This window comes from Nocardia aurea (assembly GCF_003123685.1).
Taxonomy (GTDB): Bacteria; Actinomycetota; Actinomycetes; order Mycobacteriales; family Mycobacteriaceae; genus Nocardia; species Nocardia aurea.
In genome coordinates, this window is the sequence record NZ_QCYJ01000020.1 from 168,467 (window position 1) to 221,194 (window position 52,728).

The 52,728-nt window shown below is 62.6% G+C and carries 76 protein-coding genes and 1 pseudogene (2 of these 77 only partly in view); 35 read left to right on the forward strand and 42 right to left on the reverse strand.

The window, feature by feature from the left end:
* The 15 genes from DAT37_RS05895 to DAT37_RS05965 all read right to left on the reverse strand — a co-directional run.
* Window positions 1-340: the 5' portion of a phage tail tube protein gene (locus DAT37_RS05895; RefSeq protein WP_109523668.1), read on the reverse strand. 326 nt of this gene lie to the left of the window's left edge; the window shows 340 of its 666 coding nt (coding positions 1-340); its start codon is at window positions 338-340; its stop codon lies off the left edge, out of view.
* A gap of 35 nt (window positions 341-375) precedes the next feature.
* Entirely contained in the window at window positions 376-696 is a 321-nt protein-coding gene (locus DAT37_RS44815; protein ID WP_232839575.1) for an endonuclease domain-containing protein, read from the reverse strand.
* A 38-nt stretch (window positions 697-734) separates the two neighbouring features.
* Window positions 735-1,136, reverse strand: coding sequence for a phage tail termination protein (locus DAT37_RS44820; RefSeq protein ID WP_198654117.1), 402 nt, complete (start codon window positions 1,134-1,136; stop codon window positions 735-737).
* On the reverse strand, window positions 1,133-1,588 hold the full coding sequence (locus DAT37_RS05905) for a hypothetical protein (protein ID WP_109523670.1): 456 nt from the start codon (window positions 1,586-1,588) through the stop codon (window positions 1,133-1,135). Before DAT37_RS05905 ends, DAT37_RS44820 begins: the two co-directional genes overlap by 4 nt.
* Window position 1,589: 1 nt before the next feature.
* A complete protein-coding gene (locus DAT37_RS05910) occupies window positions 1,590-1,934 on the reverse strand; it encodes a hypothetical protein (RefSeq protein ID WP_157978317.1) in 345 nt (114 codons plus the stop codon).
* The gene (locus tag DAT37_RS05915; RefSeq protein WP_109523672.1) at window positions 1,931-2,329 is read right to left on the reverse strand and encodes a hypothetical protein; all 399 of its coding nucleotides are present in this window, start codon (window positions 2,327-2,329) and stop codon (window positions 1,931-1,933) included. The genes DAT37_RS05910 and DAT37_RS05915 overlap by 4 nt, the downstream gene beginning before the upstream one ends.
* The gene (locus DAT37_RS05920) at window positions 2,330-2,605 is read right to left on the reverse strand and encodes a hypothetical protein (RefSeq protein WP_109523673.1); all 276 of its coding nucleotides are present in this window, start codon (window positions 2,603-2,605) and stop codon (window positions 2,330-2,332) included. It abuts the gene before it with no gap.
* 13 nt (window positions 2,606-2,618) lie between these two features.
* Window positions 2,619-3,659, reverse strand: a complete 1,041-nt coding sequence (locus DAT37_RS05925; RefSeq protein WP_109523674.1) for a major capsid protein — start codon at window positions 3,657-3,659, stop codon at window positions 2,619-2,621.
* Window positions 3,660-3,714: 55 nt separating this feature from the next.
* Entirely contained in the window at window positions 3,715-4,119 is a 405-nt protein-coding gene (locus DAT37_RS05930; RefSeq protein WP_109523675.1) for a head decoration protein, read from the reverse strand.
* A 12-nt stretch (window positions 4,120-4,131) separates the two neighbouring features.
* Complete coding sequence (locus DAT37_RS05935) at window positions 4,132-4,860, reverse strand: hypothetical protein (protein WP_157978318.1); 729 nt, start codon at window positions 4,858-4,860, stop codon at window positions 4,132-4,134.
* Window positions 4,861-4,916: 56 nt separating this feature from the next.
* On the reverse strand, window positions 4,917-5,945 hold the full coding sequence (locus DAT37_RS05940) for a hypothetical protein (RefSeq protein ID WP_157978319.1): 1,029 nt from the start codon (window positions 5,943-5,945) through the stop codon (window positions 4,917-4,919).
* A gap of 28 nt (window positions 5,946-5,973) precedes the next feature.
* Window positions 5,974-7,485 carry a phage portal protein gene (locus tag DAT37_RS05945; protein WP_109523678.1) on the reverse strand — a complete coding sequence of 504 codons (1,512 nt, stop codon included), beginning with the start codon at window positions 7,483-7,485 and terminating at the stop codon, window positions 5,974-5,976.
* Between the two features lie 27 nt (window positions 7,486-7,512).
* On the reverse strand, window positions 7,513-10,212 hold the full coding sequence (locus DAT37_RS05950; RefSeq protein WP_109523679.1) for a hypothetical protein: 2,700 nt from the start codon (window positions 10,210-10,212) through the stop codon (window positions 7,513-7,515).
* Window positions 10,212-10,682, reverse strand: a complete 471-nt coding sequence (locus DAT37_RS05955; RefSeq protein ID WP_109523680.1) for a phage terminase small subunit — start codon at window positions 10,680-10,682, stop codon at window positions 10,212-10,214. The genes DAT37_RS05950 and DAT37_RS05955 overlap by 1 nt, the downstream gene beginning before the upstream one ends.
* Before the next feature lie 407 nt (window positions 10,683-11,089).
* A complete protein-coding gene (locus tag DAT37_RS05965) occupies window positions 11,090-11,398 on the reverse strand; it encodes an HNH endonuclease (protein WP_109523681.1) in 309 nt (102 codons plus the stop codon).
* A 673-nt stretch (window positions 11,399-12,071) separates the two neighbouring features.
* On the opposite strand from DAT37_RS05965, the gene DAT37_RS05970 reads away from it, so the two are divergent.
* On the forward strand, window positions 12,072-12,587 hold the full coding sequence (locus DAT37_RS05970) for an XRE family transcriptional regulator (RefSeq protein ID WP_109523682.1): 516 nt from the start codon (window positions 12,072-12,074) through the stop codon (window positions 12,585-12,587).
* A 321-nt stretch (window positions 12,588-12,908) separates the two neighbouring features.
* Here the strand turns inward: DAT37_RS05970 and DAT37_RS05980 are convergent, their stop codons facing one another.
* From DAT37_RS05980 to DAT37_RS05985, 3 genes are all read right to left on the reverse strand, one after another.
* On the reverse strand, window positions 12,909-13,094 hold the full coding sequence (locus tag DAT37_RS05980) for a hypothetical protein (protein ID WP_109523684.1): 186 nt from the start codon (window positions 13,092-13,094) through the stop codon (window positions 12,909-12,911).
* Between the two features lie 125 nt (window positions 13,095-13,219).
* Window positions 13,220-13,408 (reverse strand): hypothetical protein, encoded by a 189-nt coding sequence (locus tag DAT37_RS43890; protein WP_157978320.1) that lies wholly within the window; start codon window positions 13,406-13,408, stop codon window positions 13,220-13,222.
* A gap of 223 nt (window positions 13,409-13,631) precedes the next feature.
* Complete coding sequence (locus tag DAT37_RS05985) at window positions 13,632-13,874, reverse strand: hypothetical protein (protein WP_109523685.1); 243 nt, start codon at window positions 13,872-13,874, stop codon at window positions 13,632-13,634.
* Window positions 13,875-14,350: 476 nt separating this feature from the next.
* On the opposite strand from DAT37_RS05985, the gene DAT37_RS05990 reads away from it, so the two are divergent.
* The 7 genes and pseudogenes from DAT37_RS05990 to DAT37_RS45280 form a co-directional block, all read left to right on the forward strand.
* Window positions 14,351-15,223 carry a helix-turn-helix domain-containing protein gene (locus DAT37_RS05990; protein ID WP_109523962.1) on the forward strand — a complete coding sequence of 291 codons (873 nt, stop codon included), beginning with the start codon at window positions 14,351-14,353 and terminating at the stop codon, window positions 15,221-15,223.
* Window positions 15,207-15,413, forward strand: a complete 207-nt coding sequence (locus DAT37_RS05995) for a DUF397 domain-containing protein (protein WP_109523686.1) — start codon at window positions 15,207-15,209, stop codon at window positions 15,411-15,413. Before DAT37_RS05990 ends, DAT37_RS05995 begins: the two co-directional genes overlap by 17 nt.
* 117 nt (window positions 15,414-15,530) lie before the next feature.
* Window positions 15,531-16,025, forward strand: a complete 495-nt coding sequence (gene dut, locus DAT37_RS06000; RefSeq protein ID WP_109523687.1) for a dUTP diphosphatase — start codon at window positions 15,531-15,533, stop codon at window positions 16,023-16,025.
* On the forward strand, window positions 16,022-16,267 hold the full coding sequence (locus tag DAT37_RS06005; RefSeq protein WP_109523688.1) for a hypothetical protein: 246 nt from the start codon (window positions 16,022-16,024) through the stop codon (window positions 16,265-16,267). Before dut ends, DAT37_RS06005 begins: the two co-directional genes overlap by 4 nt.
* Window positions 16,264-17,268: a class 1b ribonucleoside-diphosphate reductase subunit beta gene (gene nrdF / locus DAT37_RS06010; RefSeq protein WP_109523689.1), complete on the forward strand. Its 1,005-nt coding sequence runs from the start codon at window positions 16,264-16,266 to the stop codon at window positions 17,266-17,268. Before DAT37_RS06005 ends, nrdF begins: the two co-directional genes overlap by 4 nt.
* Window positions 17,269-17,553: 285 nt before the next feature.
* Window positions 17,554-18,231, forward strand: coding sequence for a hypothetical protein (locus DAT37_RS43895; RefSeq protein WP_157978321.1), 678 nt, complete (start codon window positions 17,554-17,556; stop codon window positions 18,229-18,231).
* Between the two features lie 372 nt (window positions 18,232-18,603).
* Window positions 18,604-18,684: pseudogene (locus DAT37_RS45280) on the forward strand (hypothetical protein); the annotation flags it as partial.
* Between the two features lie 48 nt (window positions 18,685-18,732).
* Here the strand turns inward: DAT37_RS45280 and DAT37_RS06025 are convergent.
* Entirely contained in the window at window positions 18,733-19,728 is a 996-nt protein-coding gene (locus DAT37_RS06025; RefSeq protein WP_157978323.1) for a hypothetical protein, read from the reverse strand.
* Window positions 19,729-20,232: 504 nt separating this feature from the next.
* On the opposite strand from DAT37_RS06025, the gene DAT37_RS06035 reads away from it, so the two are divergent.
* The 4 genes from DAT37_RS06035 to cyaB all read left to right on the forward strand — a co-directional run bounded on the left by DAT37_RS06035 (window position 20,233) and on the right by cyaB (window position 24,265).
* On the forward strand, window positions 20,233-20,982 hold the full coding sequence (locus tag DAT37_RS06035) for a hypothetical protein (protein ID WP_109523694.1): 750 nt from the start codon (window positions 20,233-20,235) through the stop codon (window positions 20,980-20,982).
* Between the two features lie 738 nt (window positions 20,983-21,720).
* A complete protein-coding gene (locus DAT37_RS06040) occupies window positions 21,721-21,984 on the forward strand; it encodes a hypothetical protein (protein WP_109523695.1) in 264 nt (87 codons plus the stop codon).
* A gap of 136 nt (window positions 21,985-22,120) precedes the next feature.
* Window positions 22,121-23,506 carry a hypothetical protein gene (locus tag DAT37_RS06045; RefSeq protein ID WP_109523696.1) on the forward strand — a complete coding sequence of 462 codons (1,386 nt, stop codon included), beginning with the start codon at window positions 22,121-22,123 and terminating at the stop codon, window positions 23,504-23,506.
* Window positions 23,507-23,665: 159 nt separating this feature from the next.
* Window positions 23,666-24,265: a class IV adenylate cyclase gene (cyaB, locus tag DAT37_RS06050; protein WP_109523697.1), complete on the forward strand. Its 600-nt coding sequence runs from the start codon at window positions 23,666-23,668 to the stop codon at window positions 24,263-24,265.
* Between the two features lie 376 nt (window positions 24,266-24,641).
* Here the strand turns inward: cyaB and DAT37_RS43900 are convergent, their stop codons facing one another.
* Window positions 24,642-25,058: a helix-turn-helix domain-containing protein gene (locus tag DAT37_RS43900; protein ID WP_157978324.1), complete on the reverse strand. Its 417-nt coding sequence runs from the start codon at window positions 25,056-25,058 to the stop codon at window positions 24,642-24,644.
* Window positions 25,059-25,383: 325 nt separating this feature from the next.
* Between DAT37_RS43900 and DAT37_RS06055 the strand changes: the two genes are divergently transcribed.
* From DAT37_RS06055 to DAT37_RS06140, 19 genes are all read left to right on the forward strand, one after another.
* Window positions 25,384-26,505, forward strand: a complete 1,122-nt coding sequence (locus DAT37_RS06055; RefSeq protein ID WP_109523698.1) for an NAD/NADP octopine/nopaline dehydrogenase family protein — start codon at window positions 25,384-25,386, stop codon at window positions 26,503-26,505.
* Between the two features lie 122 nt (window positions 26,506-26,627).
* Window positions 26,628-27,965, forward strand: coding sequence for a flavin monoamine oxidase family protein (locus DAT37_RS06060; protein WP_109523699.1), 1,338 nt, complete (start codon window positions 26,628-26,630; stop codon window positions 27,963-27,965).
* 531 nt (window positions 27,966-28,496) lie between these two features.
* Complete coding sequence (locus DAT37_RS06065) at window positions 28,497-28,787, forward strand: hypothetical protein (protein ID WP_109523700.1); 291 nt, start codon at window positions 28,497-28,499, stop codon at window positions 28,785-28,787.
* A gap of 133 nt (window positions 28,788-28,920) precedes the next feature.
* Window positions 28,921-29,073 (forward strand): hypothetical protein, encoded by a 153-nt coding sequence (locus DAT37_RS43905; protein ID WP_157978325.1) that lies wholly within the window; start codon window positions 28,921-28,923, stop codon window positions 29,071-29,073.
* 12 nt (window positions 29,074-29,085) lie between these two features.
* Complete coding sequence (locus DAT37_RS06070; RefSeq protein ID WP_109523701.1) at window positions 29,086-29,751, forward strand: hypothetical protein; 666 nt, start codon at window positions 29,086-29,088, stop codon at window positions 29,749-29,751.
* Between the two features lie 57 nt (window positions 29,752-29,808).
* On the forward strand, window positions 29,809-30,441 hold the full coding sequence (locus DAT37_RS06075) for a DUF7178 family protein (RefSeq protein ID WP_456320114.1): 633 nt from the start codon (window positions 29,809-29,811) through the stop codon (window positions 30,439-30,441).
* Complete coding sequence (locus tag DAT37_RS06080) at window positions 30,434-31,168, forward strand: hypothetical protein (RefSeq protein ID WP_157978327.1); 735 nt, start codon at window positions 30,434-30,436, stop codon at window positions 31,166-31,168. The genes DAT37_RS06075 and DAT37_RS06080 overlap by 8 nt, the downstream gene beginning before the upstream one ends.
* Window positions 31,165-31,395 (forward strand): hypothetical protein, encoded by a 231-nt coding sequence (locus DAT37_RS06085; protein ID WP_109523704.1) that lies wholly within the window; start codon window positions 31,165-31,167, stop codon window positions 31,393-31,395. Before DAT37_RS06080 ends, DAT37_RS06085 begins: the two co-directional genes overlap by 4 nt.
* Before the next feature lie 106 nt (window positions 31,396-31,501).
* Entirely contained in the window at window positions 31,502-32,590 is a 1,089-nt protein-coding gene (locus tag DAT37_RS06090; protein ID WP_109523705.1) for a DUF932 domain-containing protein, read from the forward strand.
* Between the two features lie 103 nt (window positions 32,591-32,693).
* Complete coding sequence (locus DAT37_RS06095; protein WP_109523706.1) at window positions 32,694-33,137, forward strand: hypothetical protein; 444 nt, start codon at window positions 32,694-32,696, stop codon at window positions 33,135-33,137.
* A gap of 32 nt (window positions 33,138-33,169) precedes the next feature.
* Window positions 33,170-33,667 carry a hypothetical protein gene (locus DAT37_RS06100; protein WP_157978328.1) on the forward strand — a complete coding sequence of 166 codons (498 nt, stop codon included), beginning with the start codon at window positions 33,170-33,172 and terminating at the stop codon, window positions 33,665-33,667.
* A 199-nt stretch (window positions 33,668-33,866) separates the two neighbouring features.
* Window positions 33,867-34,433: a hypothetical protein gene (locus DAT37_RS06105; RefSeq protein WP_109523708.1), complete on the forward strand. Its 567-nt coding sequence runs from the start codon at window positions 33,867-33,869 to the stop codon at window positions 34,431-34,433.
* Window positions 34,434-34,716: 283 nt separating this feature from the next.
* Window positions 34,717-35,034, forward strand: a complete 318-nt coding sequence (locus DAT37_RS06110; RefSeq protein ID WP_109523709.1) for a hypothetical protein — start codon at window positions 34,717-34,719, stop codon at window positions 35,032-35,034.
* A 418-nt stretch (window positions 35,035-35,452) separates the two neighbouring features.
* Window positions 35,453-36,343, forward strand: a complete 891-nt coding sequence (locus DAT37_RS06115) for a hypothetical protein (RefSeq protein ID WP_109523710.1) — start codon at window positions 35,453-35,455, stop codon at window positions 36,341-36,343.
* The gene (locus DAT37_RS06120) at window positions 36,340-36,573 is read left to right on the forward strand and encodes a hypothetical protein (RefSeq protein WP_109523711.1); all 234 of its coding nucleotides are present in this window, start codon (window positions 36,340-36,342) and stop codon (window positions 36,571-36,573) included. The genes DAT37_RS06115 and DAT37_RS06120 overlap by 4 nt, the downstream gene beginning before the upstream one ends.
* Window positions 36,574-36,575: 2 nt before the next feature.
* Window positions 36,576-36,779 (forward strand): hypothetical protein, encoded by a 204-nt coding sequence (locus DAT37_RS06125; RefSeq protein WP_109523712.1) that lies wholly within the window; start codon window positions 36,576-36,578, stop codon window positions 36,777-36,779.
* A 455-nt stretch (window positions 36,780-37,234) separates the two neighbouring features.
* Entirely contained in the window at window positions 37,235-37,450 is a 216-nt protein-coding gene (locus tag DAT37_RS06130) for a hypothetical protein (RefSeq protein ID WP_109523713.1), read from the forward strand.
* A 171-nt stretch (window positions 37,451-37,621) separates the two neighbouring features.
* Window positions 37,622-37,972 (forward strand): hypothetical protein, encoded by a 351-nt coding sequence (locus DAT37_RS06135; RefSeq protein WP_109523714.1) that lies wholly within the window; start codon window positions 37,622-37,624, stop codon window positions 37,970-37,972.
* A complete protein-coding gene (locus tag DAT37_RS06140) occupies window positions 37,965-38,159 on the forward strand; it encodes a hypothetical protein (RefSeq protein ID WP_157978329.1) in 195 nt (64 codons plus the stop codon). Before DAT37_RS06135 ends, DAT37_RS06140 begins: the two co-directional genes overlap by 8 nt.
* 227 nt (window positions 38,160-38,386) lie before the next feature.
* On the opposite strand, the gene DAT37_RS06145 is transcribed toward DAT37_RS06140, so the two are convergent.
* The 12 genes from DAT37_RS06145 to DAT37_RS06195 all read right to left on the reverse strand — a co-directional run bounded on the left by DAT37_RS06145 (window position 38,387) and on the right by DAT37_RS06195 (window position 44,113).
* Window positions 38,387-39,118, reverse strand: a complete 732-nt coding sequence (locus DAT37_RS06145; RefSeq protein ID WP_109523716.1) for an exonuclease domain-containing protein — start codon at window positions 39,116-39,118, stop codon at window positions 38,387-38,389.
* Window positions 39,115-39,510, reverse strand: a complete 396-nt coding sequence (locus tag DAT37_RS06150) for a dATP/dGTP diphosphohydrolase domain-containing protein (RefSeq protein WP_109523717.1) — start codon at window positions 39,508-39,510, stop codon at window positions 39,115-39,117. The genes DAT37_RS06145 and DAT37_RS06150 overlap by 4 nt, the downstream gene beginning before the upstream one ends.
* A gap of 539 nt (window positions 39,511-40,049) precedes the next feature.
* A complete protein-coding gene (locus DAT37_RS06155; RefSeq protein WP_109523718.1) occupies window positions 40,050-40,259 on the reverse strand; it encodes a hypothetical protein in 210 nt (69 codons plus the stop codon).
* Window positions 40,256-40,471, reverse strand: coding sequence for a hypothetical protein (locus DAT37_RS06160; RefSeq protein ID WP_109523719.1), 216 nt, complete (start codon window positions 40,469-40,471; stop codon window positions 40,256-40,258). Before DAT37_RS06160 ends, DAT37_RS06155 begins: the two co-directional genes overlap by 4 nt.
* On the reverse strand, window positions 40,468-41,046 hold the full coding sequence (locus tag DAT37_RS06165; protein ID WP_109523720.1) for a LacI family DNA-binding transcriptional regulator: 579 nt from the start codon (window positions 41,044-41,046) through the stop codon (window positions 40,468-40,470). Before DAT37_RS06165 ends, DAT37_RS06160 begins: the two co-directional genes overlap by 4 nt.
* Window positions 41,043-41,270, reverse strand: coding sequence for a hypothetical protein (locus DAT37_RS06170; protein WP_109523721.1), 228 nt, complete (start codon window positions 41,268-41,270; stop codon window positions 41,043-41,045). The genes DAT37_RS06165 and DAT37_RS06170 overlap by 4 nt, the downstream gene beginning before the upstream one ends.
* Complete coding sequence (locus DAT37_RS06175; protein ID WP_109523722.1) at window positions 41,263-41,553, reverse strand: hypothetical protein; 291 nt, start codon at window positions 41,551-41,553, stop codon at window positions 41,263-41,265. The genes DAT37_RS06170 and DAT37_RS06175 overlap by 8 nt, the downstream gene beginning before the upstream one ends.
* Window positions 41,550-41,966 carry a RusA family crossover junction endodeoxyribonuclease gene (locus tag DAT37_RS06180; RefSeq protein WP_157978330.1) on the reverse strand — a complete coding sequence of 139 codons (417 nt, stop codon included), beginning with the start codon at window positions 41,964-41,966 and terminating at the stop codon, window positions 41,550-41,552. Before DAT37_RS06180 ends, DAT37_RS06175 begins: the two co-directional genes overlap by 4 nt.
* Complete coding sequence (locus tag DAT37_RS06185; protein WP_157978331.1) at window positions 41,963-42,256, reverse strand: WhiB family transcriptional regulator; 294 nt, start codon at window positions 42,254-42,256, stop codon at window positions 41,963-41,965. The genes DAT37_RS06180 and DAT37_RS06185 overlap by 4 nt, the downstream gene beginning before the upstream one ends.
* Entirely contained in the window at window positions 42,243-42,401 is a 159-nt protein-coding gene (locus DAT37_RS43910; protein WP_157978332.1) for a hypothetical protein, read from the reverse strand. Before DAT37_RS43910 ends, DAT37_RS06185 begins: the two co-directional genes overlap by 14 nt.
* Window positions 42,402-42,559: 158 nt before the next feature.
* A complete protein-coding gene (locus DAT37_RS06190) occupies window positions 42,560-43,021 on the reverse strand; it encodes a single-stranded DNA-binding protein (protein WP_109523725.1) in 462 nt (153 codons plus the stop codon).
* A 360-nt stretch (window positions 43,022-43,381) separates the two neighbouring features.
* On the reverse strand, window positions 43,382-44,113 hold the full coding sequence (locus DAT37_RS06195) for an alpha/beta fold hydrolase (RefSeq protein ID WP_109523726.1): 732 nt from the start codon (window positions 44,111-44,113) through the stop codon (window positions 43,382-43,384).
* Window positions 44,114-44,359: 246 nt separating this feature from the next.
* Here DAT37_RS06195 and DAT37_RS06200 point away from each other — a divergent pair, with 246 nt between their 5' ends.
* Window positions 44,360-44,563 (forward strand): hypothetical protein, encoded by a 204-nt coding sequence (locus DAT37_RS06200; protein ID WP_109523727.1) that lies wholly within the window; start codon window positions 44,360-44,362, stop codon window positions 44,561-44,563.
* Between the two features lie 174 nt (window positions 44,564-44,737).
* On the opposite strand, the gene DAT37_RS06205 is transcribed toward DAT37_RS06200, so the two are convergent.
* The 9 genes from DAT37_RS06205 to DAT37_RS06240 all read right to left on the reverse strand — a co-directional run bounded on the left by DAT37_RS06205 (window position 44,738) and on the right by DAT37_RS06240 (window position 50,366).
* Complete coding sequence (locus tag DAT37_RS06205; RefSeq protein WP_109523728.1) at window positions 44,738-44,965, reverse strand: hypothetical protein; 228 nt, start codon at window positions 44,963-44,965, stop codon at window positions 44,738-44,740.
* A 1-nt stretch (window position 44,966) separates the two neighbouring features.
* Window positions 44,967-46,469 (reverse strand): DnaB-like helicase C-terminal domain-containing protein, encoded by a 1,503-nt coding sequence (locus DAT37_RS06210; protein WP_157978333.1) that lies wholly within the window; start codon window positions 46,467-46,469, stop codon window positions 44,967-44,969.
* A complete protein-coding gene (locus DAT37_RS43915; protein WP_157978334.1) occupies window positions 46,466-46,945 on the reverse strand; it encodes a hypothetical protein in 480 nt (159 codons plus the stop codon). Before DAT37_RS43915 ends, DAT37_RS06210 begins: the two co-directional genes overlap by 4 nt.
* A complete protein-coding gene (locus DAT37_RS06215; protein WP_109523730.1) occupies window positions 46,942-47,544 on the reverse strand; it encodes a hypothetical protein in 603 nt (200 codons plus the stop codon). Before DAT37_RS06215 ends, DAT37_RS43915 begins: the two co-directional genes overlap by 4 nt.
* Window positions 47,541-48,149, reverse strand: coding sequence for a hypothetical protein (locus tag DAT37_RS06220; RefSeq protein WP_109523731.1), 609 nt, complete (start codon window positions 48,147-48,149; stop codon window positions 47,541-47,543). Before DAT37_RS06220 ends, DAT37_RS06215 begins: the two co-directional genes overlap by 4 nt.
* Before the next feature lie 111 nt (window positions 48,150-48,260).
* Complete coding sequence (locus tag DAT37_RS06225; RefSeq protein WP_109523732.1) at window positions 48,261-48,437, reverse strand: helix-turn-helix domain-containing protein; 177 nt, start codon at window positions 48,435-48,437, stop codon at window positions 48,261-48,263.
* Entirely contained in the window at window positions 48,437-49,135 is a 699-nt protein-coding gene (locus DAT37_RS06230) for a recombinase RecT (RefSeq protein WP_109523733.1), read from the reverse strand. The genes DAT37_RS06225 and DAT37_RS06230 overlap by 1 nt, the downstream gene beginning before the upstream one ends.
* Window positions 49,132-49,419: a hypothetical protein gene (locus DAT37_RS06235; protein ID WP_109523734.1), complete on the reverse strand. Its 288-nt coding sequence runs from the start codon at window positions 49,417-49,419 to the stop codon at window positions 49,132-49,134. The genes DAT37_RS06230 and DAT37_RS06235 overlap by 4 nt, the downstream gene beginning before the upstream one ends.
* A 2-nt stretch (window positions 49,420-49,421) precedes the next feature.
* Window positions 49,422-50,366 carry a YqaJ viral recombinase family nuclease gene (locus DAT37_RS06240; protein ID WP_157978335.1) on the reverse strand — a complete coding sequence of 315 codons (945 nt, stop codon included), beginning with the start codon at window positions 50,364-50,366 and terminating at the stop codon, window positions 49,422-49,424.
* A 283-nt stretch (window positions 50,367-50,649) separates the two neighbouring features.
* Here DAT37_RS06240 and DAT37_RS06245 point away from each other — a divergent pair, with 283 nt between their 5' ends.
* Entirely contained in the window at window positions 50,650-51,048 is a 399-nt protein-coding gene (locus tag DAT37_RS06245) for a hypothetical protein (protein WP_157978336.1), read from the forward strand.
* A 75-nt stretch (window positions 51,049-51,123) separates the two neighbouring features.
* On the opposite strand, the gene DAT37_RS06250 is transcribed toward DAT37_RS06245, so the two are convergent.
* Window positions 51,124-51,369, reverse strand: a complete 246-nt coding sequence (locus tag DAT37_RS06250) for a hypothetical protein (RefSeq protein WP_157978337.1) — start codon at window positions 51,367-51,369, stop codon at window positions 51,124-51,126.
* 758 nt (window positions 51,370-52,127) lie between these two features.
* Between DAT37_RS06250 and DAT37_RS06255 the strand changes: the two genes are divergently transcribed.
* Complete coding sequence (locus tag DAT37_RS06255; RefSeq protein WP_157978338.1) at window positions 52,128-52,406, forward strand: helix-turn-helix domain-containing protein; 279 nt, start codon at window positions 52,128-52,130, stop codon at window positions 52,404-52,406.
* Window positions 52,407-52,467: 61 nt separating this feature from the next.
* A protein-coding gene (locus DAT37_RS06260) for a hypothetical protein (protein ID WP_109523739.1) crosses the window boundary here: on the forward strand, window positions 52,468-52,728 show its start. It continues 381 nt past the right edge of the window; the window shows 261 of its 642 coding nt (coding positions 1-261); the start codon lies at window positions 52,468-52,470; its stop codon lies beyond the right edge, outside the window.

The window sequence follows — 52,728 nt, forward strand, 5'->3', positions numbered from 1 at the left end:
CCCGGCCGTGGTACAGTTCCAGGTTCGCCTTGTGGGTTTCCTGGCCCGTCCATGCGATCGAGGTGTTGCGGCTGATGATGTCGGTACGTGCCGACTCCAGCAGGCCCCATGATTCGACCTCGGAGGTTTCGGTCTCCGGTGTGAAGGTCGGCGCGCCTTCCTTGCTCACGTGGCCGAGGGAGGCGTAACCCGCGGTGGCCAGGTCGACGAGCGTGCCGGCCGCGGTGGTGGTGAACGCGGTCGGGATGGCGGTTGCCATGTCCGCGAGCAGGACCGCGCCAGCCAGAGGCTTGCGGATGAGGCTCTGCTTGAGATCGCGCAGGACGGAGAAGTCAGCCATGGTCGGCTCCCTTGTTCAGTTGTGGTGGTGAAGTGTCAGGCCGCGTGCGCCTGGAGGTAGGCGGCGGCGGCGAGCAGGATGGCAGGGTCTTCGCGCATCAGTCCGAGGCCGGTGTTGCAGCCTCGACACAGCAGGGATCGGACCTGCTGCGCTCCGATGTGGCAGTGGTCGACTGCGAGCACGTCACCCTGCACGGGTGGGTGGTCGCAGATCGCGCATCTGCCATCCTGGTCGGACAGCATCTGCTGGTACTGCTCGGCAGTGATGCCGTAGCGCAGACGCAGTTTGCGCAGCGCCACACAGTCGCGGCATTGAGATTCACGGCCCGAGGCTTTGCTGCGGTTGGCGTGGAACATCTCCAACCCCAGCGATCGTGTGCACGGGCCGGTGCACCTTACTGCATTCGGAAGCTCAGCCAAAACGTCATCTCGATGAAACGGTTGTCCGAACTCAGGTTCGGATCGGCTACGGTTCCGGTTTCCTCGTCGGTGCAGTCGATCAGGATCTCGCCTACGACGGTTCGTCCCGCGTCCATCACGCGTTTGCGGACGTTGCGGGCGGTTGCCCACGCGGCGGGTCTGGTGTCGGCGACCGTGACGATCGCGACCAGGGCTCGGTCGGTGACACCGTCTCTGGTGACACCTCCCCCGATCCGGTTGACCGCGATGATCGGGAACAGCGCTGGCCATTCCTCGGGATCCGGGAGTGCGGTGCAGGTCCACCCGAGATCGTCGAGCAGCGCCATGGCGACCAGTTCGGCGTCGGGGAAGTCAGGTTCGACTATCGGCGCACTCACAGGTTGTACCGCCGTTCGATATCGGCCACGATGCTGCGCATCCGTCGGTTGTCGCCGCCCAACACGTGGTCGCCGTGGTAGCGCGGCGGGAACCCACCAGGTGGAACCCGATGTTCGGACCTCGGCCGCGGATTACGCTTGGCCAGGTTGACGTTGCCGAATTCGACTGCACCGGCGTACTTGACGCCGACTCGCAGCACACCGGCCACGCGTCCATGGGTCGACCGATAGCTGTCGAGCACGCCGATTCCGGTGGAGGTCTTGGCTTTCATGCGCCCGGTGCGCGCCTTGGCCCGCTGTAAGTACAGGATCTTCGCGGTCCGGGTGACACCGAGCAGCAGGTGTGACCATTGGGGACCGTGCAGCACCGCGTCGACGGCCGGGTTGATGTCCTTGCCGCGGTTGGACTTGCCGATGCTGTAGTAGTCGAATTCGTATTCCCTGCCTGTCATCTCAGCCCTCGATTCGACGAAGGTTGACGATGACGCCGGGCTGGTTGCCGCTACGTGGATGCTTCGGTCGCTGGGGGCGGCCCACGACGCGGTATTGCAGACCATCGGGCAGTTCCAGCAGATCCGAGGCCAGCACGTCGGCGCCGACCGGGCAGACGACAGTCTTGTCGTACTCGGCCAGCGGTCGATCCGCGCTCGGCACACCGGACGGATTCGGCTCGCTCTGAGAGCCGTCGATGATCGCGACGCCCTCGATGTCGTGGTGCTCGACGTAGCTGGTGTCGCCGTGCTTGTCGCGGGCGGGTCGCCGCCACACCGTCACCGGCTGGCCATGGGGAAGGATCACACGCCCCACCACCTGGGAGCCGCGACACCGACGACACCGACACGACGTTTCGGACCGCGCAACGCCGCGCGCACCTTGCCCAGTTCCTTCTCGGTGAACTCCAGTACCCCGGAGGCCGCCTCGTCGGACAGTCGTGTGGTGATGCCCGCGATCTGCTCGTAGGCGACACCGGTGGGGTTGCGCACGACGCGTAATACCGCCGCGCACACCGCCGCTCGTGCGTTGATGACCACGTTGGTCCTCAGCGCGTCAGGCCCGGGCTCGAGTTCGGGCACCAAGGTCATCAATTCCGCTTCGGCTTCGATGATCTTGGTGTCGGCGAAGGTGAGCTGACGTTCGGTCAGCTCACCTTCGTATGCGCCGATGAGCTGAGCTCGGGAGACGAAGACACCCACTTAGGCACCCGCCGCCTTGCGAGTGCGCCGGACCGGCTTGATGGCCTCGGCGTGGTCGAGCGCTTCATCGCGCGATCCGACCGTCACTGCGGTGTTCTCGGGTTCGGTGACCACCGCCGGCGCGGGCTCGGGAGCCTTGCGCTTGGGGGCGATGGCGTAGGCGGCCGGATTGGTGATCTTTTCGGTCGCCCAGTCCGGCAGGTCCTTGTCCGGCCCGAACCACACGTCGTGACCGTCCGGATCCCGGACGAGGACGAAGGTATTCAGTTGTGCCACAGCTACATTCCCTCTAGTAGACTGTCGCGACCATCAGCGACTTGGGATCCTCGAGCACCGGCAGCACGAGACTGTCGACGACCGTGGTGTCCTTGAACGGGGGACCTGTCTTGATGACGATGCCGGTCAGGCCGGGCGCGTCCTCGAAAGTCAGGTCCGACTGCGCGGCACCCACCAGCTCCAGCGCGGTGGCTGTGATACCCCACTTCACCCCGCCCAGGCGACCGGCGGGCGGGACGAAGATGACCTTGTTCTCGGGCAGGATCCGGGTGTCGACACCGCCGACGTTGACCATGGTGTCGTAGACAGACACGATCGGCGGCAGGTTGAAGTCCTCCAGAACCTGGCCCATGATCGACTTGGAGACGATCGAGGGCCCGCCGGCGATCGAGCTGGTGGCATAGTCCTTGAATTCCTTGTTGCGCTGCATCAGACCCGCGGTCTTGCGCGAGACGATCATGCCCGCCGGTGCGAAACCGTTGTCGGCGATGTACTTCTCGACCCAGCCGGTGATGTCGGTGACGATCGGAGCCGTCGCGACGGTGGTCCAGGTCGTGCCCGCGGTCACGAAGTGATCGACCGGCACCTCGAAATCGGCCGTCAAAGTCAGGCCGTTCTCGTTGGCGAGCTGAATCTTGCCGGTGCTCAGCAGCTCACCGCGCGCCAGCTCGATACGATTTCGGATGCTGCGGACGGCGATCTCGATGTCGTTGTAGATGGCGTTGGTGATCGCGGCGAGCGAGCCGCCGCGCTGACGGGCGCGTTCGAGCTGGAGCCGCTCGAGTTCGCCCTTGGTGCCCTGGATGGACATCGGCAGCAGGTCGATCTCCCGCGTTTCGACGTAGTCCCGCTCGAGCTGCGGGATGGAACCGTCGAACGCTCGGAACTGCGCGGTTCGGTTGACCCGCGTCACGTTCTGGAGCCGAACGGTCTGCTCCAGGACGTTCTGATCCGGGAGGAACTGATTGAGGGTGTGATCCGCCGGGGTCGGGATCTCGCGCGCGAACGCGGTCGCCGCGTCCGGATGGACAGGACCGTCGAAGATAAGAGCCATTTCGGCCTCCGCTATGAAGTTGTGTATTCAGTTGTAGTGCAGATGAACTCAGCGCTCAGTAGAACTTGAACCAGGCCGCGAGGTCGGTCTTGGCCTTGGTGCCGATACCCGAGGCGGCAGGCAGGCGGGACTCCTTGATCAGACCGGGACCGACCCACAGCGCGGCAGCTTCCTTACCGGTCCAGTCCGAGGGCGCGAACGCGTCCCACAGGAACCCCGCGGCGACCTCGCGACCATCGGAGGCGGTCGAATCGTGGATGCCGTAGAGGCCGGTCGCGGTCACTTTGCCCAGGATCAGCAGCGACGGGAGATAGCCCTTCGGCGCTTGGGTCGCGGCGACGAACTTGGTCATGTCCAGGGTGACGCTGATCCGGCCGGGCTGCCCCGAGATGTCGCCGAGCGCGGCGGCGCGCGAATCACCGTAGAAGGTGCCGGTCTTGCGAACTGCGATATTGCTCATGAGCTTTCGTCCTTACTTGCCTGCGGTGGCGGCGAAGCGGCGGGCCGCCTCGGCGATTCCTGCGTCCTTGGCCGGAACCTTGTTGACACCGGCGCCGGTCTTGCCCTGGCCCATATCCGGGTAGGTGGCGGCCGGGGTGACGGCGGTCGTGGTCTCGGCGTCCTCGGGGGCACCGAACAGCCTGCTCAGGTGCTCGACGACCTTCGCGCCGTCGACCTCGCCTGCCTCGTTGAGGAACTTCTCGACCGCGACCGTGCCGACGAAACCTTCTAGGCGCTCACCCTTGATGATGGTGCCCGCGTAGCCGCGCAGCTGCGCCTCGTGCAGCATCGGCAGCAGCGCCGCACGCTCGGCGGCGCGGGCGGCCTCGACCGCGGTGTTCACCTGGTCGGCCTGGGCGCGCTGCTCATCGGTGAGCGCGGCGGCCTCGAGCTGGGCGATCTGGTCACGCAGCGCCTGAGCCTCTTCCGGCGACAGCGCACCGGTGTTGGCTCGCGACGCCCGAGCTTCGTGCTTGCGGGACTGATGCTTCCAGTACGCGGCCTGCTCGGCGATGTCCATCTCCGCCAGCGGAGTCGCATCCGGGTAGCCGTGCTCGTTGAGCTGACGCGCGCTGGTCTCGGCGGGCTCGACGACGGTCTCGGCCACGGGGTCGACGGCCGCGGCACCGGTGGCCGGGTCGAGCGCGGGGGCGCTAGGGGTCACGTCCGCGGTGGTGGCGGAGGGCAGTTGCACAGTCATATTCAGTTGTGTCCCTTGTCGGGTGGTGGATTTGTTGCCCATGTCGGGCGAAGAATTCAGAGGCCGAGAAGCCGCTCGTAGCGGGCGATCTGTCTGCGTTGCCAGAGGACGCGCGCATCGCCCTCGCCGCGGCCCAGGCTCAACGATTTCGTGAGCATCTGGCGTATCAGGGTGAGCTGCTGTTCGTTGAAACGAACAGATTCGGCGTCCAGATCGACCAGTGACGGCGTATCGCTGTCGCGATACCGCGGAACCTGCTGGCCACGCTTTGCGGGCACGAGAACCGAGCGCAGTTCCCCATGCTCGTCGACACGATATTTCGTACGGTGCAGCTGTTGGGCTGCGGTACCGCCTGCATCGTCATATAGCCGTTTCAGGTCGTCGTTGTTCAGTTGTAGGCCCGGATCACCGTCCGCGCCTTCCTTGATCGGAAGAACATCGCACTTGCATCCGGTGTGTATAGGTCTCAGCTCGGACGTCTTATATCGACGCTGGCTGGCCGCGACACACAACCCACAGGTGCCGGTCTTGGATCGCTCGGGGCGAATCACGCGCCGCCACCCGATCACATCGAGATCGACGATCCCGGCACGTTTGGAGATCTCGTGCTCGGTCTCACGCTCCGCGAGTGCGACATTGGTGGCCAGCTCCATTTTCACACGCGCTGCGGCTACGTCCAGAGCATGATCGGAATCGGCTCCCTCCTCCATCAACTTCCGATACAGGCGCGCGGGCCGGTTGAACACCTCGTCGGCGGGAAGTCGTTGCTCCACACCCGATGACGTGCGCACCGCGACCGGTTTGGCGAACCGATACGGGCGCGAGGTCGAATACATGCGGACCTGCTCGGGGATCTTGGGCACGAACGCACCCAGCTCGGTACCCATCTCCGAGAGGTAACGCCGATGAGTAGCCAGCGCCAACGACGCCGAACGCGCCTGCGCCGAGACCGACACCGCGGCAGCGGCCTCGGCGAACTCGGCCACGGCCAGCCCGTCGTACGGGTCGGTCATACGCCACAACGCCTCGACGCGGGTTTGCGCGTCCAGCAGCAGCAGATACCGACGCGAGGCCCGCCCGAGCATCAGCCGTAACAGCATGTCCAACGCCATGTCAGGCCGCGGCCTTCTCCGCCGGGGACGCGGCCGGGTCGGTGGCGGAATCGGCGGGGTCGGCGGCCGTCGCGCTGCCCAGCGACAGTGCCGACATCGCGGCATCCGACGCCATCGCCTCCTCCAGCAGCTCCGACTCGTTCAGCGCCGCCAACTCCGGGCTCATTTCCATCAGATCCACGACCTGACGTTTGCGCGAGAGCACCCCGCGGGTCTTCTGCACCGCATCGGTCTTCGAGGACAGCGACACCCGCTCGGGCTTGCCCCACTGCAACCGGATGCCGGTCACGTTCGTCTTGCCCATGAGCGTGAAAATCATCTGCCACAACAGGATCCACTGCGGATTCTGACGGGCTTGGCGGTCACTGATCTTGTCGATCAGGCCCTCGCGCATCGCCGAGGCGCCCTCGGCGGACTGTGAGACGCCATCGGGGATGAGCATGTGCATCGGGATCCTGGTGCACACCCCGAACTCCTTGACATCGTCACGGGTCGCCATCAGCAGCGGCGTCAGATCCGTCGTGCCCGATTCCCACAGCTCCACCCCTTCGGGCAGCATCCACAGCACGCCGGGATCGTTCTGGAAGATGTCGGTCAGCTCGGCGTCGGCGATCGACTTGATCAGCGAATCGGTGTCCTCGGAGAAGTCCGCGCCACCGTCCAGGTCGCCTTTGACCGCGCGCTGCTTGAAGCTCTGGAACGCGGTGATCACCATCCGGTGCAGGATTCCGTCGGTGATGCGGTCCAGTAGGTCCAGGTGCGGTTCGAACTCGCCCAGGCCCATCTTGTTCTGGAAGCGCACCACCGGTACGCCACCCAGCAGTTCCAGGCCCGGCACCGATGTCGCGGGCTCGGCGCTCCACTGCTTGGCGACGAATTCGTTGGAGTATTGGCCTTTTTCGCGGGTGAACACGATGCGTTGGCCGGGGATCAGCAGGATGGCCTTCTGCTGGTCGGCGATCTTGTCGACGAAGATCTTGAGGAACGCGCGCAGCATCCGCGGGTTGTAGGGGTCGGGTTCGCCGACGCAGAAGCGGGGATCCTCGGCCAGCAGCATCGGCGGCGTGCCGGTGGGTGCACCGGCCAGCGGCGGCACGATCGTCACATAGGACTCGCCCATCGTGTACAGCCAGGTCTGCATGTCGCGTTGCAGCGCAGCGAAACCCGACGCGTCACACACCGCCTTGGCGGCGTCGTCACCGTTGAGGTCGGCGTCGGCTGCGGTGTAGATGCCCTGGAGCACCGACCGGTCGCACATCGAGTCGATGGCCATGATCGCGTAGTTGCTGCGCGCTTTGCGCAGCACCGCGGAGAAGGTCTCGCGGTACTTCTCGGCGACCGTCGGCAGCGGCGGGTCGCCCAGGTAGTAGCTCCACAGCAGATCCAGGCGTTCACGCCGGGTCGTCGGAGTGTTGCCGGTGGTCACCCGCGGTTCACGCTCGAGATCTTCGTCGAGCTTGTTCATCAGGTATTCCAGCCACTGATCAGGTGTCAATTCAACGGGATCTGCCATATTCAGTTGTCCTGTCTCGGATATAGGTCACATGCGCACCGCGACACGGCGGCGGCGTTGGGTGCCGAAGCCCTTCGCGATCGCATCCAAACGCGCCTGCCACGCCAGCACCGCGGCGACCGCGGCGTCGATCTTGTTCGGCGAGTCGGGGTTCTCCTTGCGGATCTGCACGCCCTTGGTCGTTTCCGCGCGCCGAGCGTTCAGTACGTGCGCGCGCAGAGTCAGGTCGCCGTCGTGATGCAGTTTTCCGTCCAGCATCGCTTCGACGAATTCGCGCAGGGCTTCCACTGTTCGGAATGCGCGCTGACCGGTCATCCACCATTCGATCGGATGTGCCGTGGATGCTTTCACCTTCAGTTGCTTGGCGTATTTCGCTTCCCACGCTGCGACGTTGGCTTCCCATTTCGCGGGGTCGGCGTAGAACCCGATCACCTTGTAGGTCTTGAACGCCCACAGGATTTTCGCTTCGACATCGTGCTCGGGTACTTCCCAGCCCTCGTCGTACTTGCCCGGCGGTTGAGCCCAGACCTCGATCGGAGAGATGAGGCCGTCGGCGATCCGGCAGGCGATGAGCGCGGTCGCGTCGGTCACGCCGCGGCGGCGCCGGCGCGAACCATCGAAACCGAGCACGATGACCTCGCCCGGTTTGAGGATCGAGTCGCCCGCGTAGTTGTCGGGGCCGACGGCGTCCCATTCGTATTGCGCGATCCAGGCGTTCTCTGCGCTGGTCGGGGCGTTGAACCAGTACCGGAACGAGGAGACGGTGTCGTTGCGGGGGTCGGCGATCGCCTCGATGTAGCCCTCGATGTCGTTCCACAGCGCGCAGTCGCCATAGGAATCCAGCAGCGCGGCACGCACTTTGTCCTCGTCCTCGAGGTCTTCGGGGGTGATGTTGGCGTAGCGGTGGTCGAACAGCTGGCGCGGTGCGCGACGCAGCTTGCCAGCCAGATAGTCCTGGATCAGCTTGTAGGTCTGCTCGGCGATCGAGTCCTCTCCCGGCGCGTACATCGTGGTCGTCTCGACCGCCAACGTCCCCGCCGAGCGCCGACGCTTACGCAGATTCCGTGTGAGGGTCTTGTAGGTCTGGCGGAGCTCGGGGCGGTTGTACAAATGGGTGTTGTGGGTGACCTTGCCGGAGATTCCCGCTCGGAAAAGATGATCGTCGCAATCGACGCCGACGCACTTGACCGGCACCGGCTCGACGGGCTCGATGGACTTGATAGCCATCCATCGCGTCATTTTGTCGGCACGCACCCGCACGGCTTTGCGCGTCAGGCGGAACGGGTCGATGTAACGCGGGGTGAATGTCACCCGCCAGTAGCCGCCATATCGCGACCGAGGGTCCGCTGAGTAGGTTCGCCCTGGCGTCTCGCCCATGCTCCATAGCAGCTGCATCATCGCCTCGACCAATGCGACGCTGCTGTTGGAGAAGGTGCAGTGCCCATTCGGCGTGATCGACCCATCGGAGTCCATCAGGCCCTGAATCAGGGCCAGGCGTTGCTTTGGGGAGGCGTGCAGATACTGGCTCGGGACATGTTTGTCGCCCAGTAGGTTCGCATCGGCCAGGCGGACCTTGAATCCACGCACCGGCGAGAACCGGTTTCGATGTGACCCGGGTATCGAGACATAGATCAGATCGGCCGTGCCGGATTTCGGTGTCAGTCGCCTGACGGTGTAGCCGCACGCCTCGATATTGCGGGAGGTTTCACCGGCGTCGTCATAGCTCGACGAGATGGTGGCGTTCGATTTGTCGCCGTCGCCCAGCCAGAGCCCAAGGATGTAAGGGTCGATATCGAGGTCGACCTCAGGGGCTTCCCATGGAGCACCATTGGGGATAGCGAATTCTCGGCCGTCGAGCAACATCTCCTCGGTCGTCCAGGTTCGAGCCTTGGCCCGGGGCGAACGAGCGTGCCATAGATGCCCGGCCGATGCGACAAGGCTGGTGCCGTCGATGAAGGTGACTTTGTAGCAGTCCCGGTCGGTCATCACCTGTGACGTCTTGACCACCCGCACGGGTTCGCCAGTCGCGCCGATCAGCCAGTCGCCGATCTCGACATCGCCCATCGTCACGAAACCGGTCGGGGTTGGCAGCGGTGTATCCAGCGCCAGCGCCTCGTCGAACAATGTGCACGTATCTTTGCCGCCGTCTTTCGATGCGGCAGAACTGGTCGACGGAACGATTTCGCCGCCGCCGGGCACCAGGATGCGTGTCAGACCTGCCTCGTCGCGCCTGTTCAGCGCGCCACGAAGCGGGCCTTCGGTGCAGTTCAAATAGATGGTGTCGTAGACCAGACCTGCTTGGTCTTCCTCGGTGGCGACGCAGCGTATATATGGATTGCGGATCCGTTTACCCATGGGCTCACCGGGAGAATAGACGTACTCGAAACCCAGTCCCCATTCGTCGCGGTACACCTCGCCGCCTTGTGCCCAGCCGTCGAAACGGCACGGACCGAATGCCTCGAACAATCCGATGCAGGCCGCGACCTCGGATTTCGCGCAGCCTTTCGGGCGCGACAGAAACACGTGGTCGTAGATGCGGGTGCCGTCGTCCATCAGGGCGTAGGTATCGACATAGAACGCGCAGTACTCGTCGATGATGGGCGCGACAGGATCGCCGCCGACATCGCCGGGGCCGTGGATCAGGAAATATTCCATCCACGCGATGGCCAGCCAGCCCAGAGAGCGGTGGCGATCGTGTTCGGGATGGGTGATGACATCGTGAGGCATTACGCGCCCCGCAGCAGCCGTGCCTTGCGCTCCTCGGCGAACGAGGCGACCGTGCCACCCTCGGTGGGTGCTACCGGTTCCTCGTCGATCTCATCTTTGATACGTATGCGGGCGCGCTGGAGATCATCCTCGGTCAGACGCAGCGCAGCGCCCATAGTGCCGGTGACAGCCTTGTAGTTCTCGCTGCCGGGGCGCGTCAGATAGCGCTCGATCAACGGCAGCGTCAGCCACAATTGAATCCAGGTGCCCTGACCGTAGAGTCGGGCCTGCGGAAGCGAGGCCAGCTCGGTGTAGATCGCACGACCGACCGGCCCCACAGTGACCCACTCGGGGATCTCGGGGACTTCGCCGTCGTTGGGCGTGGAGGGAATCTCGGTCCAGCCATCAGCACCCGCCAGGAGCGGGTCGCCATTGCGGCGTGCGCGATCCTTGGGGTTCTTCGGAGGCGGACCGGAGCGGCGTCCGGCCATGTTCAGTCATCTCCCATGTCGGGGTAAGGCGATCCGCCCCGCTCCCCCGGTCGCCATGTCGGCGACCAGCTCGGCGCTGCGAAAAACTTCAGTGCGTTGGTCTCACCCGTCTTGACACACGAGCTGGCAGACGCACCCCTGCCGAGGGTCGAAAGGGCTGAGAGGACAGGACTCGAACCTGCAAGCGGGTGTGAAATCCGCTGCTCTACCAGTTGAGCTACATCCCATTGCGACGGTGCGGACTCTTTCCGAGTCCGCACCGAACAATTTCTACGGTAACCGGGTCGCAGCGGCGCGCAAGATCAATCAGAGCCAGCCCACGACGATCGGGAGAACCTTCAGCAGAAGGCCCAGGATGGACACGATCGCAGAACCCACAGTGATCACAGCGTCGATGGTCATATTCATCACCTCACATATCCGGGATGCGGACGAAGCGAATCCGGGTGACGCGCAGCCTTTTTCATTTCTGCGCGCGCGATCCGGGCCTCTTCCGCGGTCTTGATGGCGTGACAGGGGGCGCACACCGATTGCAGGTTCGCCAGATCGTCACCACCCTGGCGGGCGAAGTTCAGAATGTGGTCTACCTCGGTGGCATGGCCTGTGCAGTCGTCGAAGCCGAGCTGACACGTCTGCTTGTCGCGCTCGAGCGCGAGTGCTCGATTGTGCCGATACTCTGCTGTGACGGTTCTGGTTCCGCCTGTGCCCCACGTCATTACGTCAATTGTCCCAGGCCGCAGCGCACTTACCAGATCATCTCGACTACCACCCCGGGGCCTCTCGAACCGATCGATCGATTCGCCCTATCAGTGAGGTTTTCCCGCCCCGCAAAGCCTCAGTTCATTTGGTATATCGGATATTTCATACGCTAGACGGCCTGCATGTATCTCCATCTGCTTACCGACCGCCACCGCCCGGGAGAGACGGGTTGGAGCGTGGGAAGGGCAGAGTAACCCTTGACCGAATCAAGGGAAACTCTCCCGTTCGCCCGGTCGGTCAAGGCCGTCGGCGGTCGGTTGATGCAACGCGGCCGGGTATTAGTCGGCCGCCAGAGCTGGGGTATTTCACGAGATCGGTATGGACGCAACGCCATCCCCGTCCGAGCCTGCCTTTACCGGGTCGATCGTCGTGAATCGGAGCCCCGTACCCAAGTTGTCCAGGCACGGGGCAAGATGCCCCTCTGACGGGCGACGACTGCGCTTGCGAGGCGCATCACCCGCTACCGCGGGCGCACTGGGTTCTCGGGTTGATGCCGCGACGGCGGCGTGAATTCATGTCTCATACATTCATAACACATGAATCATATGTGTGTGAGACGCTGGATCGTCAGCGCAGGTAGATGGCCCTATACGCGACGACGAACCTTGTAGTTTTGCTACCCTGGACAACATGAAAGACCCCGCTGTTGTCGCGCTGCGCGATCAACTCGCCGCGGAGATCGCCGAGGCAATCAACAATCTCGGGGAAGCCCGCATAGACACCGGGATCCGACTCGGGCGCGATGCAAGTGCCGCAACCACCCTGGCGAGCGGCGGGTTGAGCAGCAGATTCAGCCTTGACGCCCTAATCAACTACTGCGCCCCGGTCGGCCTCGAAGTCAAAATCGTGTTGACCGGACTGAACGAGGGAAAGCCGGAGGAGCGGGCCGATCGGGGGCGCACGATTCCATCCGAGCCGGACCACTCAGCCTCCGGCCTGCTCCGCAAACAACTGATCAAGGCCGTCGCCCACCAGATCAATACGGCAGGGCTTGGTCGCAACGAACTCGCAGCACGCACCGGCATCCCCGCCACCACGCTGTCCGCGTTGCGCGCCGAAAACATTCAACGCTTCCGTGTCGACAAGCTGATCGAATTCGCTATCAAGCTCGGCCTCAACATCAAGCTCGATGTCGAACACGCCTGATTGACAACGAAGCCCCCGCAGCAGAAAAGAGTGCGGGAACTTCTGTCGTTGTTGCAGAGACAGCTATGACGGGTGCGCCAGATGGACACATTTCCCGTCGGCGCACCGGTGAACGCCTGCGGCGTGCACATGCGCGGAGAACTCGGTGCCGCGGAGGTTGATCGCGTATCGTAGCGCGTCGATCAACACGTCGCGTGGCATCGTATCGAGTGGAATGCGTTGCAGATTTGTGGGTAGCCGCGCCATATCGACTAGGAGCTGCGCCGTTACCCGATGTTTATGCCTGTCTCCAGCTTTCATGTCCAACAACCCGTTTCGTGTTCAGATCTGCGATCGACGTACGCGCGACTTCCCCGTTTTCACCGGTGCCAGAATCGCTGTGACGTGACCGCCGGTCAGGAAGTGCGCCTTGGGCACGCACGCTCGGTCGTCGTCCAGCTCGGTGCCCACCCACGGGCACGCCACCCCCGCGGTGGTGCTGTGCCCGCCAATCAGATTGCCCGCCACGGGCGCAAGCTCAGTGCACGTCTCCCGATCGGGGCAGCGAATATGCGTCAGCGCATCAAGGGGGTGCCCGCTCGCAGTCCGGAATGTGACGCACGCGGACACGCACACTTTTCGGGAGCGCTGGTTCATTTTCGACCATCCCAACGACGACCATCCCAACGGCGGCCGTCGCGATGCGAATCCTCCCACCACGGATTCTTCTGCATCTCCGCAAGGTGGTCAGGGGTCGACTCGCCATGATCTCGCGGCCACACCATGACGATGAAGACCAACAGGGGTAGGCCGATTACCAATGCGTAGCCGAGTTCGATCACTGTGAGCCCCACTTCTTGGAAGACGGTTTCAGTACTGGCCGATGGAGGCTGCGCGGACGCTGCGCTGTGCCCATACGACGACAGGAGGCGCACATAGGAAGGATCCGTTCAGGCGGGTACGGGCTGCCCGCCGTGGTTCCGTGTGCGAAGGCGCTGGGTGCGCCCAGGTCCGGCGTGGCCCGATCGCGGTCGCTCTGGTTGCAGATTCGGTTGTCGGGGGCGGTCATCTGGCACCCTGCCTCTGAAACGACCACCGGGTGCCGCGACGTCGGTCGCGTTCTTTTTCCCAGTGCGAATAGACAACCTGCCAGAGGTCTCTACCTAGAACGTCGAAGCACATGCCGAGCTGGGGGGCGTCAGGGAATTTGGTGACTTCGCCGGTCTTCGCCCGCAACTGGGTTACGCGCACGACGCCGTTCTCCTCGTACCAGTGCACGATCTCCCCGCTGGCGAGGCGCGATTCCATCTATGCCACCCCTTGCGAAGTGGAGTTCACCCGAGGTGGCTGAGTTTCCTCGAACCACCTCGGGGAGTCTGGGGGCGCGTCGGCAAGTCCTGCCGCAATGCGGTCGAACTCCGCCCAAACGCGCAGAGCGGAAGCAACATTGGCTACCCTGCACCTCGGCAGGGCAGGCCACGGAGCGCGTAGGCCGAAAGGTTTCCGCTGCGGTAGGTCACGCTGCTCTGCCATCTGGCCGCCTCTCGTGGAAAGTAGGTGCGCCCAGGTACATCCCCTCCGATTCCGAACTGCGTTGTCGCGAAATGCACGGGCTGCGGCGCACATCCAGCACATCACCAAAACCCGTGTCGCATAACCCTTACCGAAATACCCAGTAGAAACTATCCTGAAAGCCCTGGGTAAAACCCAGTACAGCATGTCTCGAAACCCAGTTCGCTACATCAGAAAACCCAGTACGGGTGCAGATTCACGGTGGAGGTTGGATGTCTGATCCAGGTTCGACATTGGCTGGTAGGCAGTTGGGCGGCTACCTGCGCGCCGCGCGGCAACAGCTGGGCGCGACGATCGACCAAACGGCGCAAGCGTCCGAGATCAGCCCGTCCGTGCTGCAACGTTTGGAGAAGGGTGCGTCGACTCGACTGAAGGTCCGCGACATCCAAGCGCTGTGCAGCATTCTCGAGATGTCCACTGAGACGACCTCGGCGATGGTGGGCCTTCTCTTGAAGGCTGACGAAAAGAGCTGGTGGCACGCATATGGCGATGTCATCCCCGCGACGTTCGACGTCTATGTGGGGCTCGAATCCGGCGCTTCGGAACTGACGATGTACCAGCCTTCGCAGGTACCGGGACTGCTGCAAACGGCTGACTACGCCCGGTCGCTGATCCTGAACAGAATGGAGACCAGCACCGAAGGGGAGCGCCGCCGCGTGCTGGACCTAAGGCTAGAGCGACAGAACCTCGTTACTCGCAAATTCGACCCGTTAGCACTGAATGTGCTCGTCAACGAGGCGGCGCTACGCTGCCTCGTCGGGGGCCGTGCGATCATGGCTGAGCAGCTGAGGCACCTCGCCGAAATCGGCAAGCGCTCCAACGTCTCAATAAGAGTTCTGCCATACGACGTCGGGATGCCGTTAGGCCATCCCATCGGCCAATACGCCCTCCTTCAGTTCGCGACCACCGGTGCTCCACCGGTGGTGTACCTGGAGGGATTCAGCGGCTGCGCCTACCTGGAGAAACCGGAAGATATTTTGTTGTACCGGGACGCTACGCTACAACTGAGTCGGCGGGCGCTCGATGAGGATGCTAGCCGGTTGCTGATCCGGAGTGTGGCAAAGGAGCATGACAGTGGCGAGTAGCCCCAAGAAGTGGTTCAAATCGAGCTACAGCGGCAATCAGGCCGATTGTGTGGAAGTGGCACACCTGGACGGGGGCGGCATGGCAGTGCGCGACTCCAAGAATCCCGGCGGCCCCGAACTGGAGTTCACAGGCTCGGAATGGCGCGCATTCCTGGCGGGGGTCAGCGACGGCGAATTCGATCGTCCGTAACCGCCCTGCCAGGTAGTCGAATCGGCCCTCGGCATCACACTGAGGGCCGTTTTCGTACCCTCCATGCCTTAACACGTCACGACTTACTGCGACCGGCCGCACTTACCCTCAGATGTCATGAGCTGCGCGAGCAACCACGGGCATTGCGACCCGCCCATAACCATCCACCACGTCGGGCCGCCGCTCGTACGCGCGCACCCCGACGACGCCGGTGTTGACCTGCCCGCGGCCGAGCATGCGACCATCTGGCCCCGCGAATGGAAACTGATCGGCACCGGAATCGCGCTCGGCCTTCGCCAGGGCTTCGTCGGCCTCATTCACCCGCGGTCGGGCCTCGCCGCCAAATCCGGTGTCACCGTGCTCAATGCGCCCGGCACCATCGACGCCGGATACCGCGGCGAGATCAGGGTGTGCCTGATCAACCACGGCAACCAGCGGTTCGTCATCAATCCCGGCGACCGCATCGCGCAGCTGCTCATCCAGCGCGTCCTGCCGGTCACGTTCGAACAACTCGTATTCGACGGCAAGCCACTCGAGATGAAGACCAGCCGCGGCAATGCGGGCTTCGGCTCCACCGGTGGTCACGCCAGCCTGGAGAGTGCCGGCGAATGAAGATCAACGACATGATCGCCAACCTCAAACGCGCCCGCGGCGTGGTCGGCGACATCGACGTCAAGTTCGCCGACCCGCACTGCACTTGCTGCAACCGCAAGATCGTGGATATCCAGATCGTGCAGATCGACGAACCAGACCCCATCTTCATTCGACTGTCCTATGGGGCCGTCACCAAGTACGAGAAGGACAAGTTGCACTCGATCGAATCCGTCCTGCCGACAGAAGGTGAGCGCGCGTGACCGCGATCAGCCGCGCCATCAACTGGAACAAGGTCGTCGACGAGAAGGATGCCGAAGTCTGGGACCGGCTCACCGGCAACTTCTGGCTGCCGGAGAAGGTACCGATCTCCAACGACATTCAGTCCTGGGAAACGCTCAGCCCGGCCGAGCAAGAGCTGACGATGCGCGTCTTCACGGGCCTCACGCTGCTCGACACTATCCAAGGAACCGTCGGCGCCGTAAGCCTCATCCCCGACGCGATCACCCCACACGAGGAGGCCGTGCTCACCAACATCGCGTTCATGGAATCGGTGCACGCGAAGTCCTACAGCTCGATCTTCTCAACCTTGTGCTCCAGCAAGGAGATTGACGACGCATTCCGATGGTCTGAGGAGAACCCGCACCTTCAGCGCAAGGCCGAGATCGTCCTGTCGTACTACCGCGGCAAGATCAACTACGGCCGCGGTGACGAGTGGCTGATAGACAGCCCACAGATCGAAGCCCTGAAGCGCAAGGCGACCTCGACGCTGCTCGAGTCGTTCCTCTTCTACTCTGGTTTCTACCTACCGATGCATTGGTCCTCACGCGGCAAACTCACCAACACCTCCGACGTCGTCCGGCTGATCATCCGCGACGAAGCGGTGCACGGCTACTACATCGGCTACAAATATCAGAAGGCCATCGAGCGCCTGGACGCCGACGGGCGAGAAGCCATGTCGGACTGGGTGATCGAGCTGCTCCTCGAACTCTATGAGAACGAGCAAGCATACGCCGAGGAGCTGTACCGCGGCGTCGGCCTGATCGACGACGTCAACGCGTTCCTGCGCTACAACGCGAACAAGGCGCTCAACAACCTCGGCTACGAAGCGATGTTCCCGAAAGACGATTGCCAGGTGAACCCGGCCATCCTCTCCGCTCTCTCCCCCAACGCCGACGAGAACCACGACTTCTTCTCTGGGTCGGGTTCGAGCTACGTTATCGGCAAGGCGGTGGAAACCGAGGATGGCGACTGGGAGTTCTGAACGGATCCCGTGACTCGACTGTCATCTGCCCGTCCTTTCCTCGAAGGGCCCCAGCTGATGTGCTCAAGTGGGTTATGCGTGTCGCAAGAGTCGTAAAGAATTGGGTGCATGTCGAACCCGACGCCTTCGCCATCCTCGTCGACGCCGCCGCACTCGTCGTCGCCGACGCCGACAGCTTCCACGCCAGCTGCTCCGCAATCCTCCGCACCACCGACACGTCCTGCATCACCGACTCCCTGGTGGAGACACCCTACGGTTCTCGGCGTCGCAGGATTGATTGGTGCTGTGGCTGCGGTACTCGCCCTCTTTCGCGACACGATCGACTTCAAAATCGGGTCGAAACCAGATACGCCGAGTACGGCCTTGATCGCTACAACGAATCCTGCGCCCGCCCCTAATGCCAACGACTACGGCTGGGGGCCGATACGGGACCTCTACAGAATCAACGAGCCATCCCCCACGGCGGTTTTTAATAGCATTGAGGATAATCAATCCATCGGGAGCGAAGTAAATTTCGTGAGATGTCGCATTGCTGACGATCCGAAAATGATGTACGGCGATGAGGTTGCAATTCGAGACGACATCAATATTTCCGTGTATGTATTCATCGACAACTCAAGTGTTCGTGCTGATCAGGCTATAAATGGCGCGCGCATGGACCTGCGGGTCAGTAACGACCTCGCCGTCAATCCAGCTCTGAATGTCCACCTTTCGGGAGTGAACGTTATCGAGGTATACAATGGCTGCAAGATACTTTCAATGAATCCTGCTGTTCTTTCATATATTCCAGGAAGTGCATTTCTGCACACTACTGCTAATACATCGGCGATCAAACTAGAGGACGCGGTCGTGCGTGGCGATAAACTCTTGCCTGGAGTTCGGGGTAATGTCGACGGCGTAATTGGAGGCAACAGCAGCACCTATGGCTACGTTGAATTTCGAGTGAAGGTATTTGTGCCGTAGCGCAAGGCTTGCTCGGATAGGTTACGCTGGGCATCATCACTGTGACGATTCGCCTGGTTCCCAGTAGATCCTCTCATTCGGCCCAAGAAGCAATGACGTGGCGACCATCACGGCCACGATCGCGTTCTCCGAGGTGAAGTGGTCCGGGTGCGCCTGGTGCACGGTGACGTGGCGCGAGTACTCCGCTGGCCGCGGAGGCTGGTGGCGGTCCTCGAGGCTCCAATCCGGTCAGGGCGCGAACTACCGGCGCGACAGCGAGAACGTAGCGCATCGCCATACGATCCTGTCTGCCAGCAGCGCTCACAAGCTCGGCGACGATCGCGGCCCGAGGGACGTACACAATCGGGATGCCTGCATCCTCCGCGATCTCGCGCGCCAGCTCCAAATGCCGACGAGAACCATGACTTCTTTTCCGGGTCCGGCTCGAGCTATGTCATCGGCAAGGCGGTCTAGACCGAAGACGGCGACTGGGAGTTCTGACCGCGATGTGGAGCAATAACGTCACGGTGACGTATTGGAGTCGGGCCAGGAGTACCGCTCGTCCAGCGATCGAATCAGGCTTGTTGCGACCATCACGGCCACGATCGCGTTTTCGAGCGTGAAGTGATCGGTATGAGCTTGGTGTGCGCAGACGTGTCGCGACAGCGGCACGGGACGCGGCTTGCCCGACTTCGGGCTCCAGTCGGTCATAAGGTTGACTACCGGCGCAACGCCGAGGACGTAGCGCAGGCGATCTTCCTTGAGGGCTTCGTCAAGATCGTTGACCTGGCATTCGTTCTTTGCCTTGTTGTGCTTCGCGTTGATGTGCGCCTCGATGACCGTCGTGCACACGTCGACAGAGAGCGATTGCGCTGGCCTGTGGTGCCCGTTCTTCAGTGCGCGGATGGCGTCCAACAAGAGTTCGCGCTGGTCGGCGACCGCCAGATCCAACTGGCGGTGCAGCGACTCCTCGCAGTCCTCCATGATCTCGGCGCAGCGCGCAACGAGAATCGCGTCACGCGCGGAGCGATCTGCTGCATGAGTGAGTTCCGAGACCACTTCCGCTCTCGGTATATACGACAGCGGGATGCCCTCGTTTTCGACGATCTGCTTCGCGGCGCTCAACGTGAAATGCGCTTCGCCAGGGCCGGGTGGCCAGTTCGACGGGTACCGCTCCAGCAACCAGCGGCGCAGCGTCTCAAACGCCGGTGCCGCGGCCTCGAACGCCGTCTGGATAGCCGTGGCGTTTTCCTGAAGGAATCGCCTAGTCTCGAGGATCGGCGGGATGGCGCGCATGAAGACTTGCTCGACTCTCCGTTGCTCCTGCACGATGCCCTCGATCGAGCGAAGAAATTCGCGAGCGCCCCGGGACTCCGCCCATTGCCGCCCAACCGCCTCCGACGTCCTGCGAGCCAAATCGAGCGCCGCTGCATTCTGGGCGATCTGACGCCGGATGTTCTCGGCGGTTCGGCGAATCTCGCGCTCCAGCGCGGGCGTCAGACTGGGTGGGTACGTCACCGGACGAGGATACCGGCGGCCGTCGACACACCGCGTCTCATTTTCCTTGCACCAATAACACCCCTGGGAACCCGTACGCACTGGAAACACCCGAGGGGGCCGCTGCCCCCTCGGAGCTGGGGGGGGGGCTCCCCCTCCCCCTACGGCTCGAGCTGGGCCGCGCCCTACGGCTCGAGCTGGGCCGCGCCCTACGGCTCGAGCTGGGCCGCGCCCTACGGCTCGAGCTGGGCCGCGCCCTACGGCTCGAGCTGGGCCGCGCCCTACGGGCAGCGGCCCACTTAGAAGGAGAATCGGAACGCACGCGCGAGAGGGTTACATATCCGCAGCTCAAAGCTATTTTTAGGGTTACCTGACTACAAACGGAGGATACACCTCCGATTAGGCCGAAAACCCTGTTTGGCCTGCGGATTTGACAAGTAGCAAAGTATCTGGAAAGCTTTGTCTCGTTCCGCTCCACACCTTCCCTAGCGGCCCTACCGCTACCGATCACGGAGGATTCACACCATGTCCGCTACTGCTACCGAAACCACCGGAACCGAACTCGATTCGCTCGAAACGGAGTCGACCGAAATCGAGATGGCGGAGGGGCACTCCACTTCGCAGTTCGGCGAGTTCTCCGCCATACTTTCCGATTTGGTCGAGGACGGTTACGAAATGTTCCGTGGTGTGGCCTTTATCGAGGTCAAGCGGAATGGTGAGTTGGTCGGTCAGTTGATGGAAATTCCGAGCGGCGTCTACTCGTCGCCGGTGGTCGGTGTGACCATGCATTTCGGGTCGGTGCGAGATGGAATTTTGCACATCGTCAAGAATGCGAAGTGTGTTGCCAAGTTCAAGCCACGTAAGGCTAAGGCTCCGGCGAAGCTGACGAAAGAACGCGCGTTGAGTGCGGTTACCGCCAACGCGCGTCGGTACTACCGTTTTCAGAAAGAACTGGATGCGGCGCGGCGTCGCTTGCACGTTGCCGAAACCACGTACGGCAAGCGTGATGAGGTTCGGAGCGTCGACGCGGAACGGGCGGCGGAAAGTGATGCCTACCAGCGTCGCGACAAGTCCGATATCTCGACACATCATGCGTTCTACGCTAAGGATTTGGTCTCGGCAGCACAGAACGCGGTCGACCGTGCGGCGGACATGCTGACTGTCCGCAGGGACGCGATGGAGTCGGCCGTCAATACGGCGCGCGAACTGGGCGCGGTGCAATCGGAGTGGGAACACGCGATGTCGGTTGCCAAGCCTAAGCCGCGCGCCAAGTAGCTCTAGCAGGTGCGGAGAGTGCGTCTCGTGGGGGGCGGTACGCATTCTCTGGACTCTCTAGGGTGTCCTCCGAATCGGCAACGATATCGGATTCGCAAAACGGAACGGCGGAGATGCTTAGCATCCATTGGTTCCCACGCTTTACGCCCCCAGCGGGTGAGTAGGGCACGCTCTACCTAGACGCTACGGCGTCGGCCGACGTAGGAATGCCTATTTCGGATTCGGTCCGCAAGGGCTGTGACCTTCAAGGGTCTACCGGATCACATGTTGATCCGATCGGAGTATCCGATACTCCCGCGTCACGGTCGCGACGACGTGCACGCAAATCGAATCGGAAACCAATCTCATGGTGAGCCGCACCTTAGTCGGCACGGTCATTCTGGCCTTGTTCTTGGAACCTCTCTAGTCGGTAGCGCGACGGTGGCGGTCCGTTCAAATTCATAGTGTGGGCGCAATTTGTCAGTGCGCATTGGTTCATGTGGCGGTTGTAGACGTTTTCGTGACGATTTGCGTGCTGGCTTATCCGCGTGTCCCGATTACTCGGCTACCCGATTTGTTTGGTGTGCCGATTCGTTGATGCGCGGAATGACGCATTGTGTACGGCCGTCGCTGGTAGCGGCACGGTGCGTTGCTGGTATTCGAGTAGTCCATTTCGGATGAATGCGAAGGTGGCCGCTGGTGTGAGCAGCGGGCCACCGATCGGATTTATTCGGAGTTCTGTGTCGAAAGGATTTGAAAATGAAAAACGATCATGGGTGCAAAGTTTCGGGCAAGGTGGTCAAACTCGGGAAGTTCACCGACGGCATCGCCCTGTGGCAGGCCACGCCGCAGGACGTGTCCAATGCGTACCTCAATTACTTGAGTGGCGAAAATACCAGCGACTCGCGGAGCACGTCGGTGGCAGTGGGCAGCTTCAATAGCATCGCGGCACTGCCCTATTTCTTCAGAATTCAGCAAAAGCATGTTCTTACTGCTGATTGCCGCAATCTGAATCAATCTTGATCAGGTTGCGCGATCGGGCGTGTCGAATTCGAGCCGCTATCTTCGGGTGACGGCTGGCTGGTCGATGCGACCGAAGTAATTGAGGAACTTGAGAAGGTTCCTCATCGTAAATGCGTATGGGCAATAGCCCGACGCAATGACCCAAGAGGGTGGAATGAATAACTTTGCGCGGGAACACAAGTCTGCGTCGAGCTATATCGACGTCGCCGCGAATGATCATGGCGATGAGAAGGGGTACTTGGTCAGGCACGCGCTGGCACGGCTGAGTTCCCCCAACGCACACGTCGTCGAAATCGGTCCCGGCGGTGGTGCCGCTGTCAGGCATCTCGCCTCTCACTTGAGGACGCAGCCCCGTTCGGTTCACATGACGCTGATCGAGGCTCCGGGCGTGGTGTCGAAATCGTTGACCGACGCGATGGATTACTTCGACACCGTGGGAACCTCGGCGTTGGTCCACGGTTGGGCTCAGGATCTGTCGACGTTGATCCCGATGTCTGCGGATATCATCAGCGCGAGCGCGTTGATGCATGAGGTCTACTCGTACGGCAGTGGTTACGCGGACTTGTATGCCCTGATCCGAGCACTGCCGACCGCGCTGGCCGAGTACGGTTTCTTCGCCTACCGCGATGTGTACTCCGTGCACACGGCGTCGTTGCACGATCGCACGATCCATACCTATACCGGACAGCCGTGGTTGCAGTTCTTGCAGATGTTCACGCCGCACTACCTCGACAACGGCAGGCATCCGTACCATCGCAGCAACGATGAGCCGGTCGCGCGTCAGAATTCGCAGATCGTGGCGCTGTCGTCCCTCGATGACCGCGTCGCGGCGGTGATCGAGGCACCGATCGGATTGTTCCGGGAGGTGCAGCGTCACTACGTAACGATGCGAGATCATGTCTGGCGATCGGGCGTTCTCGGGTTCACCCCCGTACTGGATGGCCAACTCTCCAACGATTGGGTCGACTTTCGGGCCGGGCACAAGAGGGTGCACTTTTCCTTCTCGGACTCGGCGAGGATGTCGTCGGCTCAGCGTGCCAATCTGCGGGCGCTGAGTGAGAGCTACGGCGATCACTTCGTGATCGACGGTGACATCTTCGACGCCATCACCGACCTTGCTCTCGCCGACTTTCTGACTGCTGCCGCAGGTGCGGTCGATGAGACCTGTGTGCAGGTTTGGGGGTCGTGGCTCGAACGGGAAGGGCGCGAAACCTACGTATACCTGACGCGTGACGAGTTGCTGACGGAGTTCGCTGTCAATTCGATTGAGGCGGGCACCGACGGGGAGACCGTGTTGATGCCGGTTCACGCCGATGATGTGTCGACGCGAACCCGCGCCTACTACAACCGTTATCTCAGCAACAGCTTGGCCAATCCGCTGATCGACGCCAAGCAGCTGGTGCTGTTCCAGAACATCCCGATCACCGATTCTGTTCTCTTGCAGAGTGCGCTCAGTGTGCTGGGAGAGCACTGCACGAAGCCGAGTCTGGCTCGCGTTATGTCGGCGGTCTGGCGAAGCTGAAATAGCCCTGAAGTAGTCCGTGGGTCGGCCGAAAGGCTGACCCACGGGTTACCCGTTGAGCCTAAATCGCACTTTCCGCGCTGTGAAGCCGCTACTTGTAGCGCCGTTCCAGATGGGCGCGGACCCTTCGTACTAGGATCTGAAAGGAATACGTCTAATATGCTGTTCGAGGTCGAGCGTAAGCGCGAGCTGACTGACACTGCGGCTCTGCTTGCCAAGCTCTCCGAGATGGGCTACCGAAAGACTGGCCACCTCAATGAGGTTGACACTTATTTCAGCCGCCCGGACGTCGACTACATGGAGACGGTTGAGTGCCTGCGCGTCCGTAGCCGCGATGACTTCGCTGAGGTCACCTATAAGCCGCCGACCAATGCTCAGAATCGTTCCAGTGCAGGCATTATCGTCAAACCGGAAACGAATGTCGCGCTTGCCGGTGTCGACCAGGCGGAGGCAGCTAATCAATTGATGGCTGCTATCGGCATGCGCGAGCTGGCACGTGTCGAGAAATTCCGGGCAACGTTCGTGAACCCTGACCTCGCGCGTACGACGATCACAATCGACGTCATCGCGGGCGTCGGTACGTACGTGGAGACTGAGATTCTGGCACACGACGCAGACAGCGCTGGAGCACAGATCGGTCACATAGAAGCGGAACTGGGCATAAGCGAGTTGCCGATCGTCACTTCGCCTTACCGCGATCTCGTGATGAGCAACAGCGAGAACGTGGCAGCAGCACGCACGTCGCCGCTCGAAGAATGAGATGGGAGTTCAGGATCTGTGCCAGCAGGAATGTGGCTCGATCTGCGCTGTTGAGTAGTTCTTGCTGTTAAGTCCGCAGTCAGGCGGTTCACCGGTGCTACCTGGCGTGGTCGACTCGGCGGCAGAGGACAGCCAGCACAATCCGATCATCGGGTGTGTGCTGGCTCCTCGCCCCTGCGATCCAATCCGCTCCCCTGCATCACGGCAGGGGCGGGTCCGTACAAGTGGCTCCGCCCCGGCTGTGATGTTCGGGCATGTCTCTTGCGAGAGAGGACATCTCGTATGAGTGATGTACTCCTTCGGCTGAAGTACCGTCACTCGCTGCGCCCTCGGCATCGGTGACCGTGCGTCGACCCTGACGACCGATTGCGGATGCTCAGCGGTCAGGTGCAGCGGGAGGCAATCCGCCTTCTGGACGCTTCGGGTCAGGCGTGTCGAGTTGAAAATTGAACCGTATGCGGGCCGCGGGAACGCGATCCTGCACCCGACGGCAGACAATGCGATGCCATTGCGCCGGATAGGGCTGGAATTCCGGCAAGTCGGCCCACAGTTCTTCGTCCGACTTGTACGCGACCAGCGTACTGGGCTGCGTAGCTGAAAGCCGTTCCACCGCAACGTCAGTCGCGGCGACGACTTCCAGGATCTTGCCCTCGGCGGGTTCGGATATCCATGACGTGCCTGTCTCCCACCTGCGGATACGTCGAACGTCGTATCCGATCAACCTCGAAAGTGTCTCGACAGATAGACCGAGGCTCTCGCGTGTGCACTGCAATTCAGCGGGCGTCATCACCATTCGTAAGACTTTCCCATGCTCCTGTTGCGACGGCCAAGCGGGGGGAAGCAAATCAGCTGGGCCGCATCGGTAGCACTGCGGGACGGCCGGGTTACGGCCTGTCGGCATTTCATCCGTGCTCGGCGACAGTCCAGCGCTTCTCCGAACCTCGGCGGCGAGTAGGCCACAGCAGGTTGCACGATCGGGCATGTCGAATTCGAGCCGCTATCTCCGGGTAGCGGCTGGCTGGTCGATATGACCGTAATAATTGAGGGATCCAAACCGGTTCCTCATTGGAAATGCGTCATGGGCAATAGCCCGACGCAACGACCCAAAAGGGTGCAAGATGAAAAATCGTACGAAGGTCGCTATCTTCGGCGGGGGACATGTCGGTCGCACGCTGTCCTACGATCTGGCGGGTAGGGCAGATGTCGATCTCTTCACTTCGTCTCCGGAGTCCAATCGTTCCAGGACGATGCGGAATATTTTTACCAAGTCCGAGAGGCATGTTTCGTTGGATTCGGGCCACCGTGAGCACGGACTGGATTCGAGCGTGTTCGGCAGAGTCGTCGACGGTGCGGAGTTCATTTTTGTGACGGTCCCGGATATTCCGGGCCTGCGCATGGATATCGTGGACCGCATTCTGAGTCGGAATCTGCGCTCGGATGTGGTGTTGGTCTTCATTCGCGGCGGACAGGGCGGTATGCCGTGGCTCTACCATCGGTTGAGCGTCGATGCCCGGCCTCCGGTGACCGCTGTCTATGTCGAGGATTCTTTCTACGGCACCCGAGTCGGCCCGCAGTTCATCGACTACAAGCGCAAGGACAGCATCAATATCGCGGTGTCTGGTCCCGGCGGAAACGACGTCGTGGCCAGGCTCCAGCGGCTTTTCGGCGTGGAGCACAAGGGGCAGCCGTGGCCTGCTCTGGCGTCCAAGAGTGCGCTCGGATTGCTGTTCGACCCGCTCGGATACATCGTGCACACGGCAACTCTGCTCGATCCGGTCAACATTGCCCGGTCGGAACGCGGTGAGTGCTACTTGCACTACTCCGAGGGGATCCATGCCCAGCTCGCGCCGAGGTTGGCTGCGATGGATGCCGAGCGAGTCGATTTGGCGGGGCAGTACAGGTGCCGTGCCGAATCTTTCGTCGAGATCCTGGACCGCCAGTACGGGCATCGCGTGGATGGCACGTTCTTCGAGGTGATGCGGGCGACGGGCACCTTCTACCGCAGCTACGCTCCGTCGTCGCTGGCGGAGTTGCGGGCAAGTCGTGCTCTGTGGGAGGACATCCCCGCTTTGGCGACGGTGCTGCGCATGGCGGCCCACGTCGGCCAGCGCATGCCGGTGACGGAAGAATTCGCGGCCATGTTGCCCGGTCTGCTCGAGACGGTCGGATTGGACTACCGACAGTTCGAGGCGTACCCGGTGGATGACAGCCATATCGACGTTCTGATGTCGGGCGCTTAATCCCCTGCTCTATGGCGGGTCGGACCATCGGTTCGGCCCGCCATAGGGCGGCGTAAGTATTCATTGCACATATTCACTTCCAAAGGGCAAAAGCCCTGAGTTACGACCCAATAGGGAGAATCGTGAACATAGGCGATATCGTTCGTTCCGACACCATGGATCTACGTGGCACCACGGTGGCAGTTGTGGGCGCTGGTTTGTCGGGGTTGTTTGCGGCACACGAATTGAGCAGGCTCGGCGCGACTGTCCGCGTATTCGAGTCCTCGCATCGAATTGGTGGCCGTCTTTTCACCGATCATTTTTCTGCCGATCCGGCGCGCTATGTCGACTTCGGTGCCGCACGGATCGTTCCACAGACCCTGCCGGGTGAGCTGTACCGACGGTTGGGTATTCCTGTCGAGAATTTCATCATGCGGAACCCGGATGCGATGTGGATTCGGCAGACCGGCAGCGTGCGCACGCCTGTGCGGTTGCGTACCGCACATCGGGACAACGAGGTGTGGCGGCAGCGTGCAGCACTTCCCGCTGACAGCGGCGAGAAGTTCCGTTCGCCGCACGGGATGCACTGGGATGCTCCGGCACTGGCAGATTTCCGTCACGCGGGGATTCCCGTGGCCGAGACGACCGAGTCGGATATCTCCTCGGTGACCGAATATCTGGCGAGCAATCTGCGCGAACTCGACCGGATCGACAATACCTATGTCAAGACCCATGTTCTGGTCCGCCCGGTCGGTGGGTCGCAGGTATTGACCGACCGCCTGGCGCAACAGTTGCCCGATGGGAGTGTTTCGACAGGGCATTCGATTGTCGGAGCGGAGTTGGCGCGATACGGTGTGGTTCTGCGCATCCTCACCGCTGACGGCTCACCGATGAGGGCTGCATTCGACCACGCGATTTTCACTCCGATGCCGCATCAGCTCGAGCGAATGAATCTGCCGTTGCCCTCGGATGTGGTCGAGGTGTTGCGCAGCGCTGAACCCCGACCGGCGGTCAAGGTTGCGGCGCTCTACCCTCGGCGCTGGTGGGAGTCCGACTATGGGGTGTACGGCGGCACGAGTTACCCCAATACACTGTTCACGCGGGTGTGGTATCCCTCCGATGATCTCATATCCGACAGTTCCGGGGTTCTGGTGGGATATGCGGAGGGCGATAGCGCGTCGACGCTTTCGGCGATGACTCCCGATGAGCGTCGCACCTGCTTCGATCGGACCATTTCGGAGTTGCATCCTCGACACGGTGCGACTGCGGTCGAGTATCGGCAGATCGTGTGGTCCGATGTTGCGGGCGTCGGGGCCGGGTGGGTGCGCTGGCCTGGTTCCGACGCGGAATTGTTCCAGACGTTGGACATGACCGATAGCCGCCTGATCCTGGCGGGAGACTGGGCCGATCCGCAAGGTGCGTGGCAGTCCAGCGCGATCACCTCCGCGAGCCGTGCGGTCGGCCGCGTTCTGAATCGGTGAGCAGGTGCCGCCCTACATCGTTGACGGCGTGGGGCGGCGACTGCAGTTCGCGGACCGTCATCAGTGCCTGCCGCTGTGGCGGGGGTGAGTGAGTCGGTCCTGGATCGGGTGATCGACGCCGTCGGCACGGCGGTCAGCGAGGTTGCCGGGTCGTAATAGGTTCGGGCGGGGCGATCCTGGATCGCCTCGCCCGACAGTCGCTGCATGACCATTTCGACAAGAGTCCCCAGGTTTTCGGCCTGGGGCTCTTGTCCAGGTTCTAGCCGTTCCGTTTCGGGAGACTGTTGTATGACGGGCTCTCGCTGTCTTCACCCCGACATCGTTTCGTGCCGGAATTTTTCATGCCCTGATCCCTGAGTTCGGTTGCCGGTGTGTGATTCCCGGCAGCTGTCCTGACCTGATCAGTTCCGTAGTTTCCGATTGATCTGAGCCCCTAGGTATTCGACCTAGGGGCTCTTTCGTTTCGACGCTTCAGTGCATTAGCGCTGGGGCTGTTTTCATGCCCGAATCCGGGCGAAGGAGATGGTTGTTATGCGTGTGACCGCGGATCCGGCGAGCTTGCTGCGGGTGCGTTTCGAGGTGGAGTGCCGCGACGAGTCCGGTGTGCCGATCTCGGGCATGGCGGCGCGGATGTTGGCCTCGATCTGGGCGGAGCCGGGCACGGAGCTGGCGAGGTTGGCGGCGGGTGAGGAGTTCGATCCGACGCGTGTCGTGGTGCCGTCGCCGAGTTCGCTCGACGACGCGGCCGAGCTGGTGGCGTTGTTGCGGTGGACGCTGATGCAGGTGGTCCGGGCTCGCCGCGGCGCGAAGGTGGCTGCCTGATTTCTCCGATAGTTTCCACTATTCGAATTCGCCAGTTCCTTTATCCCGCTCTTTTCATGGGTTAACACCCTGGAACGCGCGGTCGACAACTGGCGTTAGGTTCGTTCGCTATATGGATTACGAGCGGAGCTGCATGGATAACGCCCAGTCACCCGCCGATCTCCTCAAGGCATACCTGCACTATGTCGGGTCGAGCGGCTTCATCTTCATGTGGTGGCGCAGGGAATTCCCCGACATCGTTGTCGACTTCGAACTCACCATCGAATATGCCCACGTCTTTATCTGAAATGAGAAAACCATGATCTACGCGACCTTGAAAGATATGCCGATTCGCCAGCATCGTCCCGAACCGGCCGGTGAGCGTCGCGAGTTCGACGATCTCGACTCGGTCGCCGACTGGTTCGATCGCTACCTGCACGGCTACACCGTCGAGTCCGTCGGTGCCAGCCAGTGCGCCCAGGTGCAGATCTACTCCGACCAGCTCGCCGAGACGCCCATCCTTACCCTGTCGACGCTGCCGAATCCAGACGGCACCAAGCGCATCTTCGACCGGGCCGCAGGTGACCCGGTCCAACGTGGCTACCGCGCGTCGGGAATCCAGCTCGGCGAGGCGATGGCGGGATACGTCGGCGCGCAGCTGCTGCATTCGAACCTGCTCGAGGACTTCGGCGTTGCCGACGTGCCCGCGACCTACCGCGGGTCGGTCCTCCTCGGCATCCAGTACATGGCCGGGCGGCACCCGTTGGCAACCCGGATGTGGTTGGCCAAGCACAGCTCTCGCGAGTTCGGCGTCGTGCTGTACCGCGAGCAGACCAACGCAGGTGCGTTCTGGCGTAGCACTGGTGGCGTGATCGACAACGTCGATGCGACCCTCGAGTGCTACTCGCACTATTTCCATCCCGAGCCGCTGCGCGTCGTCGACGGGCGGCTGTGCGTCGGCGGCTTCCACGAGACCAGTAACTGACATCGGCGGGCGGAGAGTTTCCGTCTGCCTGTTCTTTGCCCGAAAAGGGGTATTGAGATTACTCATCGCGCTGATGCGTTCGTTAGAACAGCTACGACCCGACGTAGGGCAGTGAATGCCATTCTGCGCGTGTGGGATAGGGCCGCACCGGAGCAGATCACCGAAGGCCGGGCCTGGTATGCGAAGGCGTATGTCATCGCCGACCATGTGGCCGAGATCGCGGACATCAGCCTGGATCGCGCGGCGTGTGTGATCGCCGCGCTGAGCCCGCGGACGAAGTGGGAACGCAATGTGGACGCCGCGTTCGCCATTGCTAGGGGTGAGCCGGTGTCGGGCACGCTACCGATGAATATCGAGCGTGCTCACAAGGTCATGGCGGCCGAGGATCCATGGTCGGTGTTCACTGCGACGTCTCCGAAGATCCGATCCTTCGCGAAGAACATCACCGGCGACACCTACGAGGTGACTGTGGACATGTGGGCGGCGCTGATCGCCAATGTGACCGATACCGAGCTGGCTCGGGTCGGTGTATACGAGGCGGTGGCGGAGGCGTACCGGAGGGCGGCAGCGGCCCGGCGGGTCGCCGCGCCGACCATGCAGGCCGGTACATGGGTCGCGATTCGACCGGTCCCGAAAGTGCGCGTGAAAACAGTTCTGCATCAGGAATATTGGGAGAGCATTCATGTCTGAGAACGAGAATGTGGGCGCTCAGCAGATCGTTCGCACCATCGGCATCTTCGTGCACGCCACGGCAAGGGCGCGTGGCGCTAACCTGGCGGCGGCCCGGCGCGCTCTGCGCGAAAAGTTGCACTCGGTATATATCGGGGACAGTGGGCAGCGCGTCACCGACAGCATCGACCTGACCAGTCTCGCGTTCTGTGGCGGGTTCGCGGCTTTCGGGGCCGACGGATCCGCAAACGACGACGCGGAACCGGCGGCTCATTACCGCGGCAGCGGTTTGGCGACGCTGGAGCAGTGGACGAGCCTCGGTCATATGATCCCGCTGATGTTCCGTCCGGTGCAGATCTCGCCGTCGGGTGAGGACATGCGACAGATGACGCCGGACACGCTGCATGAAGTGATGGATCTCGACCAGGTGATCCGGGTCGGTCTTGCCGGTCATATCTGTGTCGAGAGTGAGGTGTACGCGCCGGAGGTCTTCGTGGACCCCGAGGGTGTCGTGCATGTCGAGCCCAATGCGGCCGGTGAGTGGAAACCGGTGACCGGTTGTCGCTGGGTGGAGGGTCACGCCGCTCCGATGTTGCTCGAAGCGGCGGGCTCGGTCGGGCGGGGTCTCGCTGAAATCATTCTGGGTCGCCCCGGCTTGTACGCCCTGGTGTGGAGTGGCCGCGAGGACAGATCCGAGATCGTCATGCACTGCCACGATTCCGAGCAGATCTGGGAGAACCGCGGATGAGTGCGGACAGTCCCGCGGTCAAGGTGTCTCTGACCGCCTTCATGGCCGCTATCCAGGCGGTCGCCGATGCGGTGACCACCGACGATCATGAGGCATACCTGCGCGCCTCGGCCGACGCCCGGTCTGTCGGGGTGAGTGATGAGCAGATCCACGACGCCTACCTGTATCGCCGCGATCTGCGCCGTGATCGTTGGCCGTCGTTCGATCGTCACGGCAACCTCTACTAGCGCGTCGAGGCGATCCGCTTCGATCGCCTGATTCATTTCTCTTTCAACAACTTTCGGAACCACCAGGGACTTCCTGGGGGTCTATTCACTATGCAAGGAGCACGATATGTCTCGCGAAACCAGCGAACACCTCAACCAGTGGACCCTGATCGGCAACACCGATCAGCGTGGCACCGCGTGGCACTACCGCCTGTCGAGCCAGGGCAAAGAGAACAACCACTACCCGGCAGCCGTGCCGGTCGCCGACGTGGAGCGACGGCTGTTCTACTGGAAGGCACAGGTCGCGCCGTTGCGATACGACATCCCGGCGTCGGGACTCGAGGATGCGACTCACCTCGGCGCCGACGGTGCGTACATGAAGACGGTCACCGACGAGACCCGCAACGTCACCTATCACGGTGAAACCGGTGTTGCGTTCGGCGTCTTCAAGACCTCGACCGTGCACCAGTACCGAGAATGGCTGCTCAACGGCCTGGCCCAGCTGGTGACGCCGGACGGCCTGGCGGTCACGACCGACAGTCTTGGTATCTCCTCGGCGGGCCTGCTGCGGGGTGGGGCCCAGGCCTGGGTCCAGATCGAACGGCCCGACACCGTCCGTACTCGCGAGGGTGTCGACTTCCGCACCAGTCTGCTGGCGTGCTCGAGTCACGACGGCAGCCTCGCCACCAGCTTCAGCGCCGTGCACACGATGGTCGTGTGCGACAACACGATGGCCTGGGCGTTGGACGAGGCTCGCGAGTCCGGTCTGCGTTGGAAGATCAAGCGCTCGACCAAGTCGATGGCCCGGCTCAACGATGCACGGGATGCACTGGGGCTGATCGTCGAGTCGGAAGACACCTTCGCGAAGGATGTGGCCCGACTGTGCGAGACCAAGGTTTCCCCGCGCCAGTTCGATTCGTTTCTGACCTTCTGGAACCCGATCCCCGAGGGCCAGGGTGCGCCCAGGACTCGCGCCGAGAAGCGTCGCGACGCGCTGCTGACGCTGTGGAATAACGACAATCGGGTCACGCAGTGGAAGGGCACGGCGTTCGGGGTGTTGCAGGCGGTCAACACCTACAACCACCACATCGCCGCGGTGCGCGGTACCGACATGACCCGCGCCGAGCGGAACATGAGCCGCGCCATGACCGGCGAGGCCGGTGAGCGTGACACCAAAACGCTGAACCTGCTCACCCGCATTCTCGAAACGGCGTAGTCACACCCCAGATAAGGCCCGTCGACGAACTCGGCGGGCCTTCTTTGTGCGCGCAGCCAATCCGGCTGTGCGTCTTCCATATCCTGGACACAGGGAGAACACTATGAAAATCACCCACGCACTCGCCGGCGCATTGGCGGCGCTCGTGGTCGGCGGCACCGGCACGGCGAACGGTCAGCCCCGGATCGAACCGGTAGCCGATCATGTCACGTGCTTTATCCAGGCGGGCGGCCCGTTCAAGGCGAACTCGGCCTCGACCACCCACATTCAGTACGGGTTCACGGTGAGATGCAGCCCCCGCTCGCCGGAGAAGCGTCACATCGAGGTGATTCTGTGGCGCCACGACCTGCAACGAGACAAGTTCTATCAGCAGGATGCGCGGGCCTATATCGACCCCACGCGCGCTGAGGTTTCGGTGACCTATGCGTCGGAATGCTCGAATGCGAACATCACCTACGGGTTCCACACCCAGGCGGTCATCTGGGCCGCGCACGGCAACGAGATGGACACCTCCGACGACAGTGACGAGGTGTTGCTGACGTGCTAGAACAGAGTGATCTAGCGAGAGGAATTGTCATCGTGAGCACTGTCGTGGAGCATCCTGCCGTGGAGATCGCGCGGCAGCGAGTCGCCGACTTCGACCCTGATCTGTCGCCGGTAGCGATCGCTGTCCGCCCTGGTGTGGCCGCGGTGGTGCTCGACAGCGCCGACAAACGGTTCACCGTGTTCGTGGAGGATCACGACGGCGAGTGGGTCGCGCCGACGATGCTCACGGGGACACCGCGTCGGATTCGGGAACGCGCCTCGGTAACCGGCACGCAGCCGCTGTACTGCGTGTCCAATAAGTGGTTCGGGAGGCCGTCGAGCGATGGCGAGCCGGAAGTCGGGTGGTTCTCGGTGACCGGCCTGGCCGAGCTGGACGCCGCCGAGGTCGTGATCACCTCGGTGTTGGAGACCTCGACGACCCTGATCGGCGAGTCCGGTTTGGCGTTCGGCATCGTCCGGGCCAATCGAGACGAGAAGCCGGTCGTCGAGATCCGAACCCGCGACGGACGGCTGGTACCTGTCCGGCCGTAAGTAGCGATACCCCAAGGCGTACATCCACGTTCGGATGTACGCCCTTCGTGTCGATCTCGCGTGTTCCGAGGCCCCGGAGGTCTGCCTCCGGGGCCTTTCTCATGCTTTAACACCCTTCGACCTTTTGCCGGTTCATTGGGCGAGGATCGTTCCATGTCCCCATATGAGTAATAGACCTAAATCGAATTGAGGAAATCCGATGGCGAAAATGAGCAATGAAAACTGGGATTTGTTCACCGGTTTCCTCTGCGACGACGAACGCACCTGGCCCATCGCCGCCGACATGGACTGTGAAACCGCGCAGCTGTTCGTCAACATCGCCTTCGACGCCGACCTGGAGAACGCCGCGGCGGAATGGGTCGACTCTCATCGCCAACAGTGCTCCGACTCATGCATCGTGGCCGTGGTCAAACCCTACGGTGGCGAATCGGCCGACAGTGCCGCCGTCTTGGCTATCAACGACACGTCCTCCGACGGCATATTCCAGATCATGGATACCCGCCCCATTGACGGCAACCTGCTGTTTGTCACAGTGCGGGAGCGGATCGGCGACGGGTGCCTGGACATGACCGACGAAGACATGGTCGCCGCCATGCGAACCCTCGCCCACCGCGCGTACGACGGCCTGGTCCATGACTCGCCGGAGCACAACCGCTTCGTCAGCTACGGCTGCGTGAATGTCACGTTCGCCGTGACCGGCCAGGCCACGGCGCCTGAAACCGCCGGGCCAGAGGGGGTGCAATCCCGTGTGAGAAATCGACATTGACGTGTACCGCCTCGATCCCCGCGTCCAGGTCGAGGTCGGTCGTTGATCCATCTATGGCCTGCGGTCCGCTGTCGTCGGCGAGCCTGCTGCTCGGGGTTGCAATCACTGTCGATGCAGGCATCCTGATTCGCCTGCTGTTTCCTTGATCTCTTTTCTCTCAACGCATCTGAATTGGTGCGTCTATTTCAGCTGCCGAGATCCGGCACGCATTGATCGGAGTGGATATGTATTTGCAAGCCGCGGAGGCGATCGCCGCGTTGGCGATCACTGTCGGCGTGGCGGTATGAGCCGCGAGATCCACATGGTGCCGCTGAGCAGGCAACGCAACGCACGGCGGGTTGTCTCGTTGCGGGTGCAGTTCGATATCGACGTGAACCAGGTAATCGACTGTGTCGCAGTTCAAATGGGCAGCTATGGCGACGAGCTGCCGACCTCGCGAACGCAGATGTTGAAGCTGGCTCGCCGGTACCTCTACGACAACGGCTACGTCGATGGCATCAGCGGCGAGGACTTCGACGACTGGGATCAAACGCGGGCCGCGGTAGCGGCCCGGGTCGGCGAGCTGTTCCCCGAACTTGCCGGTCAGATCAAGCACAAATAGATGACCCGTTGTCCGAGCCACGGTGAATTCGGGCGGCCCCAGCAAGGCGTGCACCGCCATCCGGCGGTGGGTGGTTCGACTTCACCCGAGAGCTCGGCATGCCACCATCCCGGCGGTCTGCACAGCAAACACCCCGAGGCATCTCCCAGGTCCGAGTTCAAGATCAAATCACCCCTTCGGCGAGGCAGGTCGGGCTGCGTAGATACGCCGGACGGACCGGCGCGGTCGGCAGGGACATGTCCATCGCGGCCAGTGACCTCGTCAACGACGAGCACTATCTCGCCGACTTCATCGGCGCGGAGTTCGCCTCGATGATCGACACCCACTGCAGCGTCGAGATCACCGGCAGCTGAACCACATTCGGCCAGCAACGACCGGCCACCTTCATCCGTTTCGCCAAGCAGACAAGGAATTGCGAATGCCCGAATCCGATAAGCCCACCGAGATCGAACAGATCATGGGCCTGCTGGAGCCCACCCACGTCACGCCAACGTTCGAGGATCCGCCGGTCGCGGATTACGTCCACACCGACGACTGGTTCCAGTACGCGTTGCGGCACGCCGAACGCACCGACACGGTGACATTGACGCTCGCGCAGATGCAGAAGATCAACACCGATCTGCATGTCGGAGAGTTCAACACCACCCAGCTCGAGGCCGCAAACGGCATCCTCGATCGCATCATCAAGGCCGTCAGCGGGGTTCCGGCCGTTCGATCCATGCTGGAATCCGGTGACCTGCCCGCGGTGATCGACAGCGCCCTCGTCGTGCTGTCGGGGCAGATGGTGTTGTCGGTCGCGGGATTGAACGCGTTACTGCCCAGCCCGCTGACTACGGCCGAGGGCGACCAACTACGGAATTGGATTCCGTCCTCAAGTATCCGTGACGCTTTCTGCGAGAACGCCCGCGAGATCATCGAGCAGCGCCGCGACGAACTCGCCGAGGCGATCCCGCCCTTCGCCCTGCCGAGCCAGCTGGCTGGCGCGTTCCAGGACTGGAATTCGCTCAACGAGGTTCCCTCCAAGGTGATCGGGGCCGTCCTTGCGACGCTGTCGCAGTTCTGCGGGATGCGTATCGTCCGCGTCAGTGTCGAGGATCGGATGTACCTGCATTTCGAAGACCCGACCGGCATCCGCTTCTACTACGTGGAAGGCGATCTGCTGTTCTGGCTGCTCGGTCGCCGCAAGTCCGCGGGCTTGCCTGCGAATTGGGTGGGCGATCCGATTCACGAGATCCTGCCGAGCGATCTCATCAAGACCGGAATGTACGACTATGCCCTGCCCTCCCAGCCGGAACAGGTCGACCCGTGACAGCCATCGACCGCACCCGATTCCAGGTGGGCGACATGGTGGATGTCCGCCGGGTATACACCCCGCCGACCAGCCGCAGCCATGCCCAGCTCCGCGGCCAGCTGAGCCATATGGATGAGCACGGGTTCCGGCTCGACGGCGAAAGTCGCTGGTTGTGCTGGGATCCCGGCCGAAACATCGAGCAGACCATGACAAGGGTCGATCCCCGCGCGATCCGCTACGAGGAGTGAGAATGTACGGAATCTTCACCGCAGAGGCGTGCGTGGAAGCCCAGTTCCACACCGAGGCGCACGCCACAGCCAGGCGCGACGACCTAGTGGCCGCAGAATACCTCGACGACGAGCTGGAAGTCCACGAAACCTGCGACGAGCACTACGAGACACGCGCAGACGAGTGCGAGGACTGCGAAGAGCACGAGGACGAAGACCCGGACTGAATCGGCACAGCCCTACCACGTCGCAATCCCCGAACGGACTCGGGCACACGGCACTGGGCGCGTATCACCGGCAAAGACTTCGATCTCGCCGCCGCGCTGGGTAAGCCGGTCGCCGAGATCAACGAGGCCAACATGATCGAGAACCCGGCCGGATCCCTCGACGCCAGGACAAGCACCCCTTCCGAGCTGTGCTCGGCAACACATCACGCTGAATTGGGAAGCAGAATCGCTGAGCCTTCAGAGGTCGACCTATACGCTCTCGGCCTCCGCGATATCTCCCCCGGAACAACAGCGGCGACTGAGGGCGAGTCCAGCGCGTGCGGAGAGCAAGGTGCATGCTGAGATTCGGGCCGACCTGACGTCGATCGATGAAGGGCAGAATCGTCTGGATGCGGTGCGGCGACTGTCGGATATCCGGCAGTCGCAACAGTATTCGGAGTAGGAGATCGCATTCAATGCAGGACTATCGGGTGGAGCGTGCTGGTGATCGGCTGCTGGTCTGGGTAAACGATCGACCGGTCGGCGTCGTCTTGGAGCTGCTGTCGGGGTATGTGATGTTTACCAACCGTAACGACCAGGTCGCTGTTGGGGATGATCAGGACGAGGCGATCGGCGACTTGCTGAGGTGGGCCGCCGAGCACGACGGACCCGCCGCGGCCGGTACGACGTGATGAGTCCAGGGGGAGTTACCCAAGAAAAAACTGGAGAAACCTCCAGATTCGGGGATACGACCCTTAGAGTCAGCTGAGAGTTTTGTAGCGCTTCACAGCGGGGGGCACCGCCGTTCGCTCATACGTTCGATTAGGCTCGGCCGGGAAACCGAGCACGCAGGAGGGGTTGCGATGGAACCTGATGAGGTGGCGGCGTTTGTGGTAGCACGACCACGCCCGATCACGCACTACGACCGCCAGGGCCAGGTCGTCGATGCCAGCCGGTACGCCGAGTTGGTGGCCGACCCCACCTACCGGCTGGTGTTGGAGACCAGTTTCCCGGTGCGGGTGGTCACAACCTTCGATGGCGAATGGCAGGGGGTCGGTGCTCCTCAGCTGTTCCAAATCACCATCCACGGGGGCCAGTTCGACGGGTGGAGCCAGACCTGCGCCACCGAATCGTGCGCGCTGAGCTGCCACGGTCAAGTGGTCGACCGACAATGGGAGGGGACGGCATATGGCGCGAAAACCCACGATGCGTGAACTGAGGGACGAGGCGATCGAGCGTGACCGGCTTTTGGCGCGGCGTGACGCTTCGATCGCGGCGACACTGAAACTAGCCCAAGAGGCATTGGACCGCGGTGATATCTACGCCGCAAAGATGCATTCGCTCGATGTGGAAGCTCAGCTGGCATCGCGGGCATATCTGATGGGCCGGTCACTGCTCTGAGTGTGAAACAAGGGGGGCGGGTGAGGATCTGATCTACTCACCCGCCGCCCCTGTGTGCCTGGGCCGTTTGGTGCGGCCCGACCGGGGCTTCAGATCACCACCGGCGGCATATTCAGTTGTTATTCAGTTGTGCCCACGATTTTCTATCGTGGGTTTGCCTCCCGCTCGGAGACCGGGGTTTCGCGGACCCATAAATAACGTATCTCGACATTCACGGCCCGTCACGACTATTGGACCGGCCAGAGTTCGGAGATTCCGGCGGCGCGGACCAGTAGTCCGCGGGCATCTTCGAGCATGGAGTGTGCCCGCTCCTGTTTCTTGGTGGCGATGTCTTCGAGCATGGCGCGTAGTTGCTGGGACCGTTCGGCGTAGCACTGGGCCTGCAAGCTCATCAGCTGCGCGACATCGAGCTGACCGATCTCGGGGAAGCGTCGCGCCATCACCCAGGCCAGGCGTGCGGCGGCCAGGGCGTCGGCGTCGGCGGTGTGGGCCGCGCCCATCTTCACGCCGTAGACCGTAGCCACGTCGACCAGTTTGCGCTTCCCCTGACGGTGGGGGTCCACGTGTCGGTCGAGCACGAATGGGTCGACCATGGGGCCGACGGGTTTCGAATCCAGTTGCAGCCGAGCGGCTTCATGCGCGAGGACAGTTAGGTCGTAGCAGCCGTTGTAGGCGGCCACGATCCGCCCCTGACCCCACAATGTGTCCAGTGTGGCCTGGATCTGGATCATGCCGGTGCGGTAATCCAGGCCCTCGGCGCGGGCCTTCTCGGTCGAGATGCCGTGTACCGCAGTGGCGCCGGCGGGGATCTCGATACCGGGATCGAGCAGCCAGTGGTGCTCGATTTTGGCCGACCCGTTGATCACGCCGATGTAGGCGGTGACCACACGCGCGTCACGCGGGTCGGGACCGGTGGTCTCCAGATCGAATGCGGCCAGCGGCATCTGCGACCAGATCATGCGGTCTCCTCATCGGGCGCCTCGATGGGACGGTCGTCGTACTGCGGATAGCGCACGATGAAGTACGCGAGGGTGAACGCATGCCAGGCGACGGCGATGACGTGCAGCGCGCCGGTTTCCGGGTCGCGGTTCTGTCCGCCCCAAAACGCGTTGGCGTGACGGATCATCGCGTCGTACGCCAACGACCAGGAGTAGCCCTTGCGCCAGTTGTCGGCCGAATACTTCTGCGCGCCACGGCCATAGAGTTCGGCCAGCGCTTTCAGTGGCCCGGTCGGGATCAAGGAGAACTGGGCCAGCTTCTTACCCTTCACTCCCCCCGTCTCACTGGTGATCATCACGGCGGGATCCTCGGCGGAGGAAGAGCTGGGCGGGCTGGTGGGTAGCGGTGTCATCTAACTTCCGATCGAGAGTACGCCATAAGGAGAGATCGCAAATAGCTCTTGTCACAGGAACATTGGAGTGGCATGGACGATGTAGGCCACAACGGGGTGCGGGTCACTTCCAGGTGCACTACGCTTGCGCCATGCACGGAGATCTTCTCTGCTGCCACCCGAGATAGAGTCCCGCACCGGCTCCTCCAGGTGGCGTACAGCTCACGCCGGTGATACTGCGGGCACGCGTGTGCCCGTCAGGATTCCGTGGGATCACTGTCTACGTCGACAAGATCCCTCCGTGAGCCGGAGACTTTTCTTGACCTCCTTCTTTGTCGCATCCAATTCCGTGTGGCTCGTTCTGGGCCTTTTCGTGCTGTTCGCCCTGATGGCTGTTCCTGCTGCTTGGTGCGCGATCTTCTCGTCGAACGAAGCACGCCGGCGCGATGCTCTGGCAGTGCTGGCGGTGCTGCTGCGCAGCAGCAATACCGCCCCTGAAGCAACGCAGCCGCCCCCGCAGCTTCCCAGCACGAACAATCCCGCAGTGGGTGGCGAGGAAACTAATGTTCGACGGCCACCATCACATCGGGGGCGAGCACGATGATGCGGCCCGTATTCGTCTCCACCCGCACATAGCTGCTGTTGCGGATGACTGCGGCGATGATCTCGCGTCGACGCTTTCGAGTCTTGCTGTCGTCGTAGAAAAGGATGCGCCCGATCATGTCGTCCTGGAGCTGGTCGGCGCGGGTATCCATCGAGACCGTTTTCATGCGGTGGCCTCGCGATCGAACAGTGCCAGCGCCGCGGCGTACTGCGCGCTGAAATTCGGATTCACCGATCGGTCCAGCCACCCCTGCACTTCGGCTCGGGTATTGCGTTTCAGGGCGACGAGCAAGCCGGTGCCGTCGTTGAGGCGGATGTTGCCCATCACGTCACGGCCTGCGGAGAGGTTGTAGGTTTGTCCGGGCCGTTTCTCGCTCATGCCGCGATCGTGTTTCGGCGAGCGAGGGCTTGGCGGGCGCCGATGACACGGGCCTGCGGAATGGCCATGGCGCGCGCGATGTCGGCGACGTGGATGTCCTCGCGGGCGGCCAGGTATTCCAGGTATTGGGCGCGGTCGCGGCGGGCGATGGTGGGCTTCTTGCCCGCGATGACCTTGTCGACGATGTCGAGGTCCACGACAAAGGAGCGCGGTTCCAGCGGCAGGGCCATGATCCTGCGGGTGACCTTGTCTGAATACCGCTCGCGGTGCCCGCGCACGATGCGGCTCACAGTCAGCAGCGAGACGTCGGCGGCGTCGGCGATTTCTTCCTGGGTGTGATGCAGCGCGCGCAGGGCCTCGACGTGCTCGCGCAACTGCGGGCCGCTGTAACTCGACACATGCGGTGACAATGCCTCGATCGCGCGGTTGAGCTGCGGCACCAGTGCGGCGACCTCGTCGCGGAGCGCGATGAGGTCAACGCGCAACGCGGCGTTGTCGATCTCGACCATCGTGCGTCGTTCGATGTCGGCGGTGGCGGCGCGTAGGGCGTCGAGTTCTTCGATGGCGTAGGTCATGAGTCGTACCGATCTTCCAAGGCGTCGGGTAAGCGGTTGCTGAGTCCTCCGGCAGCGTGGGGTGCAAGTCCGGTGGAAGTGATGAGCAGGTATTCGGGCAGGGGATCGCTGGTGTGCGCGGTGAACAGGATCCAGTCGGTGGCCAGTTCGCCGCCGGTCTCGACCCGCACATAACGTCGGATGGCGGCTTCCAGTTGCGCTCGGGGACTGATCAGTTCAGCCACACGGTTCCCCTGTGCACTGGTGCGCCACTGCCAGCTCGATCTCGGCGGCCGGGTCGATCGGCTCGTGCAATCCCTCGACCAACAGCTCGTTGCAGTACGGGCAGCTGTAGGCGTATCCGTGTTCGGTCAGCTCGATCTCCTGGGCGGTGGTCAGCCGCTCATCGTCGAGGTAGTCGGTGTCGACGAACTCGGCCATGTCGTAGCGGGGCCAGCTGTCCCAGCAGAGGGTGAGCAGCGCGATGCCGAAGACCTTGATCGTGAAACGTGATCGGGTGCTGCTCATTTCGTCCTCGTCATGGTGGATTGGTGGGTGCCGATCAGGATTACGCTGCGCGGGTTGGCGCGATCGAGCTCGACGACGGCGAGTTGGGCGGTGCATTGCGAATCGTCGACCCATGCGATGCCGTTCCCGGCGTCGAGGACGTGTTTGGTGAGGTTGTCACCGTCGACGGTGTGCAAAGTGGAGCGGTAGAACACACACCCCACCGCGACGTTGCCGCGCAGCGGGGCGGGAATTGCGGCACGTAGGTAGGTCGCGGTGAGCGTTTCGAATTCGGCGTCGGCGCGATCACGGTAGGCGCGGTGTCCGCGGCCGAACCGGGGCCGGGCCTTGGGGTGTGGGTTGTGAGGGATGGTGATGATGTAGAGCGGGTTGACGATCGCAGCGGCGGCGTTGATGATCTCGGACGGGATCACAGCCGGACCTCCCCGCGAATCTTGACGAGCTTTTCCATCGCCCGGTTCCAGAATTTGGTGCCGCTGGTTTGTGGCACCGGAATGCCTGCCCACACATAGCCTCCGGCGTCGCGTTGGTGCTTCAGCGCATACGCTGCGCATTCGGCGACGGTGTCGCAACCACCGCATGCCTTTTCGAGGCGTTCGGCTTGCTGGTTGCTGCTGCCGCGGTTGTCGGCGTCGTAGAGTGACGGATCGGTGGCGGTTCTGCACTTGGAGCGAACCATCCAGTCGCGGTCATAGGTCGCCATAGCCGCCGGGTTCGAGTCGCAGGGCGCCGCGATCGAGAGCCTCACGCAGCCGGTGCATCGCCATCTGTACGGCGTCGTCGAGCCCGACGGATCTGCTCAAGACGAGCGAGAGGTCGTCGCAGGGGGTGGGGGCAGATTTTTCCATTGCTCGCCTCGAAGAGGGGGTGGACCGCCCCTGTCGCAGTTACGCCTCGCCGCTGAAAGGAGGGCGGCATCATGAGCGCACTTTCAATTCCCTGGTAGCGGGTGGAGTGACACCACGCGGGGGTGATATTGACGAACCAGGGCGGTCCGAGGAGTGGGTTAGAACGGGGGCTCGTCGTCGGGCGGCGCCGACGAACCTCTGTTGTCCCACGAGTCATCGGAGTTGTTGGACCGGCCGCCAGAGTTGTTGATGCCACTTCCGTTGCGTCTGTTGACCGCAGCCGTCGCATACTTCAACGACGCGCCGATCTCGTCGACCTCGAGTTCGATAACGGTGCGCTTCTCGCCGTCCTTCTCGTAGGAACGCTGTTTGAGGCGTCCGCTGGCGATGACACGCGCTCCCCTGGTGAGGCTTTCCGCGACATTTTCCGCGGCCTCTCGCCAGATGTTGCAGCGCAGGAACAGCGCTTCGCCGTCCTTCCAGTCGTTGCTGTTCTTGTCGAACACGCGTGGGGTGGAGGCGATGGTGAAGTTCGCTACGGCCGCACCTGCGGGCGTGAAGCGAAGTTCGGGATCGGCGGTGAGGTTGCCGATAACAGTGATGACTGTATCTCCGGCCATGAATTAGGGCTCCTAACTGGCGTTTCACCTAAGATAGCAGCTTATAACCCATGTGCTATATGACTATGTTAAGGCTTCATGGTCGACTCTCATTCCAACCGCCGCATCTGTCGGCGGCGTCGCGCATGGAGACCGTGGCCTTGATCGACCTCTGCGGAACGACCAGAACATGCCCGGATCGAGCCGGCGCACTGGTCGTGTCCGCCGAGGCTGGTACCGAACTGGGCGATGTCGAAAGGGAGCCACATCGACAGTTGGCGTCACCGGCAAGGTTCGCGACGTCCCCCGCAAGGACCTGGCGGTGACCGCGTCCTAAAGATGAGCCTGCCGGTGATGTCGGCGCGTCTGGCGAGACGCCGTTCATACTTGGCCGCCGATCTCGCGGTTCACGGTCTCGGCGAGAGCGGCGCAATGCCCCTCGCGGATGTAGGCCATGGTGTGGCGACCTTCGACGAGGTAGGCGGAGGCTTGGCCGATGACATCGGCGGTGTCGCGCCACGTCTCGGGCGACCACCAGCGCTGCCAACGCCGCTCGCGCGCCCTGGCGTCCAGCTTCTCGAACCACCTCTCCAGCCTGGTCGGGTCGATCGCGCTCCAGTACTCGGTGACATCGGCGATGAAACGCAGCGCCGACCCCTGCGGCAGCGCCGCGATCGGGTCACGCCGGGCCGCGGCGTGCCACACCGGAATCCCCTCGACGACCAGCGAGCCGGAAACCCCGTGGCCGCCGGGATCGCCGCCGAGCACGGTCGGGCCGGGCGGACGCAGTGGGCACGCGATCAGCGCCGCGCCGAGCACCTGGAGGTCGTTGCGTTCGCCGCGAGAGAGCTTGTGCGCCACCTGCGCGGCGATCCCCGCTCCCTGCGAATAGCCTGCCAACAGAACAGGATTCGGTGACGCGTAGATCGCGGACAGGAGTGCGTGGATGCCGATCTGCACCGAATCCCCATACGGTGTCGGCGTGCCATAGTCGGCCGGGTAGTCGATGAACGAGTACCGGAAACGGCGACGGTCCAGGGCGCGGCCGAAGGTTTCGGTAATCCCCTCGCCCTGCGGGAAGCCTGTACCGCCCATGATCAGAACGTCGATCACTGGACTGCACCTATTGGCACCCGATTTGATCGCAGAATATCCCCTGTGGCGACCCGGCGAAGCCCGCTGATGCGTGTGCTATCGTCCGAGTTGCCCAGAACGAAACTCCTCCGATCACTAGGAGTGAATACCAGAATCGACTCCTCGCCTCTGTGTGCGAGGTTCCATGACCTGTCGATCGGGTCGTGAGTCGTCTGTGTGTTCTTTCGGCCGGCGGCTCCGATCCCTGTTGATGAGAGCCGAGATATGCAACTTTCAAGCCTGGTGATCTGTCTTATTCTCATGCTGATCCTTGCAGTTCCGGCTATCAGCTCGCTGATAGCCGGAATCGCGCTCAATAGTTGGACGTCGGCATCGCGTACAGCGATTCTGACCGGTTCAGGTGCGACGTTCATCAGTGTGTTTGTGGCGGGGTTGTCCTTGATGGAAGCCGTGGCAGCGATGGGATAGCACGTCTGAGGCAGTTGCGCATTTGCCTCTGACTCGAGCGCAGGCAGGCGTCGTGGCACGTTGATCACCGGGCATCACCGGTGATCAACGGCAGACCGCCCATGACGCGGACCGCGCAGGCCGCCAGGGTCGGCGGCCCCAGGCACCATCGGAATCGTGGCTGTTCGGGGTTCCTCATGCCGGGGTCTCGGGCGGGGTGGCGTTCGCCGCGCTCTTGGCGTAGCTGCGCGAACCGCGGACGGGGATGATCATTACGCCCGCGCCCAGCACCGGACCGCCGACGGCGTACGAATCAGGATGAAATACCGGGTCGCCGATATCGTAATGGGTTATGTGAGTGCTCGATTCGGCGATAAGGCCACGTTCGTTGGCGTCGAAGCGCGAGGCGTTCTCGAAGATCAATTCAGGATCCGATCTTGGCGTAGTTGGGTCGCCACGGCAGGGTGACGATGACGTCACGCGCGCCGGTACGGTTCTTGGCGACGTGGAGTTCGACCTCGCCGGTCGGCAGGCCGTCCATGGTGGGGTGGTGCAGCAGCCAGGCACTGTCGCAGTCCTGTTCGATGTCACCGGTTTCACGCAGGTCCGACAGGACCGGTGCGCGGTTGGCGTGTTCGGGGCCGCGGTTGAGCTGGCAGGCGAGCACCACGGCCACCGACAGCTCCTTGGCCATGCGTACGGCTTCTTTCATGATGTGGCCCAACACTTCTCGGCGATCCCGCTTACCGCGGCTGGCACCGACCAGGCCGAGGTAGTCGATACACACCACGTCCAGACCGACAGCGGAGCGTTTCATCTGTCCGCTTATCGCGCGTATCTGCTCGACGTCGATCGTGGCTTGGTCCATCAGCCACAGCTGGGTCTCGTTGACGCGCCCTCTGCCGTACAGCTCGAGCTTGCGGCGGTCGTATTCGCCCACCTCGCGGCGGGTGATGGCGCCATAGTTGGCTTCGGCGCCCGAGGCCATCAGGCGCGAAGTCATTTCCAGCTCAGGCATTTCCAGCGAGAACATGATCGTCGGGTGCTGCCGCTCTCCGGTGTGTTGGGCGATGTTGAGCAGGCCGATGGTTTTGCCGCCGCCGGGCCGTCCCGCGATCACATACACCCGCCCCGGATGCAGGCCACCGGCGATGACCTCATTCAGGCGCTCCCAGGGCGTGGGGAAGATCCGTACCTGCTCTGGTGGCGCGTCGAGCCAGCGCCACCAGTCGGTGACGACCTCGGACAGCTTGCGCGGCCCCTCAGGCATCGGCTCGGCGATCGCGACGAACTCGTCGAGACCGCGACCGGCAGCGATATGGTCGGAGGCGTCCTTGCCGACGGCGGGACACACCATGCACCACTCGGCGTGGTCGGCGAGTAGTTCGGCGACCTGCTCGGCGTGCGCTAGACCAGCGGAGTCCATGTCGCGCACGATGATCACCGTCTTGCCGTGCAGCGGCGTCAGGTCGAACAGGTGCGCCTTGCCCGCACCCATCGCGGTGCAGGTGGCGACCGCGCCGAGCGATTCCATCGCGTGGACGTCTTTCTCGCCCTCGACGAAGAACACGATCGACGCCGCGGCGAGACGGTGCGCGCGATACAGCGAGCGACCGGCGGTGTTGCCGGACTGGTAGAACTTCTTGCCCGGGGTCCGGTTGACGATGCGATCGTCGTCGTATGTGTACTGGACGCCTTTGGGCGAGTCGAATAGATCCGACAGGGTGAGTCCGACAGCTTCCAGTACCGCCACAGTTTCGTCACTGTGACAGTGAATGAGGACTTGGCCCTCGATATTGCGGATCGACACCGATCGGTCGGCGGGCGAATGGCCGGGCGCCTGTGCGGTGGCGACACCCGACCCGCGTTCGACCACGATCAGACCGGCGTCGCGAAATGCGTCGACTACCCGCTCGAAAGCGATCACAGCGGTAGCTCCAAGGGCTCGCCGTTGCTCAGCGCCAGTGCGACCATTCGTGTGTGGTTTCGCGCGATCCATTTGCGGAACGCGGCGAGATGGAACTCGCGCAGCTTCTCGGCGTCGTCGACGTCGAAACCTTTCGGCGGATCGGGCGGAGACCATTCGATCCCGGTCAGATCCTGGATGGTGCGCGAGTACGGATGTACCGACCAGCGGTCGATGAACGCCTCGACCCGCTCCGGGGAACTGGTCACCGGCATGGTCCTGGTGATCGCGAGGATGTCGCCGGGCTTGATCGGGAACCGGTTCGGCTGGCGGTAGTAGTCCTTCACTGCCTGCACTGCTTCGGTGACACCGAGGTCTTGGCCCTCGAACAGCGCCGCCCATGCCTGCAAGCGCATCTTGGTCGGGGCGGGGATGGACTGGTCGATCGCCGCTGCCATCGCGTACGCGGCCGTGGCGATCTCGATGCTGGTGCTCATCGGACCTCGATCGCCGGATTGCCAGCCCAGGCCGACCCCATGGACAGCTCGCGCCCAAGGTCGAACACCGCGGCGACCTTGTCCTCCGCGCTCACGCTGGCGATCGCGGCACGCTTGTGCGGCAGTGGAGCGTCGGCCCACCGCTCACCATTGAGCCAGGTCGCACCATGCGGGGTATAGGCGTCCTCGCGGTTGGTATCCTGGACATAGGCTCGCGTCGCCGACATCAGCGCGTCGAATCCGATCTTGGCACGCGCACGCGGGAATGCCTTCGCCGCCGCGGCGCGGGCCTGCTTGCGCGGCCACAGCTTCCACCATTCGGCGAACTCCCGATCCTCGCCTCCGCTGCGAGCTGTCCGCGACCGGCCGGCCGTGAGCAGTGGGCGCACCGACTCGCCCTGGACCGCGATCAAGCTCTTGTCGATCAGCTTCTGTGTGAGTGCGTCGTCGACGTCCACCTTCCAGGCGCTCAGCGGCATCGTATCGGTCTGGTTGCGGCCCAGGTAGATCCATAGGTCGACCAGTGCGATATAGCCGAGGTCGTCGATGCCGGAGTAGGCGGGGCCGTCGGGGAAGTCGTCGGGGATGAAGATCTTCATGCCGCGGCGACCAGCTGGCGCCGTCGCGGACGCGCGTTCCTGGCGTTGTCGAGAGCCTTCGCGATTTCCCCTTTGCGGCCGTTCGAGGACCGGCACGGCTTGTGGAAGGGGTCGTCGATGTTCTCGTCGTCCCATTCCAGCGGCAAGGTCCAGCGGCGTTCCGCGCCGAGCTGCCGGGCGGCGGCCGAGCGCCCGATTTCGAGCTGCATGACGTCGAAGGTCTTCCTGATCTTCGTGTCCGTGCTCGGCGTGACGACACCTTGGCGGCCCGAGGCGATGGCGGCGATCTCAGCCATCGACAGGCGTGCACGAGCGGCGATGACCGGCACGCTGTGACCGGCCGCGATCAACGCCCGCACCCGACGCCGCGACCCGAGCGCGTCGAGCATCCCCGCCGGGATCGTCATGGCTGCCGCAGTGACGCGCAGCAACTGCTCCTCGGACTGTTTGGAGATCCGTTGGGTCTTGCCCTGCAATATGCCGATAACCGTTTGGCGTGCGACACCGGAATCCCGCGAGATGCGTTTACGGCTGGTGTTGTTCGCGATCAGATATTCCAAATGAGCGCGCGCTTTGTCGGTGGGGACGCCGATGGTGCCAGCCATGTTCGAAACCTCCATTTGGGCATGGCGAATCAGCGCGGCACACGACCTGGGAACACAAGGTGTGCGCCGCGCCGAAAAGGGGTTGGGGACAGCAGAGAAGGTGGTGCGGGCTTACTTCGGGTCGTGCCCGTACAGCCAGCGTTTGAGTTCTTCGGGCTTGATGACCTTGGCCCGACCGATCTTCAGATAGCCCAGCTCGTTGCGTTTGACCGCGTCCTGAATACGACGCACATGAAGACCCGCCGCCTCGGCGGCTGCCTCGAAGGAGTAGGCCAGTGGTTCGGCCATCACGGCTCCTCGATGATCAGGTCGGTCACATCACCGGTGACACGCAGATCCACCGCCGATGTCGAGACGAACCGTTCGAGTTCGCGTACCGCCACCTTCTGATGCATCGGTGCGCGGGGGTTCTGCCACGGCGAGGTCGAGGCGTCGGTCTTGTGCCCCTTGGCTTTCGCTCCGGCGATCATTGCCGGAGTCGCCTCGGCGATGGTGCTGGTCGAACCGTCGCGATGAACGGCGTAGGCGTAGGCGCGAACGGGCTCACCGCGGTCGCCGGCTGCCTGCTTATGCCGAGGGCGCTCGTCCACGTTGACGTCGAAGGCATATTCGTCGTTGGCGTAGACCGGCGCGACGACGACCTTCGCGTAGAGAGCCGACCGCAAGATCCGTTGCAGGATTCCCTTGTAGTCCTCCCAGCCCTCGATCGCCTGCCCCTTCGGCACCAAGTGGAACAGCCCCGAGCCGGGCTCATGGCCGAGCTGGGCGCACTTCATCAGCGCCTTGAGTGCCGACGCGCCGCGATCGCGACGAAAGATGTCGAGCAGTCCCGCGCTGGCATTGATCGCGCTCTCGGCCAGGCGCAGCCAGCGGTCGAGGTTGATGGTGGGCGGCAGCACCTGCGCGAACGCGTCACGATGACGGTCCAGCACGATACGGGGGGTGACCTTCTGGGCGTCGGCCGCGGCGCTGATGGACTCGCTCATGCGGCGGCATCCGGGGCGCTTTTGCTGGCGGGCTGGAAGCTCACGTAAACCGTGGTCCCGCGTGAGGAGGCGTCGAACCTGCCGTCCTGGTCTTCGACGAACGCGACGTATTTGCCGTTACGGATCGCGTTGGCCAGAGAGCTGGCGGCGCCAGCGGTTTCGAGTTCGGCGAGGATGCCGTACTCGAACGGTCGTCGGCGAATCTCGGCGGCCTCCTTCACATACTTCGCCGGTCGGCCTCCGCGCTCGGCGCGCGGCGGGAGTTCTTTGACGAACGGGATCACTGTCAGCTGCCCTTCTTGATGCTGGAGATGTCGGAGAAATCGGGTCTCTTGGCGGACTTGACGAACGGGTCGCCGCCTTTCGCGGGACGCTGGCGGTATGCGACCTTCTGGGCTCCGCAGTCTGCGCGCCAGGCATAGCCCATGGCCTTGGTCATGCGGCTGCGCAGGCCGGTCAGTTCCTCTTCGGCGTCTCGGAAGCGGCCGGTGACCTCCCACCACTCGTCAGCCAACTCGGCGGGGATCTGGACGACGCTGCTGTCGATCATGGGATGGAGGTAGCGCAGCGCCGAGTAGGTCGCGGAGTGGTCGTCGAGGTCGGGTTCTTCCTCGGCGGCAAGTGATTCCATGAATGCGCGCCCGGCGCCGAGCAAGGTCTCGAAGTCCTCCTCGGATGGCTCGAACCTGTAGGTGCGCCAGTCACCGACACCGAACACCACGCGTATCCACAGCCCGCGCAGACCCATAACCATGCAATACCAGGCGACCTGGGTCTTGTAGTAGATCGGGATCTGGTCGGTGCCTTCCGGCCCCCATTTGTCGTCGCGTACCGCGCATTTGATCTCGAGGCCGTCGACGAGGTTGCCGCGGTAGTCGAAGATGAGCCCGTCGGGGTTGGCGACCATCCAGGGCCAGTCGATATGGCGGTAGGTGGTGCCGGTGGTCATGGTGTGTCCGGCGGGCAGCAGGTTCTCGGCGTAGTGCTGGTAGATGACGGGCTCGAAGAGGCTGCCCATGCGCATGTATTCGTTTTCCCGGACGGGGGGCAGCAGATCCTTCTTGCGCCACCACAGCGTCCAGTGCGATTCCCACGGGTTGACGCCCAAGACCGCTGAGATCTCGCTGCCGCCCAAGCCGTTGGCCCGTGCAGCGTGCCACTGTTCGGAGCCCGCGGCGAAGGTGCCGAGGGGTATCGCAGTGCGATTCAGGATGGATGTCTGGGATGTCACGATGTTCGCTGGTTCATCAATCTGTCGCCGGTTACTGACTCATACATTATTACATCATGAGTCATGAGACGAGCAACAGCGCTAGCGACCTGCGTAGTTGATTCATCAAGCTACTGGCGGGTACATCCACCGAAGAGGACGTAGCCTGCCCGAACAGGGATAGCCGAGGGGAATCCAGTGGGAACCGGTCTGTCTCAAACCAACAAAATTCGCTGAGGTATATATGCGTGAGGTAACCTGATTGCAGCAATCCAGCAGTTGGTTCTACAGAAAGGGTCCAGCCATGGCACGAGGAGATTTCGCGCCCGAGCCGTGGGCATCGCGCATGACGGAAAAGGGCCTGGTCAACCCCCGCACCGGCAAGCCGTCGATGCGCGAACTGGCCGGCGCCGCGGGGCTTGCCCCCGCCACCGTGCAGCGCCTGATCGGGGCCACCGCCACAGGGTCGGGCCATCGCAATACGCCGGACACCAAGACCATCAACAAGCTCGCGCAAGCCCTCGAGCTTTCGACAGACACAATCCGCGATTGGTTTGCGATCGAAGGCGAGGACTGGGAACCACCCTCCGGCATGAACGTCTTAACCCAGGATGACCTCATGACCGTCGACGCGGTCATACTCCGACTCATCGCGATGCGCCGCCAGCTCAACACTCAGGCGGATCAACTCGCCGCCGTCTAGCCTCTGGACGACGATAAAAGCGCCCACCTCGATTTTCCGGGGCGCCTTTATCGTCTCCGATGGGGTTGCCCCCGGTCAATGCGATTGGCTGTCGCGATATCGCGCGGCCATCTCCTCTGCGACATCGGCCATCTCGAGCAACTTCAAGGCGGCAAGTCGAGCCTCGGCAGCAGTGGTCTCCAAGGTCATCGTCCTCCCCTCGCTCTCGAAATCGAGAAGAATGGCGGGATACCCCTCGACCTGGGAAGCCTGGTAATAGACGATGTGCCCGGACGCGATCATGTGGCGGTAGATTCCGCGCGCATGTTCGCTGGTTGCCATCGAGCTACCCTGCGAATCCGGAGGTATCATCGCGTCGCGCCCGACGATGAACTCCGATTAACCGGGGTGCGACTGGTGCGGATCCAGGATGCGGACGCAGCGCTTTCATTTCCCAACGCTATACGAGCGTTTGTGTTCACGTAACCTCGCTGTAACTTCACAAAAATAGGTCTAGAGCTGCTCTGATTCAATTCCGATACAGCAACGATTTATCCCCCTGGATCATTGTCACCCTGTCGAACATACTGCGCAGCAACGCAGTTCAAAAACGAGGCAGCCTCAGATGCGCCGCCCGAATCAAATACACGATCTCTGTCACAGTTTATTGCACTTGAAACAACTACTCCGCTGTGGCGACAGGCCGAGTAGCCGACCTCGCCAAGATGACCTGGGCGCCCAGAAGAGTTCGTTAACCAATTACTTGCCGAGATCGCCAGTGGCGCACGCAGGCATCTCGCGCAATGACGCATAGATGGCGCGGGTCAGCCACCGCGACCCGAGCACCCGGCTCGATCGGCCGATCATTTCAATGTTGTCCACACCTGAGCATCACCTTCAAGGTCCGGCGTTTAGGCTGGTCCCCCCCAACGGCGGCCAGGTCTGTCGCGCACTCCATTTTTGCCGGATGTCTATCCGGGTAATCTTGCCGCCCATGACACTATACCTAAGTTTTGAGCAGTGCAAGATTTCATTGCGAGTGATTTGCGCAAAAGTCAACTATCTCCCATTTTTCACGTGTTAGCGATAGGCTGACCTCCGTGGGACCGCGGCGACAGGACATCAATCTCGCGATTTCGAAGACTGTGGCCTCGCTACGAGAGGAGCACGGTCTAACACAGAAGGACATGGCCAAGCGCCTCGGGCTGACCGTATCGCCCTACAACCGATTCGAATACAACCAAGCAAAATGGACCGCCGAGAGGATGCGCACGGCCGCAGAGGTTTTCGGAATGGAGACATCTGAACTCGTGAAGCTCGCGGAAGCCCGAACCGACTGCGATGACCCCGGCGGTGAAGCATGGATGGAAGCCCTGTGATCTGAACCAGGGGACAGCCAACCCATCGCTATCTATCGAAGATCGGCTATACGCTGCGCCTGTGTGGTTCTCCGTCGTCCTCCTGCTTGTGACGGCACTCGCCCGGCTGCGCATATGGGACACAAAGGCCCGAAATCGACCTTTCACGATCGCCCTGACACTCCTGGCGCTCGGTTTCGCAGCGCAGATCCCCTCCGTTGCAGACCCGATCGACAGAGCTGCTGGACGTCACATGACCGACCTGGTGCACATCGCGGTGGTACTCGCGGCACTAACCCTCTTGGGTCTCATCCCGTTGAGCCGTGAACGCTTGCGGCATTTG

Excerpts from the sequence above, each read along its gene's own strand:
- DAT37_RS44815 (WP_232839575.1), bottom strand. The coding sequence starts at position 696 with ATGTTCCACGCCAACCGCAGCAAAGCCTCGGGCCGTGAATCTCAATGC.
- DAT37_RS05905 (WP_109523670.1), bottom strand. The coding sequence starts at position 1,588 with ATGACAGGCAGGGAATACGAATTCGACTACTACAGCATCGGCAAGTCC.
- DAT37_RS05925 (WP_109523674.1), bottom strand. The coding sequence starts at position 3,659 with ATGGCTCTTATCTTCGACGGTCCTGTCCATCCGGACGCGGCGACCGCG.
- DAT37_RS05930 (WP_109523675.1), bottom strand. The coding sequence starts at position 4,119 with ATGAGCAATATCGCAGTTCGCAAGACCGGCACCTTCTACGGTGATTCG.
- DAT37_RS05935 (WP_157978318.1), bottom strand. The coding sequence starts at position 4,860 with ATGACTGTGCAACTGCCCTCCGCCACCACCGCGGACGTGACCCCTAGC.
- DAT37_RS05940 (WP_157978319.1), bottom strand. The coding sequence starts at position 5,945 with ATGCTCGGGCGGGCCTCGCGTCGGTATCTGCTGCTGCTGGACGCGCAA.
- DAT37_RS05945 (WP_109523678.1), bottom strand. The coding sequence starts at position 7,485 with ATGGCAGATCCCGTTGAATTGACACCTGATCAGTGGCTGGAATACCTG.
- DAT37_RS05950 (WP_109523679.1), bottom strand. The coding sequence starts at position 10,212 with ATGCCTCACGATGTCATCACCCATCCCGAACACGATCGCCACCGCTCT.
- DAT37_RS05955 (WP_109523680.1), bottom strand. The coding sequence starts at position 10,682 with ATGGCCGGACGCCGCTCCGGTCCGCCTCCGAAGAACCCCAAGGATCGC.
- DAT37_RS05965 (WP_109523681.1), bottom strand. The coding sequence starts at position 11,398 with ATGACGTGGGGCACAGGCGGAACCAGAACCGTCACAGCAGAGTATCGG.
- DAT37_RS05970 (WP_109523682.1), top strand. The coding sequence starts at position 12,072 with ATGAAAGACCCCGCTGTTGTCGCGCTGCGCGATCAACTCGCCGCGGAG.
- DAT37_RS05985 (WP_109523685.1), bottom strand. The coding sequence starts at position 13,874 with ATGGAATCGCGCCTCGCCAGCGGGGAGATCGTGCACTGGTACGAGGAG.
- DAT37_RS05990 (WP_109523962.1), top strand. The coding sequence starts at position 14,351 with ATGTCTGATCCAGGTTCGACATTGGCTGGTAGGCAGTTGGGCGGCTAC.
- DAT37_RS05995 (WP_109523686.1), top strand. The coding sequence starts at position 15,207 with ATGACAGTGGCGAGTAGCCCCAAGAAGTGGTTCAAATCGAGCTACAGC.
- dut (WP_109523687.1), top strand. The coding sequence starts at position 15,531 with ATGAGCTGCGCGAGCAACCACGGGCATTGCGACCCGCCCATAACCATC.
- DAT37_RS06005 (WP_109523688.1), top strand. The coding sequence starts at position 16,022 with ATGAAGATCAACGACATGATCGCCAACCTCAAACGCGCCCGCGGCGTG.
- DAT37_RS06035 (WP_109523694.1), top strand. The coding sequence starts at position 20,233 with ATGTCCGCTACTGCTACCGAAACCACCGGAACCGAACTCGATTCGCTC.
- DAT37_RS06040 (WP_109523695.1), top strand. The coding sequence starts at position 21,721 with ATGAAAAACGATCATGGGTGCAAAGTTTCGGGCAAGGTGGTCAAACTC.
- DAT37_RS06045 (WP_109523696.1), top strand. The coding sequence starts at position 22,121 with ATGACCCAAGAGGGTGGAATGAATAACTTTGCGCGGGAACACAAGTCT.
- cyaB (WP_109523697.1), top strand. The coding sequence starts at position 23,666 with ATGCTGTTCGAGGTCGAGCGTAAGCGCGAGCTGACTGACACTGCGGCT.
- DAT37_RS43900 (WP_157978324.1), bottom strand. The coding sequence starts at position 25,058 with ATGGTGATGACGCCCGCTGAATTGCAGTGCACACGCGAGAGCCTCGGT.
- DAT37_RS06055 (WP_109523698.1), top strand. The coding sequence starts at position 25,384 with ATGAAAAATCGTACGAAGGTCGCTATCTTCGGCGGGGGACATGTCGGT.
- DAT37_RS06065 (WP_109523700.1), top strand. The coding sequence starts at position 28,497 with ATGCGTGTGACCGCGGATCCGGCGAGCTTGCTGCGGGTGCGTTTCGAG.
- DAT37_RS43905 (WP_157978325.1), top strand. The coding sequence starts at position 28,921 with ATGGATAACGCCCAGTCACCCGCCGATCTCCTCAAGGCATACCTGCAC.
- DAT37_RS06070 (WP_109523701.1), top strand. The coding sequence starts at position 29,086 with ATGATCTACGCGACCTTGAAAGATATGCCGATTCGCCAGCATCGTCCC.
- DAT37_RS06080 (WP_157978327.1), top strand. The coding sequence starts at position 30,434 with ATGTCTGAGAACGAGAATGTGGGCGCTCAGCAGATCGTTCGCACCATC.
- DAT37_RS06085 (WP_109523704.1), top strand. The coding sequence starts at position 31,165 with ATGAGTGCGGACAGTCCCGCGGTCAAGGTGTCTCTGACCGCCTTCATG.
- DAT37_RS06090 (WP_109523705.1), top strand. The coding sequence starts at position 31,502 with ATGTCTCGCGAAACCAGCGAACACCTCAACCAGTGGACCCTGATCGGC.
- DAT37_RS06095 (WP_109523706.1), top strand. The coding sequence starts at position 32,694 with ATGAAAATCACCCACGCACTCGCCGGCGCATTGGCGGCGCTCGTGGTC.
- DAT37_RS06105 (WP_109523708.1), top strand. The coding sequence starts at position 33,867 with ATGGCGAAAATGAGCAATGAAAACTGGGATTTGTTCACCGGTTTCCTC.
- DAT37_RS06110 (WP_109523709.1), top strand. The coding sequence starts at position 34,717 with ATGAGCCGCGAGATCCACATGGTGCCGCTGAGCAGGCAACGCAACGCA.
- DAT37_RS06115 (WP_109523710.1), top strand. The coding sequence starts at position 35,453 with ATGCCCGAATCCGATAAGCCCACCGAGATCGAACAGATCATGGGCCTG.
- DAT37_RS06125 (WP_109523712.1), top strand. The coding sequence starts at position 36,576 with ATGTACGGAATCTTCACCGCAGAGGCGTGCGTGGAAGCCCAGTTCCAC.
- DAT37_RS06130 (WP_109523713.1), top strand. The coding sequence starts at position 37,235 with ATGCAGGACTATCGGGTGGAGCGTGCTGGTGATCGGCTGCTGGTCTGG.
- DAT37_RS06135 (WP_109523714.1), top strand. The coding sequence starts at position 37,622 with ATGGAACCTGATGAGGTGGCGGCGTTTGTGGTAGCACGACCACGCCCG.
- DAT37_RS06140 (WP_157978329.1), top strand. The coding sequence starts at position 37,965 with ATGCGTGAACTGAGGGACGAGGCGATCGAGCGTGACCGGCTTTTGGCG.
- DAT37_RS06145 (WP_109523716.1), bottom strand. The coding sequence starts at position 39,118 with ATGATCTGGTCGCAGATGCCGCTGGCCGCATTCGATCTGGAGACCACC.
- DAT37_RS06150 (WP_109523717.1), bottom strand. The coding sequence starts at position 39,510 with ATGACACCGCTACCCACCAGCCCGCCCAGCTCTTCCTCCGCCGAGGAT.
- DAT37_RS06155 (WP_109523718.1), bottom strand. The coding sequence starts at position 40,259 with ATGAAAACGGTCTCGATGGATACCCGCGCCGACCAGCTCCAGGACGAC.
- DAT37_RS06160 (WP_109523719.1), bottom strand. The coding sequence starts at position 40,471 with ATGAGCGAGAAACGGCCCGGACAAACCTACAACCTCTCCGCAGGCCGT.
- DAT37_RS06165 (WP_109523720.1), bottom strand. The coding sequence starts at position 41,046 with ATGACCTACGCCATCGAAGAACTCGACGCCCTACGCGCCGCCACCGCC.
- DAT37_RS06175 (WP_109523722.1), bottom strand. The coding sequence starts at position 41,553 with ATGAGCAGCACCCGATCACGTTTCACGATCAAGGTCTTCGGCATCGCG.
- DAT37_RS06185 (WP_157978331.1), bottom strand. The coding sequence starts at position 42,256 with ATGGCGACCTATGACCGCGACTGGATGGTTCGCTCCAAGTGCAGAACC.
- DAT37_RS43910 (WP_157978332.1), bottom strand. The coding sequence starts at position 42,401 with ATGGAAAAATCTGCCCCCACCCCCTGCGACGACCTCTCGCTCGTCTTG.
- DAT37_RS06190 (WP_109523725.1), bottom strand. The coding sequence starts at position 43,021 with ATGGCCGGAGATACAGTCATCACTGTTATCGGCAACCTCACCGCCGAT.
- DAT37_RS06200 (WP_109523727.1), top strand. The coding sequence starts at position 44,360 with ATGCAACTTTCAAGCCTGGTGATCTGTCTTATTCTCATGCTGATCCTT.
- DAT37_RS43915 (WP_157978334.1), bottom strand. The coding sequence starts at position 46,945 with ATGAGCACCAGCATCGAGATCGCCACGGCCGCGTACGCGATGGCAGCG.
- DAT37_RS06215 (WP_109523730.1), bottom strand. The coding sequence starts at position 47,544 with ATGAAGATCTTCATCCCCGACGACTTCCCCGACGGCCCCGCCTACTCC.
- DAT37_RS06220 (WP_109523731.1), bottom strand. The coding sequence starts at position 48,149 with ATGGCTGGCACCATCGGCGTCCCCACCGACAAAGCGCGCGCTCATTTG.
- DAT37_RS06225 (WP_109523732.1), bottom strand. The coding sequence starts at position 48,437 with ATGGCCGAACCACTGGCCTACTCCTTCGAGGCAGCCGCCGAGGCGGCG.
- DAT37_RS06230 (WP_109523733.1), bottom strand. The coding sequence starts at position 49,135 with ATGAGCGAGTCCATCAGCGCCGCGGCCGACGCCCAGAAGGTCACCCCC.
- DAT37_RS06245 (WP_157978336.1), top strand. The coding sequence starts at position 50,650 with ATGGCACGAGGAGATTTCGCGCCCGAGCCGTGGGCATCGCGCATGACG.
- DAT37_RS06250 (WP_157978337.1), bottom strand. The coding sequence starts at position 51,369 with ATGGCAACCAGCGAACATGCGCGCGGAATCTACCGCCACATGATCGCG.